Origin of the sequence: Streptomyces sp. NPDC093801 (assembly GCF_040701585.1) — a bacterium.
In the GTDB taxonomy this organism is placed as follows: domain Bacteria; phylum Actinomycetota; class Actinomycetes; order Streptomycetales; family Streptomycetaceae; genus Streptomyces.
Window position 1 is genome coordinate 1 of record NZ_JBFBDP010000026.1, and the last position, 53,839, is coordinate 53,839.

Below are 53,839 nucleotides of genomic sequence, written 5' to 3' on the forward strand. Positions count from 1 at the left end.
GGCCGCTCCCCGGCCCGCCCCCCGGCCCCCCCGCGGCCGCCGCCCGGCGGCCCCCCCCCCGCGGCTCCGGCCAGGGCGGCCCCGCGGCGCGAACGCCGCCGGGCCGGGACCCCGTTGACACGCGGTGCCGCGACTCCTAGCGTCTCCTCAGCTGAAGCTACTAAGCGGTTGCTCACCTCGGGCGGCCGTCTCTCAAGGGCGAGGAGAACCAGCATGTCCACCACCGAGCAGCGCGTCGCGATCGTCACCGGGGCGGCCCGGGGCATCGGCGCGGCCACCGCCCTGCGCCTGGCCGCCGAGGGCCGGGCCGTCGCCGTGCTCGACCTCGACGAGTCGGCTTGCAAGGACACCGTGGAGGCGATCACGGCGGCCGGAGGCAAGGCCCTGGCGGTCGGCTGCGACGTCTCCGACGCGGCCCAGGTGGAGGCGGCCGTCGAGCGGGTCGCGAGCACGCTGGGCGCCCCGACCATCCTGGTGAACAACGCGGGCGTGCTCCGCGACAACCTCCTCTTCAAGATGAGCGACACCGACTGGGACACCGTCATGAACGTGCACCTGCGCGGGGCGTTCCTGATGGCGAGGGCCTGTCAGAAGCACATGGTGGAGGCCAAGTTCGGCCGCGTCGTGAACCTCTCCAGCAGCTCCGCGCTGGGCAACCGCGGCCAGGCCAACTACGCCGCCGCCAAGGCCGGCCTCCAGGGCTTCACCAAGACCCTGGCCATCGAGCTCGGCAAGTTCGGCATCACCGCCAACGCCGTCGCCCCCGGCTTCATCGCCACCGAGATGACCGCGCAGACCGCCGCCCGCGTCGGCATGGGCTTCGAGGAGTTCCAGCTCGCCGCCGCCACGCAGATCCCGGTGCAGCGCGTGGGCCGCCCCGACGACGTGGCCAACGCCATCGCCTTCTTCACCGGCGAGGCCGCCGGCTTCGTCTCCGGCCAGGTGCTCTACGTGGCCGGCGGCCCGCTCAACTGACGACACCCCCGAGAGGCAGGGCGTACGGCATGGCGTACAACGGCACGGACAGCGGCAGGGTCGCACTGGTCACCGGTGCGAGCCGGGGGATCGGCTACGGGATCGCCGAGGCGCTGGTCGCCCGGGGCGACCGGGTGGTGATCACCGGGCGCAACGAGGACGCGCTCAAGGAGGCCGTCGAACGGCTCGGGGCCGACCGGGTGGTCGGCGTGGCCGGGAAGGCGCACGACGAGGCCCACCAGGCCGTCGCCGTGGACCGGGCGATGGAGTCCTTCGGCCGCGTGGACTTCCTGGTGAACAACGCGGGCACCAACCCGGTCTTCGGGCCGATCGCCGACCTGGACCTCCAGGTGGCGCGGAAGGTCTTCGAGACCAACGTGATCTCGGCGCTCGGCTTCGCCCAGCGGACCTGGCACGCCTGGCAGAAGGACAACGGCGGGGCGATCGTGAACATCGCCTCGATCGCCGGGGTCTCCGCCTCGCCCTTCATCGGGGCGTACGGCATGAGCAAGGCCGCGATGATCAACCTCACGCTCCAGCTCGCCCACGAGATGGCGCCGGGGGTCCGGGTCAACGCGATCGCCCCGGCCGTGGTCAAGACGAGGTTCGCGCAGGCGCTCTACGAGGGCCGCGAGCAGGAGGCCGCGGCGGCCTACCCGCTCGGCCGGCTCGGGGTCCCGGAGGACATCGGGGGCGCGGCCGCATTTCTTACATCTGCACAAGCGGAATGGATTACCGGACAAACCCTGGTGGTCGACGGGGGAATGTTCCTGAATGCCGGTGTGCACTGACCGATAACCGGACGTATTTGCCTCCCAATGGGAGGCAAATACGTATCGAACATGCGCGAAATCGGTCAAGAGCCTCACGAAACCTGCCCATTGGATTTGTGACGCTCTGAGGTAGGGTCTGCCGCACCCGGTGGCTGATCGAGGAGCGTGCACGTGTTCAACCGGACCAGATGCCTGCAGATCCCTGCGGCCCTTGCGTCCATATCCCTGGTCGCCGGATGCGGTCTGCTGTCGGACGACACCGACGCCGCCGCGAAGAGGATCACCGTCGGCACGACGAGCGCCCCGAGCACCCTCGACCCCGCCGCGGCGTGGGACGGCTCCTGGGAGCTCTACCGGAACATCTACCAGACCCTCCTGGCGTTCCCGACGGGCAGCACCAAGCCGCAGCCCGACGCCGCCCAGAGCTGCGAGTTCACCGACACCGCGAACATGGCGTACCGGTGCGTCCTGCGCAAGGGACTGAAGTTCTCCGACGGCGAGCCGCTCGACTCCAAGGCGGTCAAGCACTCCCTCGACCGGATCAGGACGATCAACTCCCAGGTCGGCCCCAAGGGCCTCTTCGAGAGCCTGGACAAGATCGAGGCCCCGGACCCGCTCACGGTCGTCTTCCACCTGAAGACCCCCGACGCGACCTTCCCGTACGTCCTCGGCTCGCCCGCCGCCTCGCTCGTCGCGCCCAAGGAGTACCCGGCCGACAAGGTCCGCACCGACGGCAAGGTCACCGGCTCCGGCCCGTACCTGCTCACCTCGTACAAGGAGGGCTCCGAGGCGGTCCTCGGCGGCAACGAGACCTACCAGGGCTTCGCCAACCGCCGCAACGACGGCGTCACCATCCGCTACTTCAAGAAGTCCGACGAGATGGTCGCGGCCCTGAAGAACAAGGACATCGACGCCACCTACCGAGGCCTGTCGGCGGCGGAGATCAAGGACCTGCAGAGCCCCGCCTCGCACAACCAGGGCGTCCAGGTCGTCGAGAACGTCGGCGCCGAGATCCGCTACCTGGTCTTCAACCCCAAGGACCCGCAGGTCGCCAAGCCGCAGGTGCGCCAGGCCATCGCCCAGATCGTCGACCGCGGGGCGCTCGTCACCAAGGTCTACCAGGGCACCGCCGAGCCGCTGTACTCGATGGTCCCCAAGGGGGTCGTCGGCCACAAGACGCCCTTCTACGACCTCTACGGCAACGCCGACGTCAACAAGGCGCGCAAGATCCTCCAGGGCGCCAACATCAACACGCCCGTGGAACTGACCTTCTGGTACACCACCGACCGCTACGGCGGCTCCACCGCCGACGAGTTCACCGAGCTCAAGCGGCAGCTGGACGAGAGCGGCCTGTTCAAGATCACCCTGCGCGGAAAGCCCTGGAAGGACTTCCAGGTCGGCTACAAGAACGGCGAATACCCGGTCTTCGGCCGCGGCTGGTTCCCCGACTTCCCGGACCCCGACAACTTCATCGCGCCCTTCGTCGGCAAGGAGAACGCGGTCGGCACCCCGTACGAGCCGGCCCCGATCCTGAACGAGATCCTGCCCAAGTCCCGCCGCGAGAGCGACCGGGCGGCCGGCGTCCGGGAGTTCGAGCAGGCCCAGCAGATCTTCGCGCAGGACGTCCGGCTGCTGCCGCTGTGGCAGGGCAAGCTCTACGTCGGCGCCCGCGAGGACATCGCCGGGGCCGAGCGGGCCCTGGACCCCCAGACCGCCATGCAGATGTGGGAGTTGTACCGCAAGACCAGCTGGTGACGGCGGCGTGACGGCCGCGTGACGGCGGGTGGCCGCGGAGACCGGGGCGTTCCGTTGTCAGTGGTGCCCGGTAGGTTCTGACCAGTTGCACGAACTTGTACCGGAGGTTGTCGACGTGACCCAGATGCTGCCCGAGTCGTGGCTCCCCGTCCTCGGCGGGGAGCTGGACCAGCCCTACTTCAAGGAGCTCACCGAGTTCGTCGAGAAGGAGCGGGCGAACGGGCCGGTCTACCCGCCGCGCGAGCAGGTCTTCGCCGCCCTGGAGGCGACGCCGTTCGACAAGGTGAAGGTGCTCGTCCTCGGCCAGGACCCGTACCACGGCGCCGGCCAGGGGCACGGGCTCTGCTTCTCCGTGCAGCCCGGGGTCAAGACCCCGCCCTCGCTGCGCAACATCTACAAGGAGATGAAGGAGGAGCTCGGCCTGGAGGTCCCGGACAACGGGTACCTGATGCCGTGGGCCCAGCAGGGCGTCCTCCTGCTCAACGCCGTCCTCACGGTCCGCGAGGCCGAGCCCAACTCGCACAAGGGCAAGGGCTGGGAGAAGTTCACGGACGCGGTGATCCGCGCCGTCTCCGACCGTCCCGACCCGTCCGTGTTCGTGCTCTGGGGCGCCTACGCCCAGAAGAAGATCCCGCTCATCGACCAGGAGCGGCACGTCATCGTCAAGGGCGCCCACCCCTCGCCGCTGTCGGCCAAGAAGTTCTTCGGCTCCCGGCCCTTCACGCAGATCAACGAGGCCGTCGCCGCCCAGGGCCATGAGCCGATCGACTGGCGGATCCCGGACCTGAGCTGACACCCCACCGCGCCTCGGCGCCAGAGGCGCTGCCTCCGGTTAGCTTCTTGATGATCGGACCGGATCAGGTCCGGCGGAGCGAGCCGGAGGCCCCGTTGACGGAGCAGCAGCAGGAGGCGTCGGAGGACGCCGTCATGACCAGGATCGGCCAGGCGGTCATCCTGCTGCACGCCGGGGACCGCGAGGAGGCCCGCAACCGGCTCTGCGAGATCTGGTCCGAGATCGGCGAGGAGGGCGACTCCCTGCACCGCTGCACCCTCGCCCACTACATGGCCGACACCCAGGACGACCCCGCCGACGAACTGGCCTGGGACCTGAGGGCCCTGAGCGCCGCGGACGGCCTCGGCGAGGCGGTCCGGGTCTTCTACCCCTCGCTGCACCTCAGCCTCGCGGCCGACTACGTGAAACTGGGCCGGCCCGAGGCCGCGCGGGTGCACCTCGCGCGGGCCCGGGCCGCCACCCGGGCCCTGCCCGACGACGGGTACGGCAACGGCGTGCGGGACTCCCTCGCCCGGCTGGAGCGCCGGCTCGCGGCGGAGGCGGGGCCGGGACCCCGGCCGTTCCCCGAGCAGTCTCCCTAGGGCCTCCGGGCGGGCTGCCGCACGGGCCGCCGTCGGGCCCCTGCTCAGCCCTCGTGGACGCCCGCGCAGATGCGGCTCTCCGGGCTGTCCGGCTGCCAGTGCCCGTGCCGCCGGCCCAGCGCGCACACGTCCGCCGGGCGGACCGGCAGCTCCCGCGCCAGCTCGCGCGGCACCCGCGCGTCGGGCCGTACGGGCCCGGGAAGGCCGTCCGGGAGCCGCTGGGCGTGCCCGGCGGGCCGGCGGGGCTCCGGGATGTCGGGGACGGCCCGGGCGTCCTGTGCGGCCTCCTCCGACTCCGGGCCGCCCGCACGGCTCGGGGGAGCCGTGCGCGCCGTCCCCGGGCCCGCCACCGTGGGGGCCGACGGCCGGACGGAGCCGTCCCGGGGCACCGCCTTCAGCGCCTCCAGGGCGGGCGCCTCGACCACCACGGGCACGAGCGGCCCCGGGCCCCTGCGCGGCTCGTGCCGGGGCTGCCCCCCGTCGGCGGATCCCGCCGGCCGCATCGGCGCGGGGCTCACGTTCACGCAGCCGGAGACCGCCGAGACCGCCGAGACGGCGCAGGCGGCTCCGAGGAGCAGTTTCGTCGAGGTTCGGGTTGGATGCACCCGCGCAACTCTGCTCCGCGAGGGCCCCGTTGCGAAAACCCTGAGCCGATATTCACCCCGCACGGGTGACGCGGAGGGGGGTGTCCGGCGGACACCCCCCTCCGGGGACCGGGCCGCCCCTACTCGCCGGTGGCGCCGTCGATGTGCTCGCGCAGCAGGTCGGCGTGGCCGTTGTGGCGGGCGTACTCCTCGATCATGTGCGTGTAGATCCAACGCAGGCTGAACACCTCGCCCCGGTGGTGGCTCGCCGCGTCGGAGAGCGCGTCGAGGGAGCGGTCCGCCGCCGCCCGGCGGGCCAGCCCGACCTCGTCGTGCCAGACCTCCTCCGCCTCGGCCCAGGTGTCCCGGGCGGTGAAGTCGAAGTCCCCGTCCCGGTTTTCCCGGGTGCTGTACAGGTCGGGCAGGTCCTCGCCCAGCGCGATCTCCCGGAACCAGTACCGCTCCACCTCCGCCATGTGCCGTACGAGGCCCATCAGGCTCAGCGCGGAGGGCCGCAGCGGGGTGCTGCGCAGCTGCTCGTCGGAGAGTCCCTCGCACTTCCAGGCGAGGGTGGCGCGGTGGTACTCGAGCCAGCCGTCCAGCATCTCCCGCTCGTCGGCGGTGGTGGAGGGCTCGGGGCGGCGGTCCGCCGAGGAGGTCGTCATGGCCGCCATCCTGGTCGAACGCGCCACCGGCGACCAGCGATTAAGCTGCGGAGTCCCATACGGCACATACCAGGAGGCTCCCGGTGAAGGTCGGCGTCATCGGACTCGGCGACATCGCGCAGAAGGCGTACCTGCCCGTCCTCACCACCCGTCCCGGGGTCGAACTGCACCTGCAGACCCGCACCCCCGCCACGCTGGAGCGGCTCGGCGCGGTCCACCACGTCCCCGAGGGCCGCCGCCACGCCTCGCTCGACGCGCTGATCGCCCAGGGCCTCGACGCCGCCTTCGTGCACGCCGCGACCGCCGCCCACCCCGAGATCGTGGAGCGGCTGCTGGAGGCGCGCGTGCCCACGTACGTGGACAAGCCGCTCGCCTACGAGCTCGGGGACTCGCGCCGCCTGGTCGAGCTGGCCGAGGAGCGCGGCACCTCGCTCTTCGTCGGCTTCAACCGCCGCCACGCGCCCGGCTACGCGCAGTGCGCCGACCTCCCGCGCGACCTGATCGTCCTGCAGAAGAACCGGGTCGGGCTCCCCGAGGACCCGCGCACCCTGGTCCTCGACGACTTCATCCACGTCGTCGACACACTGCGCTTCCTGCTGCCCGGCGAGGCCGACCACATCGACGTCCGCGCCGTGGTGCGCGAGGGGCTGATGTCCCAGGTGGTGCTCCAGATGTCCGGCGAGGGCTTCACCGCCCTCGGCATCATGAACCGGCTGTCCGGCTCCACCGAGGAGGTCCTGGAAGTGTCCGGACAGGACTCCAAGCGCCAGGTCGTCAACCTCGCCGAGGTCATCGACCACAAGGGCCAGCCGACCGTCCGCCGGCGCGGGGACTGGGTCCCCGTGGCCCGCCAGCGCGGCATCGAGCAGGCCGTGGACACCTTCCTGGAGGCCGTGGAGACCGGGAAGGTGCTCAGCGCCCGGGACGCCCTGCTCACCCACGAGCTGTGCGAGCGGGTGGTGCTGACGGCTCTGGAGCAGAGCCGGCGACCCTGACCGCCCGGGCGCCGCGGACCGCGCAGTACAGGGCGAGCGCCGCCACCGACGCCGCGCCGGGCCAGTTCCCGAAGCGGACGAAGGGGGTCGTGCCCCGGGCCAGCGGCACCTCGTACACGGCGGCCGTGCTGGACGAGGTGGGCAGGACCCCGCCGATCCGCTCGCCCGAGGGCCCGAAGACCGCGCTGACCCCGGTCAGGGTGGCGTGCACCGTCGGGCGGCCGGTCTCGGCGGCGCGCAGGGCGGAGAGGGAGGCGTGCTGGGCCGGAGCCCAGCTGTGCTGGAACGTCGAGGTCGAGGACTGGGCGACGAGCAGCCCGGCTCCCTCGCCGGCCAGGTGCCGGCTCATGTCGGGGAAGGCCGTCTCGAAGCACACCAGCGGACCGATCCGGACGCCGTCCGGCAGGTTCATGATCACCGGCCCCGCGCCCCGCATCCGGTCCTCGCCCGCCGCCTTGCCGACCGAGGTGGCCCAGCCCAGTACCGAGCGGGCCGGTACGTACTCGCCGAAGGGCACCAGCCGCATCTTGTCGTACCGGTCCCCGGTGGGCCCCTGGGGTCCGACCAGGACCGAGCTCTTGTAGATCCCGGGCCGGTCCGAGCGGCGGGCGTCCACGTTGACCAGCAGCGGGGCCCCGACCCGCGAGGACAGCTCCGCCAGCCGCCGGGACAGGTCGGGCCGCGCCGCCAGGTCCGCGCCGACGCTGCTCTCGCCCCACACCACCAGGTCGGGGCGGGTTCCTTCCAGGCCCGCGGTGAGGCGCTCCTCCGTCGCGAAGCGCTGCTCCGCGGAGTCCGCCCCGTCCAGGAGGCCGGGCTGTACGACGGCCACGCGCAGCCCGCCCGCGGGCTCGGGGCGCGGCAGCCACAGCCACACCGCCCCCGTCAGCACGGCGCCCCCCGCCACCGCGGCCACCGCCACCCGCCGCGCGCCCGGCGCGGCCACCGCCAGCACCACCGCGCAGTTCACCGCCACCACCAGCAGGCTCACCAGCCACACCCCGCCCACGGAGGCCAGCCGCAGGGCCGCGGGCACCTGCCACTGGCTCGCCCCCAGCAGCCCCCACGGCCCGCCCAGCCCCTGCCAGGACCGGACCAGCTCCGACAGCAGCCACCCCGCCGGCACGAGGACCAGTGCCGCCGCTGCCCGTCCCGGAGCCGGCGCCCCGCCGAGCAGCTCCCGCACCAGCAGCGCCCAGGGGATCCACAACAGCCCCAGCAGCGCGGCGACGGGTATCAGGAACACGTGCAGGCTCGGCAGCAGCCAGTGGTGCACCGCCACGATGAACCCCGCCCCGCCGAGCCAGCCCTCCAGCGCCGCCCGCCGCCCGGTCGGGGCGCTGCGCAACAGCAGCATCCAGGGCACGAGGGCCACGTACGCCAGCCACCACAGCGCCGGGGCGGGGAAGGCCAGACTGGGCAGCGCCCCGGCGGCCACCGCGCCCGCCGCCCGCCACCACCGGGTCCGCGCGCCGCGCCCGCCCCGCGCGCCGCGCCCGGTCCGCCCGCTCAGCTCCGCGACCATGACGTGCCTCCGCATCCAGTGTGGGACCGCGCCCCGCGGGCCGCGCGGGCACGTTCCGGGCGTCCCTCAGGCCCGCACGTGGCGCCACTTCTCGTGCACGGTCACCCCGGTGAGCCGCCAGCCCTCCGGCGTGCGGGCGAGCGTGAAGGTGTAGCGCCCCGCGGTGACGAAATGGGGGGCGGTGCCCCCGTCCCCGTCGCCCGCCGGCCGCATCGGGTTCAGGAAGTCGGCCAGCACCCGCGCGGTGTCCCCGGGGAAGCCGTCCCGGTCCTCCAGCAGGATCCGCCGGTTGACGATGAGGTGCTGGCGGACCGGGAAGAGCCGCATGGTCTCCGCGAGCCAGTCGGCCACCTCCCCGGCCGGCCCCTCCATGCCGCCGGCCGAGCCGTAGTCGGCCCGCCCGCCGGGTGCGAACAGGGCCTGGTAGGCCGCCCAGTCGCCGTCGTCGACGGCCGCCGCGTACCCCGAGACCACCTCGTCGACCGCCAGCCGGTCCATCACCGTCGCCAGGTCCACACGCTGCGTCATCGGGTCAGTGTGGGGCCGGCGGGCCACGGGGCCAAGGGGCGTGCGGCCGCGGGATCTTCCCGGCTGCCCTCAGTGGCCGGAATGCGTCTCCCGCTGCCGGATCACGACCAGGAACGCGTCACTGGCCAGGTCCATCACCACCTCCGCCGGAACGCCCTCGCGCATCCGCTGGGCCGCGTACTCCTCCGCGGGCCAGCTCCCCCGCGGACTTCCGGCCGGAAACCGCTCCAGTACCACCCGACCCATGGGACACCCCCTGCTGCTCGCCGTACAGGTCTCTCCGGGCACAACGACGCGGAGGCCGCCCGGGAACGTTCCCGGGCGGCCTCCGCCGTCTGAGCGTGTCCGGACGACCGGCTCAGGTGCCGGTCGCGCCCGCCTCCGCTTCGAGCACGCCCATGCCGATGAGCACGAACAGCACGATGCCGAGCAGGATCCGGTAGATCACGAAGGGCATGAAGCTCTTGCTCGAAATGAACTTCATGAACCACGCGATGACGGCGTAGCCCACGAAGAAGGCGATCACCGTGGCGAAGATCGTCGGACCCCAGGTGATGTGGCCGGGGCTCTCGATGACGTCCTTGATCTCGAACGCACCCGAGGCCAGTACGGCCGGGATGGCCAGCAGGAAGGAGTAGCGGGCCGCGGCCTCGCGCGTGAAGCCCAGCAGCAGACCGCCGGAGATCGTCGCGCCCGAGCGCGAGACGCCCGGGATCAGCGCCATCGCCTGGCACACGCCGAAGATCAGACCGTCCTTGACGCCCAGCTCCTTGAGGGTCTTGCGCTGCTTCACCACCCGGTGCCGGCCGCCCTCCTCGTCGCGCGAGGCCAGCCAGTCGGCGAAGCCGAGGATGAGGCCCATCACGATCAGGGTGGTGGCGGTCAGCCGCAGGTCACGGGCCGGGCCGGTGATCTGGTCCTTGAAGGCGACGCCCAGGACGCCGATCGGGACGGAACCGACGATGACGAGCCAGCCCATCCGCGCGTCCTGCTCCGAGCGCAGCGACTTGGTGTACAGGGAGCGGAACCAGGTCGAGATGATCCGCGCGATGTCCTTGCGGAAGTAGATGAGCACGGCGGCCTCGGTGCCGATCTGCGTGATGGCGGTGAAGGCCGAACCCGGGTCGTGCCAGCCGGCGAAGGCCGCGGTCAGCCGCAGGTGCGCGCTGGAGGAGATCGGCAGGAACTCCGTGAGGCCTTGGACGAGACCGAGGATTAGGGATTCGAACCAGCTCATGTCGGGGTGCGCTCGTCCTTGTGATCGTCGGACAGTTCGGGTCCGATGCTAGGGCCCGTGGGGAGCGGCTCCGACCACAGGGGGGTGCACGCCCGACGGCTCGCTCACGGCCGGTGCCGAGAGCCGGTGGCGCTTGCGCCAGGCGACCGCGGCGGCGATCGCTCCGGAGACCGCGATGAACCCGGACGAGACGAGGAACGCGGGCGATCCCGGGGTGGCGGCGCTGGCGCCGGCGATCACGTACGCGGCCGTGTTGGGCACCGTACCGAGGGCCGTGGCCAGCAGGAACGGGAGCCAACCGCACCGCGAGACCGCCGCCAGGTAGTTGGCGGCCGCGAACGGCACCCCGGGGAAGATCCGGACCGCCAGCACGGAGCGGAAGCCGTGCCGGGTCAGCTGGGCGTCGGCCGCCTTCAGCCAGCGCCCGCGCAGGAAGGGGCGGAGCGCCTCCTGGCCCATGGCCCGGCCCAGGCCGAAGGAGATCCCGGCGCCGAGCACCGTGCCGCCGAGGGCCGCCACCAGCCCGAACTGGGTCCCGAAGACCGCCCCCGCCGCGAGGTTCAGCAGCGGCCGCGGCACGAACGCCGCCGTGCACAGTCCGTACGCGCCCGCGAACAGCAGCACCGCCGCGCCCACGGGAAGTCCCGGCGGCCAGCCCTCGGAGAGCATCCGCTGGGGCTGGTAGACCAGCACGCAGACCCCGGCCGCCACGAGCAGTACGACGAGCAGCGACAGCCGCGTCCACGGCGCGAGGAGGAGGGACATCCGGGGAGGTTATCCGACCGGTGCGGCGGCCCGCCGTAATCCAGGCCTCATCCGGACGAACGCAGAACGGACGGACGGAGGGCGGGGAAGGGACTCCCGCGGACGGCCAGGGGTACACCGACAATTCATTCGACGTTAATTCGCTCGACGCCGCCCGCCGCCTCCGGCAGGATCGGCGCCATGTCCCGGTACGCCTTCCCCGCAGCGCCGTCCGCAGTCGCGGACGCGCCGAAGGCTGCCCTCTCCGCCTCCTCGGCCGTCGCCCTGGCAGAGGCCTTCGCCGCAGCGGCACACGCCGCGTTCGACGGCGCACGAAGCTGACCCTTCCCGGATCGTCCGGCGGACCCCGCAGGGGGAGGGTCGGTTCGCTCCAGGGGTCCCGTTCCAGCTTCGAGACACGGGAAAGAGACCATGGCCAAGACGGCCTTCACCCGCACCAAGCCGCACCTCAACATCGGCACCATGGGCCACGTCGACCACGGCAAGACCACCCTCACCGCCGCCATCACCAAGGTCCTCGCCGAGCGCGGCGGCGCCTCCTTCGTGCCGTTCGACCGGATCGACCGCGCCCCCGAGGAGGCCCGGCGCGGCATCACCATCAACCTCACGCACGTCGAGTACGAGACCGACACCCGCCACTACGCCCACGTCGACATGCCCGGCCACGCCGACTACATCAAGAACATGGTCACCGGCGCCGCCCAGCTCGACGGGGCCATCCTCGTCGTCTCCGCCCTCGACGGGGTCATGCCGCAGACCGCCGAGCACGTGCTCCTCGCCCGGCAGGTCGGGGTGGACCACATCGTGGTGGCGCTCAACAAGGCCGACGCCGGGGACCCGGAGCTGACCGACCTGGTCGAGCTGGAGGTCCGCGAGCTGCTCAGCGCCCACGGCTACGGCGGCGAGGAGGCGCCGGTCGTCCGGGTCTCCGGGCTCGGGGCGCTGGAGGGCGACCCGCGCTGGACCGCAGCGATCGAGGCGCTGCTCGACGCGGTCGACACCTACGTCCCGATGCCGGTGCGGTACACGGACGCGCCGTTCCTGCTGCCGGTCGAGAACGTCCTGACCATCACCGGCCGCGGCACGGTCGTGACCGGAGCCGTCGAGCGCGGCACCGTCCGGCTCGGCGACCGCGTCGCGCTCCTCGGCGGCGAGGGCGAGCCCGTGGAGACCGTCGTCACGGGGCTGGAGACCTTCGGCAAGCCCATGGAGTCCGCCGAGGCGGGGGACAACGTCGCGCTGCTGCTGCGCGGGGTGCACCGCGACGGGGTGCGGCGCGGGCACGTGGTCGCCGCGCCCGGCAGCGTGGCGCCGCGCCGGCGCTTCACCGCGCGGGTGTACGTGCTCTCCGGGCGCGAGGGCGGCCGGACGACCGCCCTGTCCACCGGCTACCGGCCGCAGTTCTACATCCGCACCGCCGACGTGGTCGGAGACGTGGACCTGGGCGGGGCCGGGGTGGCGCGCCCCGGGGAGACGGTGACCATGACCGTCGAGCTGGGCCGGGACGTGCCCCTGGAGGCGGGGCTCGGCTTCGCGATCCGCGAGGGCGGGCGCACCGTCGGCGCGGGGACGGTGACCGAGGTCCTCGGGTAGCCCCGGCCGTGGTGGCGGCGGTCCGGCTTTGCCAGACTGCCGTCACCACACGGGTGCCTGCGGGCGGAGCGAGGGGCGGGCGGCGATGAGCGGCGACACGGCGGGCCGGACGGCGGGCGGCACGGCACTGGTGCTCGGCGGGGGCGGGCTCACCGGCGTCGGCTGGGAGTCCGGGATCCTCTACGGGCTCGCCCGTGCCGGAGTGGACCTCGCCGGCGCCGACCTCGTCGTCGGCACCTCGGCCGGCTCGGTGGTCGGCGCCCAGCTGGCCTCCGGGCTGCTCACCCCGCGGGAGCTGTACGAGCGCCAGCTCGCCGACCCCGCCGGTGAGGTGGCGGCGAAGCTGGGCGCGGGGCTCCTCGCCCGGTACGCCGTCGCCATGATCCGCTCGCGCGACGCCGCGGAGTACCGCCGGCGGGTCGGCGCCATGGCCCTGGCCGCCGACACCCCCGCCGAGGAGGAGCGGCGCGAGGTCCTGGCGGCCCGGCTCGTCTCGCACGAGTGGCCCGAGCGGCGCCTGGTCGTCACCGCCGTCGACGCGCTGACCGGCGAGGGCTCCCCCTTCGACCGGGAGCGCGGGGCCGCACTGGTGGACGCCGTCGCGGCGAGCTGCGCGGTGCCCGGGGTGTGGCCGCCCGTCACCATCGACGGCCGCCGGTACGTGGACGGGGGCGTCCGCTCCGCCACCAACGCCGACCTGGCGGTCGGCTGCCGGCGCGTGGTGATCCTCGCGCCGATGGCCCTCGGCGGGGGGAAGCTCCCCTCGCCGGCGCAGGAGGCGGCGCGGCTGCGGGCCGAGGGGGCCCGGGTGCTGCTGGTCACCCCGTCCCCGGAGGCCCGCAAGGCCTTCGGCCGCAACGTGCTCGACCCGGCCCGGCGGGCCCCCGCGGCGCGGGCGGGGCTGGCCCAGGCCGCCGCGCACGCGGCCGAGGCGGCCGCCGTCTGGTCGGCCGCGTGAGGCCGCGTGCGCGGGCCGGGACCGCGGCCGCCGGGCCCGACAATGAAGGGGTGAGCGACGAACAGATCCCGGTGATCCGGGAAGTGGGCCAGGGCACCGCCAAGCTGATGCCGGACGTGGACCGGGAGCGGGCTTGGCTGCTCACCGTGGACGGGGCGCCCCAGTCCTACGTGGACCTGGACGAGCCCGAGCACCTGGAGTTCGAGTACGTACGCCGTCTCGCGCACGTACTGGACTGCGCGGCCGAGGCGGGGGCGGCCCTGGACCTGCTGCACCTGGGCGGCGGCGCGCTGACCCTGCCCCGCTACGCCGCGGAGGTCCGCCCGGGCTCCCGCCAGACCGTGGTCGAGTTCGACGCGGCCCTGGTGGAGCTGGTGGCGGAGCACCTGCCGCTGGCCGCCGGGGCGCGGGTGGAGGTGCACGCCGCCGACGCCCGGGCGTGGCTGGAGCGGGCGCCGGCGGCGAGCGCGGACGTCCTGGTCGCCGACGTGTTCGGCGGCTCGCGGGTGCCGGCCCAGCTGACCTCGGTGGAGTACGCGCGCGAGGCGGCCCGGGTGCTGCGGCCCGGCGGGCTCTACGCGGCGAACCTGGCCGACGGGGCGCCGTTCGGCTTCCTCAAGGCCCAGCTGGCCAACTTCGCCGCGGTGTTCGGGGAGCTCGCGCTGATCGCCGAGCCGGGGGTGCTGCGCGGGCGGCGCTTCGGCAACGCGGTGCTGCTGGCCTCCGACGCGCCGCTGCCGCTGGCCGCGCTGGCCCGGCGGTGCGCCGCCGACGCGTTTCCCGCGCGGGTGGAGTCGGGGGAGGGCCTCGTCCGGTTCATGCGCGGGGCGCGGGTGGTGGCGGACGCCGACGCCGTGGCCTCGCCGGAGCCGCCGGAGGGGGCGTTCAGCCTGGGGTGACGGCCGGTGCGGCGGCGGGTGGGGGTGCGGGCGTGCCGGCGGCCGCCGGGGACTTCGCGGGGACGGGTCTGCGGGCGATGCTGCGGACCTCCGGGACCAGGAGGACCAGGGCCGTGGGGACGACCACCAGGGCCGCGCAGCCCCACAGCGCCGGGGTCCGGCCCAGGGCGGTCTCGGCCGGCCCGGCCAGGGCGGTGGCCAGCGGGAGCATGGAGACCGAGCCGAACCAGTCGTAGGCGGAGACCCGGGAGAACTTCTCCTCGGGGATCTCCTGGTGCATCGTCGTCATCCAGTTCACGCCGAACACCTCGACGGCCGCACCGCTGACGAACATCACCGCACACAGCCCCCAGGCGGGCAGCGGCACCGCCAGCCCGGCCGAGGGCAGGGCCAGCGGGAAGACGCACAGGGTGCCGACCAGCAGCAGGCGGCGCGGTTTCCAGACCATCATCAGGACGGCGCCCGCGATGGTGCCCACGCCGAAGAAGGCCAGGGCCACGCCCCAGGGGGCCGGCCCGCCCAGCCGGTCGCGGGCGACGAGGGGCCCGTACACCGACTCGGCGGCCCCGACGACGGCGACGACGACGGAGAACTGGAGCACGATGGTCCACAGCCAGGTCCGGCTGCGGAACTCCGCCCAGCCCTCGCGGAGGTCGGCCAGCAGGCCCCCGCCGGGCGCGCGTTCGGCCACGCGGCCGACGTCGAGGAAGGCGCGCAGGGCGCCGGCGACCGCGAAGGCGGCCGCGTCCACGGCCAGGACCCAGCCGGGGCCGATCGCGGCGATCAGGGCGCCGCCGAGGGCCGCCCCGCCGATGCCCGCGCCGTTCATGGCCATCCGGAAGAGCGCGAAGGCCCGGTTGGAGTGCTCGCCGGAGACGCTGGAGAGCAGCATGCCCTCGGCGGCCGGGTTGAAGAAGGCGGTGCCGGTGCCGCAGAGCGCGGTGAGCAGCATCATCTGCCACAGCTGCGGGTCGCCGGCGAGGACCAGCACCGCGAAGGCCGCCTGGGACAGGCAGTTGAGGGCGTTGGCCGCGACCATCACGCGGTGGCGCGGGAGCCGGTCGGCGAGGGCGCCGCCGACGAGCAGGAAGAGGACGAGGGGCAGCGTACGGGCGGCCGCGACGAGGCCGACGTCGCCGCCGGAGCCGCCCGCGTCCATGACGGCGAAGGCGGAGGCGATGAGAGCTCCGTGGCTGCCGAGGTTCGTCACGACCGCGGCGCCGGTCAGCAGGGTGTAGTTGCGCCCCGCCCAGGAGGGCAGGCGGCGCGGGGCGGCGGGGGAGTCGGCGGGGGGAGGGCTCACCCCGGGACTATCCCTGCCCCGGGCCGAGAATCCAAACGAATAACCGGAAAACGGATAATCGGCCCCGGGGGGGGTGGTGCGTGGGATGAGGTCAGTTGCCGACGAGGCGGACCGAGCTCATGATCTTCTCTTCGGTGGCCTGGTCCACCTCGCCGGGGACCCCGGCGGCGGCCCACATGACCCAGCTGGCGAAGTCACCCTTGGCGTTGCGGAAGCTGAAGGCGATGCTCTTGCCGTCCGAGGAGCACTTGTTCTCCTTGGGGACGTCGCTCACGGTCGCCGTCGCGTAGTGCCCCTTGAGGCCGGAGAGGGTGGTGTACTCCTTGGACTCGGAGATCTTGACCCGGTCCTCGGGCAGCTTCTGCGAGTAGGCGGCGAACACCCAGGTGCCCGCCTCGCTGTGGGCGGCCCCGGCGGTGTCCTTGGCGCCCTGGCCGCCCTTGGTGCCGGTCCCGGCCAGCCCGGTGCTCTCCTCCTTGCCGTCCTTGTTGGAGTCCACCTTGCACCAGTCCTCCTTCAGGAAGGCGGGTGCCGAGAAGGTGACGAGGGGGGAGCCGTCCTTCTTCTTCTCGTCCTCGAAGCCGGAGATCACCCCGGAGCTCGCCACGTTCCACTCCGGCGGGACGTCGAAGGCGGTGCCGTGCTTCGGGTTGACGACCACCTTCCATCCCGGGATCACGGGCTTCATGTCGCCGCCGCCGCGCGGGTTGCCGCTCGCGGCGGGCGGCGCCGCCGGGCTGACGGGGGCGGAGGAGGCGGCGGGGGGCTTGTCGTTGGCCTGGTTGCTGCCCTTGTCGTCCCGGGTGAGGACGAAGGCGGCGGTCGCCGCCGCCGTCACCACGACCGCCGAGGCCGCCACGATGGCCACGGTCTTCGTCGAGAACGGGCTCCCGCCGGACGGGCTCCGGGCGGGCTGGGGAGTGGGCTGCCCCCACGGCTGGACCGGCGGCGGGGTCTGGTAGCCGCCCGCCTGCGGGTAGCCGTAGCCGGGCTGCTGCTGACCGAATCCCGGCTGGGGCTGCTGCTGGTACGGGTTCGGCTGACCCGGCTGCTGCTGGTACGGGTTCTGTTGCGCGTCCTGGGGGTTCTGCTGTCCCCCGGGCGGCTGCTGCTGTCCTGGCCACATGGCCGGTAACCATAGTGGGAGAGCCCTGCGGGAGCCACGTCCGCCCCCTCCCCGACGCTGGCCAACTTCATCTACTCGTGGGTAACATCGCGTGCCATGAGCGCAGAACAGATGAACGTGGGCGAACTGCTCGCCCAGACCGTGCCGATGGCCCGCACCCTCAACCTCGAGTTCCTGGAGACCACTCCGGAGCGCGCCGTCGTCCGCCTCCCGGACCAGCCGGACTTCCACAACCACGTCGGCGGCCCGCACGCCGGCGCGATGTTCACCCTGGCCGAGTCCGCCAGCGGCGCGATCGTCCTGGCCGCCTTCGGCGACCAGCTCTCGCGCGCGGTGCCGCTGGCCGTCAAGGCCGAGATCGGCTACAAGAAGCTCGCCAAGGGGGTCGTGACGGCCACCGCCACCCTCGGCCGCCCGGCCTCCGAGGTCGTCGCCGAGCTCGACGCCGGCGGCCGCCCCGAGTTCCCCGTGACCATCGCCATCCAGCGCGAGGACGAGGCCGTCACGGGCGAGATGACGGTCGTCTGGACGCTGCGCCCCCACGCGACCGCCTGATCACCGCCTGATCACCGCCCGCGATCACCGACCCGCCGCCCGGCGGCCGCCGGGCGGTCCGGGGCGGCGGGAGGTGTTCGCCGGCCGTTCGCCCCGGGAACCCGCACTGCGGGCGAAGCCCGTGACGGGGAGCGGATAGGCTGCTCGTTCGGCGTGTCCCCCGGGCGCGCCGGTGACGACGAGGGAGGGCGAACCGGTGCACGTCCAGGACTGGCTGGAGACGATTCCGGCGATCAGTGTCTATCTCCTGGTGGGTCTGGTCATCGGACTGGAGAGCCTCGGCATCCCGCTGCCGGGGGAGATCATCCTCGTGAGCGCGGCCCTGCTGGCCTCGCAGCACGGGCACATCGACCCCGTGGTCCTGGGCCTGTGCGCGATCGCGGGCGCGATCGTCGGCGACTCCATCGGGTACGCGATCGGGCGCCGCGGCGGCAAGCCGCTGCTGGAGAAGCTGGGCCGGCGCTTCCCGAAGCACTTCGGGCCCGACCAGGTGGCCGTGGCGGAGCGTTCCTTCGACCGCTGGGGCATGTGGGCCGTCTTCTTCGGCCGGTTCGTGGCCCTGCTGCGGATCTTCGCCGGGCCGCTGGCGGGCGTGCTGCGCATGCCCTACTGGCGGTTCCTGATCGCCAACGTCCTCGGCGGCGTCCTCTGGGCCGGCGGCACCACCGCGGTCATCTACACGGTCGGGATCGTCGCGGAGCCGTGGCTCAAGCGCTTCTCCTGGCTGGCCCTCGTGCTGGCCCTGCTGATCGGGCTCGTCGTCACGCTGGTGGTGCGCGGCCGGATGAAGAAGGCGGCGGCCGAGGCCCGCGAGGAGGCGGCCGCACGCGTGACCGCCCCGGCGGGCGCCGCGGACTGAGCTCCCGGCCCCCGGGGCGGCTCGCCCCGGGGGCTCCCGGGCTCAGGACTCCGGGGCTCAGGACTCCGGGGTGACCGAGGCGCGGTGCTGCTGCGCCAGCTCCGTGTACATCGCGGCGTTCACCTTGATGTGCTCGCGCTCCTGCGCGGTGAGCTCCCGCCGCACCTTGGCCGGCACGCCCGCGACCAGGGAGCCGGGCGGTACCACCATCCCCTGCGGGACCAGCGCCTGGGCGGCCACCAGCGAACCGGCGCCGATCACGGCCCCGTTCAGCACGGTCGCGCCCATCCCGATCAGGCAGTCGTCCTCCACGGTGCAGCCGTGCACGACGGCGTTGTGGCCGATCGACACCCGCTCGCCGACCGAGACCGGGAAGCCGGGGTCCACGTGCAGCGTGCAGTTGTCCTGGACGTTGCTGCCGGCGCCGAGCGTGATCGGGCCGCAGTCGCCGCGCAGCACCGCCGAGTACCAGACGCTGGTGCCCGCGCCCAGGGTGACGTCGCCGACCACGATCGAGGTCGGGGCGGTGAAGGCCGTCGGGTCCACGGACGGCCGCCGGTCGCCCACGGCCGCGATGAGAGCTCCCTGGCCGGCCCGGCCCGGTCGGCCCGTGTCGTTCGTCATGATCGTTTCCCTCTGTTTCCGGATGCCGCGCTACCGGCACCGTAGGGCACGCGCCGCGCCGGACCCGCGATGGGGTGAAGATCACAGGAACGCGGTCCGGACGTCCGGCGCGGGGCCCACTACCGTGGCCGGGTGCCGAAGAACCAGAACACGTTCTCATCCCTGGCGGCCCTGCGCCGCCGCGTCGCCAGCCGCGCGGTCCACGCGGGCTGGCGCTGGATGCAGCAGGCCGGCGCGGTCACCGCGCAGAACCCGGGCCGGCTGCGCTTCGGCGCCATCGGCGACGGCACCCGGCTGGCCTTCCCCCAGGGCACCGTCTTCGGCGAGCCCTGGATCCGCATGGGCGGGCACTGCATCATCGCGGAGCAGGTCACCCTGACCGCCGGGATGATGCCCGACCTCGACCTCGGACCCGACCCGGTGCTGGTCCTGGGCAACGGCGTGGTCCTCGGCCGCGGCAGCCACGTGATCGCCGACGCCCGCATCAGCATCGGCGACGACACCTTCTGCGGCCCCGGCGTCTACATCACCTCCACCAACCACAGCTACGACGACCCGCACCAGCCCGTCGGCAGGCAATGGCCCCGCAGCGCGCCGGTGGAGATCGGGCCGGGCTGCTGGCTGGGCACCGGGGCGGTGATCCTCCCCGGGGCGAAGCTGGGCCGCAACGTCGTGGTGGCCGCGGGGGCCGTCGTACGGGGTGAGGTGCCGGACCACGCCGTGGTGGCGGGGGCCCCGGCCAAGGTCGTGCGCCGCTGGGAGCCGGAGACGGGCTGGCAGCCGCCGCTGCGGACCCCGGCGCCGGTGCCGATCCCGGACGGGGTGACCTCCGAGCAGCTGCGCGGGCTGGCCCGCCTGGCGGAGGCCGAGCAGTAGGCCCCGCGGGCCGGTGCTCAGCCGGCCGCGAGCAGGACCGTGCCCGCCAGGGCCAGGCCGGCGCCCGCCGCCTGCACGCTGCGCAGCCGCTCCTTGAGCACGGCGAACGCGGCCAGGGCGGTGATCACGGGGTAGAGCGAGGAGAGCACGGCGGCGACCGTCACCGGGCCGTTCTGGGCGGCGATCGAGTAGGTGCCGTTGGCCGCGACGTCCGCGAGGCCGACGAAGGCCAGCGCGGGCAGCAGGCCCCACAGCACGCGCGGGCCGGTGCCCTGCGGCAGCGCGGGCACGCCGCGCCGCGTCCGCGCCCACAGCGCGGCCCCGCCGACGGCGACGTTGGTGACCCGCTGGACGAGGAGGGCGAGGAACAGGCCGGTGACGGTGGTCGAGGCCTGCGAGATCAGGGCCATCACCGCACCGAAGCCGAAGGCCGCGGCCAGGGTCAGGAGCACCGCCTGCCGCTGCACGGGCGCACCGCGCAGCTCGGGCCCGCCCGCCAGGACGATGCCGACGACGGCCACCGCGATGCCCGCGAACTGGCCGGGCCCGGGCCGCTCGCCCAGTGCCAGCCCGATGCCGACCGGCACGACCACGCCGACCGAGCCCAGCGGGGAGACCACGCCCATCGGGCCCAGGGCCAGCGCCTTGTAGAAGCTGAGCATCGCCGCCGGTCCCACCAGGCCCGCCGCCACCGCGAACCACAGCTGCGGTCCGGCCTCGTGCCAGGCGCCCGTGGCGAGGACGACGGAACCCAGGACGAGCACGGCGGCGATCTGCGAGACCACGACCACCGTGAGCGCCGGCAGGCGGCGCGTCAGCAGCCCTCCGCCGAAGTCGGCGAGGCCCCACAGCAGGGCGGTGGCCAGGGCGAAGAGGGCGGTCATGGCGGGACCTCGCAGTACAGTGCGGTGAACGGTGGAGTGCAGCATCGAATACACCGCAGGTTAGTTCAGTCTGTTGAACTGTGTCATCCAAAATATTGGACGGAATGGTGTCGGATCTCGAACAGCTCACCCAGGCGCTCGCCCGGAACCTCAAGCGGTGGCGCGGGGAGCGCGGGTTCACCCTGGACGCGCTCGCGGCCCGCGCTGGGGTCAGCCGCGGCATGATCATCCAGATCGAGCAGGCCCGTACGAACCCGAGCGTGGGCACCACGGTCAAACTGGCCGACGCTCTCGGGGTGAGCATCACCACGCTCCTCGACCACGAGCGCAGCCCGCAGGTGCACGTGGTACCCCCGGGGCAGGGGGTGCGGATGTGGTCCAGTGGCATGGGCAGCGAGGCACGCATGCTGCTCGGGGACGACCGGCGCGGGCCGGTGGAGATGTGGATCTACCGGCTGGAGGCCGGGGACGGGACGGCCTCCGACCCGCACCCGGCCGGGACGTTCGAGATGCTGCACGTCACGGCCGGGGAACTGACCCTGGAGATCGCCGACGACCGGCACGTGGTCCCGGCGGGAGGCGCCGTCTCCTTCGAGGCGAACGTCCCGCACGCCTACCGCAACGAGGGGGCGGTGCCGATGGAGATGACCATGGCCGTGTCGATCCCGCCCGTGCACGGGGCCGACGGCCACCGCTGACGCACGACGGGAGGGGGCGCGGGCCGGGGCGGGCTACAGGGCCGGGATCTCGATGGCGGGGCACCGGTCCATGACCATCTCCAGCCCGGCCCCGCGGGTCCGGGCGAAGGCGGCCTCGTCGACCACGCCCAGCTGGAACCAGACGGCCCCGGCACCGGCGGCGACCGCCTCGTCGGCGACCCGGCCGGCCAGCGAGCTGTTCACGAAGACGTCGACCACGTCCACCTCGAACGGGATCGCCTCCAGCGAGGGGTAGCCCTGCTCGCCGTGCACGGTCTCCGCCTTCGGGTGGACGGGCACCACGCGCTTGCCGAAGCGCTGGAGCACCCGGGCCACCCCGTAGGCCGCCCGGTCCTCGTTGTTCGAGAGCCCGACGACGGCCCAGGTGTCGCCGAGTTCGGTGAGGATCCTGCGGATGGTCTCCTGGTCGCCGTACACGTGCGCCGCCTCCTGCTGCCTGCCGGGGTGAATGGGTCCGCCGGAACAACGGAAAGGACACCTGTCCGATTCCCCGTAGGGTGGAGCGGTGAAGGCAGACCAGTACGTGACGGTGGCCCGCGAGGGATCGCACGAGTCCGAGATCAACCGCTCGCGCTTCCTGTGCTCGCTGGCGCCCGCCGCGACCGAGCAGGAGGCGCAGGACTTCATCGCGCGGATCCGCCGGGAGCACCCCACCGCCACGCACAACTGCTTCGCCTACGTGATCGGCGCCGACGCCTCCGTCCAGAAGGCGAGCGACGACGGCGAGCCGGGCGGCACCGCCGGCGTGCCCATGCTCCAGATGCTGACCCGGCGCGACATCCGCTACGCGGTCGCCGTCGTCACCCGCTACTACGGCGGCGTGAAGCTCGGCGCGGGCGGACTGATCCGCGCCTACGGCGGAGTCGTCGGCGAGGCCCTCGACGCGCTCGGCACCGTCACCCGCCACCGCTACCGGCTGGCCACCGTCACCGTCGACCACCAGCGGGCCGGCAAGACGCAGAACGACCTGCGCTCCACCGGCCGCGCGGTACTGGACGTGCGCTACGGGGAAGCCGTCTCGATCGAGATCGGCCTCCCCGAGGCGGACGTCGACTCCTTCCGGGCCTGGCTCGCCGACGTCACCGCCGGGACCGCGGGCTTCGAGCTCGGCGGCGAGGCCTACGGCGACGGGTAGTCCCGCCCGCGAAGCCGGCCGGCGCCCGGGACGCCGGACAAGCACGCGAAGCCGCCACGGAGCACCGGCCGCAGAGGTTTCGCGCCGACGCCACGCCCCCGAAACGGACCGGGCCCGGCGGGGCGGCGGACAGGCCGGACGGGGGCCGGTCCACCGCCCCGGCGCCGGGTCGTCCGCCGGGTCGGTCGTCGGGGCGGTCGACCCGTCCGGTGTCCGGGACGGGGCCCGGGCCGGGCGGCGGACCGGTTAGCCTGGACGGTCGGAGCGGGTCACGGAGGAGAGCAAGCGTGCGGGTCGGAGCGGTCGAGTGAAGTTCCTGCACACCTCCGACTGGCACCTGGGCCGGTCCTTCCACCGCGTGAACATGCTCGGAGCCCAGGCCGCCTTCGTCGACCACCTCGTCGGAGCCGTGCGCGAGCACGGCGTCGACGCCGTCCTCGTCGCCGGGGACGTCTACGACCGGGCCGTGCCCCCGCTGCCCGCCGTCGAGCTCTACGACCGGGCGCTGCACCGGCTCGCCGACCTCGGCGTGCCCACCGTGATGATCTCCGGCAACCACGACTCGGCCCGCCGGCTCGGCGTCGGCGCCGGGCTGATCGGCCGGGCCGGGATCCACCTCAGGACCGACCCGGCCGGCTGCGCCGACCCCGTGGTGCTGGCCGACGCGCACGGCGACGTGGCCCTGTACGGGCTGCCCTACCTGGAACCGGCCCTGGTCAAGGACGAGTTCGCCGCGGAGAGGGTCAGCCACGAGGCCGTCCTCGGCGCGGCCATGGACCGCGTCCGCGCCGACCTGGCCGGCCGGCCCGAGGGCACCCGCTCGGTCGTGCTCGCGCACGCCTTCGTCACCGGCGGGCAGGCCAGCGACAGCGAACGCGACATCGCCGTCGGCGGGGTCGAGGCCGTCCCCGCCTCGGTCTTCGAGGGCGTCGACTACGCGGCCCTCGGCCACCTCCACGGCTGCCAGACGATCAACGAACGGGTTCGCTACTCCGGTTCCCCGCTCGCCTACTCCTTCTCCGAGGCCGACCACCGCAAGAGCATGTGGCTCGTCGAGCTCGGCCCGGCCGGGGAGGTCGCCGCCGAGCGGCTCGACACCCCCGTCCCGCGGCCCCTCGCCCGGCTGCGCGGCCGCCTGGAGGACCTCCTGGACGACCCCGCCCTCACCGGCCGTGAGGACAGCTGGGTCGAGGCCGTCCTCACCGACCCCGTCCGCCCCCAGGACCCGATGGCCCGGCTCACCGCCCGCTTCCCCCACGCCCTCAGCCTCGCCTTCGAGCCCGAGGGCCGCGAGGACGACGGCGCGGCCTCCTACGCCCAGCGCCTGCGCGGCCGCAGCGACCAGGAGATCGCCGAGGACTTCGTCGCCCACGTCCGCGGCGGCGGCTGCGCCGACGAAGCCGAACGGGCCGTGCTGCGGGGAGCGTTCGACGAGGTACGCGTCCAGGCCGCGGCGTCCGAGGACGGCCGCCGGGAGGCCGCCCGATGAGGCTGCACCGGCTCCAGGTCACCGCCTTCGGACCCTTCGCCGAACCCCAGAGGATCGACTTCGACGCCCTGTCCGGCGCCGGGATCTTCCTGCTGCACGGCCCCACCGGCGCGGGCAAGACCTCCGTCCTCGACGCGGTCTGCTACGCCCTCTACGGCTCCGTGCCCGGCTCCCGCCAGGCCCCCGGCACCACCCTGCGCAGCGACCACGCCGCCCCCGACACCCCGACCGAGGTCGCCCTCGAACTCACCGTCGGCGGCCGCCGTCTGGAGATCACCCGGCGCCCCGAACAGGACCGGCCCAAGAAGCGCGGCACCGGCACCACCAGGGACAAGGCCCAGTCCTGGCTCCGCGAGCACACGCCCGACGGCTGGACCGCGCTCAGCCGCTCCCACCAGGAGATCGGCGAGGAGGTCGAACAGCTCCTCGGCATGAGCCGCGAGCAGTTCTGCCAGGTGGTCCTCCTCCCGCAGGGCGAGTTCGCCCAGTTCCTGCGGGCCGGCGCCGAGGCCCGCGGCCGGCTCCTCGGCCGGCTCTTCGACACCCGCCGCTTCGCCGCCGTCGAGACCCTGCTCGCCGAACGCCGCCGGGCCGCCGAGGCCAGGGTGCGCGCCGGCGACGAGAAGGTGCTCGCCGCCGCCCAGCGCCTCGCCCAGGCCGCCGGCGACAGCGCCGACCTGCGGGCCTGGCCGCTCCCCGCCCACCAGCCCGGCGACCCCGGCCTCGCCGGCGCCGTCCGGTCCTGGGCGGCCGTGGCCCGCTGCTCCGCCCGCGAGCGGCTCACCGTCGCCGAGTGCGCCCTGGCCGCCGCCGAGGGACGGCACGCCGCGGCCCGGCGCGCCGCCGAGGAGGCCCGCGAACTCGACCGGCTCCAGCGCCGCCACGCCGAGACCGCCCGCCGGGCCGACCTGCTGGCGCAGGCCGCGCCGGAGCGCGAGCGCGTGCGGGAGCTGCTGGACCGGGCCCGCCGGGGCGCCCTCGTGGCCCCCGCCCTGGAACTGCGCGGGTCCGCGGCCGCCGCCCACCTCACCGCCGCGCACGCGGAGACCCTCGCCCGGGCGGAGCTGCCGCCCGCCCTCGCCGAAGCGGGCACCGAGCAGCTCGGCGCCGTCGAGCAGCGCCTGCGCGAGGACCTCGGCGCGGCCGGCGCCGCCCAGCGGTCCGAACAGCGCAGCGCCGAGATCGGCCGCGAGCGCGCCACGCTGGAGCGTGAGTCCCGGGACGCCGACGAGCAGCACCAGGAGTCCGCCGAGTGGCTGGCCCGCTGGGAAGCCACCCATGCCTCCCTCCAGGAGCGGGTCGACGCCGCCCAGCAGGCCCTGACCCTGGCCGAGCAGCTCGCCGGCCGGCTCGAGCCCGCCCGGATGCAGCTCACCGCCGCCCGGCGCCGCGACACCCTCGCCGCCGACGCGGACACCGCCGCCGGCGAGCTGGACTCCGTGCGCGAGGAGTCGTACGCCGCCAGGGAACGCTGGCTGGAGCTGAAGGAGGCCCGGCTGCGCGGCATCGCCGCCGAGCTGGCCGCGGCCCTGGCCCCGGGCGAGCCCTGCACCGTGTGCGGATCGGCGCAGCACCCCGCTCCGGCCCGTCCCGCCCCCGGCCACGTCGACCGGGCCGCCGAGGACGCCGCCCACGCCCGCTTCGAGCGGGCCGAGGAGCGCCGGGCCGCCGTCGAGCGCCGGCTCGCCGCCGTCCGGGAGGCCGAAGCCGAGGCGGCGGCCGCCGCCGGGGACGCCACCACCGCGGAACTCCTGGCCCTCACGGGCGACCTGAGCGCCCGTCATGCCGCTGCCCAGGCCGAGGCCGCCGGGCTCCACACCGCCCGCGAACGCCTCGCCCGCGCAGAGCGGGAACACGAGGCGCGCAGCTCCGACCGGCTCGAAGCCGAGCGCCGGGCCGCCGCCCGGGCCTCCCGGCGCGAGGCCCTCGACCGGGAGCAGGCCGCCCTGGAGGCCGAACTGGTCCTGGTCCGGGGCGACTCGCCCAGCGTCGCGGCCCGCGCCCGGATCCTGGAGGACCGCATCCGGATGGTCACGACGGCCGCCGCCGCACTGCGCCGCGCCGAGACCACCGCCGCGCGGCTGAAGGAGGCCGACGGCCAGCTCGCCGACGCCGCCTTCAAGGCCGGGTTCGACTCCACCGCCGAGGCCGCAGGCGCCGTGCTCCCCGAGTACGAGCGCACCGCCCTCCAGCACCGCCTGGACGCCTGGCAGGCCGAGGAGGCGATGCTCGGCGACCGCCGCGCCGAGGCCGACACCGCCGCGGCCGCCGCCCTGCCCCCGGCCGACCCCGCGGCCGCCGAGGCCGCCCGGGAACGTGCCGCCGCCCGGCTGCGCACCGCCGGGTCGGCCGTGGACGCCGCCCGGGTCCGCTGCGCCGAGCTGGACCGGCTCTCCCGCCAGGCGGAGCAGGAGCTGCGCGCCCTGGGACCGCTGCGCGAGGCCTACGAGCGCGTGGCCCGCCTCGCCGGGCTCACCGCGGGCACCTCCGCCGACAACGAGCGCAGGATGCGGCTGGAGTCGTACGTCCTGGCCGCCCGCCTGGAGCAGGTGGCCGCCGCCGCGACCGTGCGCCTGCTGCGCATGTCCGGAGGCCGCTACACCCTCGTCCACTCGGACGCCCGGTCGGGCGGACGCGGACGCTCCGGCCTGGGGCTGCACGTGGTGGACGCCTGGACCGGCAGCGAGCGGGACACCGCCACCCTCTCCGGCGGCGAGACCTTCTTCGCCTCCCTCGCCCTGGCCCTGGGGCTGGCCGACGTGGTCACCGACGAGGCGGGCGGCATGCGGCTGGACACCCTCTTCATCGACGAGGGCTTCGGCAGCCTCGACGACCAGGCCCTGGACGAGGTGCTCGACGTACTGGACTCGCTGCGCGAACGCGACCGCAGCGTCGGCATCGTCAGCCACGTCGGCGACCTGCGCACCCGGGTCCAGGCCCAGCTGGAGATCGTCAAGCAGCGCGGCGGCTCGGTGGTGCGCCACCGCACGGCGGGGGTCACGGACTGAGCGGCCGCCGCGCCAGCGGGGACGAGTACACGACGCTGGTGGTCACCGGGCCGAGGCCGGAGATCCGGCCGGTGACCTCCTCCAGGTGTCCCATCGAGCGGGCGGCGACCTTGAGCACGAAGCAGTCGTCGCCCGTCACGTGGTGGGCCTCCAGGATCTCCGGTGTCGCTTCCAGGAAGTCGTGGAACGGCTTGTAGTTGCCGTGCGGATAGCGCAGCCGTACCAGCGCCAGGATGGCCTTGCCGAGCTTCTCGTGGTCCACGACGGCCGTGTAGCCGGTGATGATCCCGGCCTCCTCCATCCGGCGGACCCGCTCCGTGACGGCGCTCGCGGACATGGAGACGGCGCGCGCGAGCTCGGTGAAACTGGCCCGGCCGTCCTGCTGGAGGGCCGCCAGGATGCGCCAGTCGGTGGCGTCGGGGGAATATCCGGTCATGGCGCTGGTCTAGCAGGGGAATCCCCGGTCGAACAAGGTGAAGGCCGGGGAATCCCACTTCCCGGAATGATCAGCAGTTCATAGATTCTGAGCCATGACGACGACGAACCACACGACCGCCCCCGCCCCCGCCAACCCCGTCCTGCGGGTCCCCCCGGCCGGCCCGGCCGCGGCCGCCGCCTACTTCTCGGCCAGCCTCGCCTTCCACGCGGACGTGTCCGACGTCGCCGCCGCCTTCGCGGCGCACCGCGAGCGGGGCGCGGAGCTCGGCTTCCAGCTGGTCGACTCCCGCTCCACCCCGGCCTGGGACCAGGCCCACGTGCCCGGTGCGGTCCACCTGCCCACCGCGCTGATCCCCGAACAGGCCGAGAAGCTCCTCGACAAGGAGCTCCCCGTGGTCACCTACTGCTGGGGCCCCGGCTGCAACGGGGGCACCCGCTCGGCACTCGCCCTGGCCGAACTGGGCTTCCGGGTCAAGGAGATGCTCGGCGGCATCGAGTACTGGATCCGCGAGGGCTTCGAGGTCGAGACCTGGGAGGGCCCGCAGCGGCGCGCGGAGGCCGACCCGCTGACCGCCCCCACCGACTCGGACGACTGCGGCTGCTGAGCCGCGCCGCACGCACGGCGGCCGCCCGTCCCCTCGTCGGGGAGCGGGCGGCCGCCGTGCGTGTTCCGGCAGGTCAGAGCCGCGAGAGCTCGTCCACCAGGTCGTCCAGGCCCAGCGAGCCCTGCGAGAGCGCCGCCATGTGCCAGGCCTTCAGGTCGAAGGACTCCCCGCGCGCGGCACGGGCGTTGTCCCGGCCCAGCAGCCAGGCGCGCTCGCCCAGCTTGTAGCCGATCGCCTGCCCCGGCATCGACAGGTAGCGGGTCACCTCGCTCTCGATGAAGTCCGCCGGACGGCCGCTGTGCCGCCCGAAGAACTCCTGCGCCAGCTCCACCGTCCAGCGCTCGCCCGGGTGGAAGGGGGAGTCCTGCGGGATCTCCAGCCCCAGGTGCATGCCGATGTCCACGATGACCCGCGCGGCGCGCATCATCTGGCAGTCCAGGTAGCCCAGGCGCTGCTCGGCGTCCTTGAGGTAGCCCAGCTCGTCCATCAGGCGCTCCGCGTACAGGGCCCAGCCCTCGGCGTTCGCGCTGACGAGACCGACGCTCGCCTGGTAGCGCGACAGCTGGTCGGCGACGTGCGTCCACTGCGCCAGCTGGAGGTGGTGGCCCGGAACGCCCTCGTGGTACCAGGTGGAGACCAGGTCGTACACCGGGAAGCGGGTCTGGCCCATGGTGGGCAGCCAGGTGCGGCCCGGGCGGGAGAAGTCCTCCGAGGGGTTGGTGTAGTACGGCGCCGCCGCGCCGCCCGAGGGGGCGATCTTGGACTCGACCCGCTTGACCCGCTCGGCCAGTTCGAAGTGGGTGCCGTCGAGGTTGGCGATGGCCTCGTCCATCAGGCCCTGCAGCCAGGCCTGGACCTCGTCCACGCCCTCGATGTGGGTGCCGTGCTCGTCCAGGTGGCGCAGCACGTTCCACGGATCGGCCTCGTCCGGCAGGATCTTGGCCGACTCGGCCTTCATCTCGCCGAGCAGGCGGTGGTACTCGGACCAGCCGTAGGCGTAGGCCTCGTCCAGGTCCAGGTCCGTACCGTTGAAGTAGCGCGACCAGCGGGCGTAGCGCTCGCGGCCCACCGGGTCCGGGGCGTCCGCGACGGCCGGGGCGTACACGTCCCGCATCCAGTCCCGCAGTTCGACCACGGCCGCGGTCGCGGTGGCGGCCGCCGCGTCCAGCTCGGCGCGCAGGGAGTCGGGGCCGGCGGAGGCGAACTCCCCGAAGAAGTCCCGCTCGCCGTCGCCGTCCTGGCCGGCCCAGGTCGTGAGCTGGCCGACGAAGGTGGCGGTGGGGCGGGGGCCGCCGAGCAGCCCGCGCTCCAGGCCGAGGGCGAGGCTCTCGCGGTAGCCGGCGAAGGCGGCCGGCACGGCGCGCAGCCGCTCGGCGATCGCGGCCCAGTCCTCCTCGGTGTCGGCCGGGGTGAGGGTGAAGACCTCGCGGACCTCGTGCGCCGGGGAGTGGATGTTGCTGACGGTGCGCAGGTCCTCGTCGGCCTCGTGGACCGCGAGTTCGGCGGTCAGGCGCTCGCGCAGCAGACGGCCGCAGCGGCGCTCGCCGTCGGTGTCGGCGCCGGGCAGCCGCTCGGCCTCGTCGAGCTTCGCGAGGGTGTCGCGCGACAGCCGGGCGCGGGCGGCACGGCCGGCGGGGGAGAAGTCGGGGAGCGAGCCGGAGCTGGCGGCGACACCGAGGTAGGTGCCCATGATCGGGTCGATGGCGATGAGTCCGTCGACGTAGGCGTCGGCGACCTGCCGGGGCAGAAGGGCTGCGCTGTCACTGTGGAGGGTGTCTGACATGCGGACATCTTCGTACGGCCGACACCCCTACGTCATCACCATACGGGCTTGTTCTCCTGACGGAGCCCGGATTCCGGACGCCTGAGTGCCTTGGCCGGGTCCAGCCGGGCCGTGACCACCAGGGTGCCCTCCTCGATCTGGTAGTCGAGGGGCAGGCCGAGGCCGCGCATGGCCGCGACCATGCCGGTGTTGGACGCCTGGGTCACGGCGTACACGCTGTCGGAACCGGCCTCCACGGCCATCGCGAGGAGCCGGCGCAGCAGTTCCGAACCGATGCCCCTGCGCTGCCACTCGTCCTCGATGAGCAGCGCGACCTCGGTCTCGTCCCCGTCCCACAGCAGGTGGCCGAGGGCGACGAGCCTGCCGGAGGCGGTGGTGGCGGCCAGGGTGCGGCCGAAGCGCGGGCTGAGCAGGTGGCCGAGGTAGCGGTCGGCGTCGGCGACCGGGCCGTGGTAGCGCAGGGCGAGGGTGCGCTCGCTGCACCGGTCGTGCATGGCGCGGGCGGCTGCCAGGTCGGAGCCGTCGGCGCGGCGCACGGTGATCTCGTTGCCCTCGGGGAGGGTCAGCACGTCCCGGCTCCGGGGGACGCGCGGGCCGAGGCGGGCGTCGAGCTCCACGAGGGCGCGGGCGCGGGCGAACTCGGTGGGGGTGAAGGGGAGGTACGGGCGTTCCACGGTGATCGCACCGCCCGAGGGGTCGCGCAGCCGCATCACCGTGGCCTCCAGGACGCCCTCCACCGGGGCGTCGCCGCCCGCGTTGGGGCGGCCCGAGAGGGTGGTGGCGGGGATCGAGTGGATGGTGCAGCGGCCCAGCAGCTGGCGCAGCGCGAGGGGCAGTTCGGCCGCGTCCAGGGCGGTGCGGGTGGCCAGGCCCAGGACCCGGGTGGGGGTGTCCACCAGGTCGTGGGCGTCGGCGCGTTCGATCCAGGTGCTGCGGCCGCCGGCCCGGGCGACGGCCCGGGTCAGGCCGGCGGTGGCCAGGTGCTGGGGTGCGCGCAGCAGGAACTCGTCGACGGTGCCGCCCTCGGGGAGGGGGTGGGTCTGGAGGGTCAGGATGTCCACTCCGTTGCGGGCGAGCGCGGTGCACAACGAGGCGAGGCTGCCGGGCTCGTCGCGCACGGTGGTCCGCATCCGCCACAGGGCGCCCGCGGCGGGCGCGGTGGTCGGGGCCGTTTCCTGCGCTGTTGCCGGGGGCGGACCGGAGGCGCCCCCGGCGGCCGGTGGCGCATGGCTGTGCCGGCGGGCCCACCAGGTGTGGAAGCCCGCCGTCACCAGCAGCGCGACGGCCGAGGCGACCAGCAGGAGCGGGCCGCGGGGACCGTGCGCGACGAGATTGGCGATGCCGTCGGCGACCGCGACGGCGCAGAAGAGGGCGGCGAGTTCGACGAGGTCCCGGCGCCAGTGGTGGCGGTGGGGGTGCGGGGCGGCGGTCGTGTGGTTACGGTCAGTCATGCACACCACTGTGACGCCCGGGTGTTGCGTGACCACGAACGATCTGTGACCGACTGGTTAAGTGTCGCTCTGGCCCGTTTCACCCGGTTTTCCGATGGGTTTCAGCCGGTGGCACCGCGGCCGGAACGGCCGCGCCGGTGCCTCACGGCTGGCCGACGCGGCCCGGCTGGAGCACCTGGGTGAAGAGTACGTCCCCTCCCTGGCGGCGCAACCGCACGGTGAGTTCCCCGCTGTCGCCGTCGATCTCGACCTCGCCGTAGTACGGGGGGTTCTCCGCCGGGGACATGTTGGCGACCGGCGCCGACTGCACGTACGCGGTCCGCGGCCCGAAGGTCGCGTCCAGCCTGCCGGCCGGGAAGCCGCCCGCGCCGACGGGGCCGGAGACGAACTCCCAGAACGGTGCGAAGTCGGAGAAGGCCGCGCGCTCGGGGGCGTAGTGGTTGGCGGCGGTGTAGTGGACGTCGGCGGTGAGCCAGAGGGTGCCCGTGATGTGCTGGTGCTTGATGTGGCGCAGGAGGTCGGCGATCTGGAGCTCGCGCCCGAGCGGGGCCCCCGGGTCGCCCTGGGCGACCGCCTCGAAGTCCACGGCCCCGTCGGGGACCACGATGCCCAGCGGCATGTCGGCGGCGATCACCTTCCAGGTCGCCCGGGAACGCGAGAGCTCCCGCTTGAGCCAGGCCAGCTGCTCGGTGCCGAGGATGCCGACCGGGTCGTCGGTCTGGCGGCCGGGGGAGTTGGCGTCGCGGTAGGTGCGCATGTCGAGCACGAACACGTCCAGCAGCGGACCGTGCCGCAGCACCCGGTACATCCGGCCCTCGGCGCGCCCGCCCCGCAGGTCGGTCACGGGGAAGTACTCGCCGAAGGCCTGGCGGGCGTGGGCCGCGAGGGTGTCGACGTCCTTGACGGTGTAGCGCGGGTCGTCGAGCAGCTGGCCCGGGTACCAGTTGTTGCGCACCTCGTGGTCGTCCCACTGGGCCAGGACCGGTACCTGGGCGTAGAACGCACGCAGGTTGTGATCGAGCAGGTTGTAGCGGAAGTTCCCGCGGAACTCGTCGAGGGTCTCGGCGACCTTGGCCTTCTCCTCGGTGGTGACGTTGTGCCAGACGCGGCCGTCGGGCAGCGGCACTGCCGCCTTGAGGGGTCCGTCGGCGTAGATCGTGTCGCCGCTGAAGAGGAAGAAGTCGGGGTCGCGCAGCCGCATCTCGTCGAAGACGCGGTAGCCGCCCAGCTCGGGGTTGATGCCCCAGCCCTGGCCCGCGAGGTCCCCGGACCACAGGAAGCGCACGTCCTGGCGGCGCGAGACGGGCGTGGTGCGGAAGCCGCCGCGGACCGGATCGCTGCAACGGCGGGGGTCGTCGGGGTCGGTGAGCACGACCCGGTAGTGGATCTGCCGGCCGGGCGGCAGGTCGCGCAGGGTGGTGGTGCCCGTGAAGTCGGTGGCCGGGCCGAGGAAGGGGCCGCCGTGGCGGCGGACGCCGTACCGGAACGACTCGCTCGGGGAGGTCTCGACGTACATCCGCGCCGCCCGGTCGGAGCGGACCCAGACGGTGGCCGAGTGGGCGGTGATCTCACCGCACTGGACGCCCCAGAGGGCGGCCGGGCGGCCGGAGCGGGTGAAGGCGGGGACCCGGGGCGAGGCGGCCAGCGCGGGCGCGGCGAGCGCCGTGGACAGGGCCAGGCCCACCGGGACGGCGAGCGACCCGCCGAGCAGGGACCGTCGGGTGTGGGGCATCGAGGCCATGGGTGCGGCTCCAGGGGCGGCTGGGGGGGGTGGCCGGTCCAGTGTGGCGTCGCACACCAGACCGGCCGGGTCGCCCACGCGAACCGCGGGTGAACACCCGCCAGCGGATCACGGCAGGGGGCCCGCGGTCACGCCTCCACGGGCCCGGCGGCGCGCGCCGTCTGGCGGACGACCCGGGCCACGAGCGCCGGATCGTCGTTCATCGGCACGTGCCCGCAGCCCCGCAGCCGCACCAGCCGGGCCCCGGGGAGCGCCCGCTTGGCGCGCACGCCCTGGCGGGGCGGCAGCAACCGGTCGCGGGAGCCCCAGGCGATCGTCACGGGGAGTCCGGGCAGGTCGTGGGCGAACCGTACGGATCCGCCGGCGGCCAGCGTCCGCTCGAAGCCCGCGGCCCCGCGCAGGGCGAGGGTCTCGGCGACCACGGCCTCCGGGGCGCGCCGGCCCGGGCGGGCGTAGATGGTGCCGGTGAGCGCGGCGCGGCCCGCGGCGCTGCGCGCGAGCCGCTCCAGGGCCGGGCGGGGCAGGGCCCGGGCGCCGGCCCGCATCGCGCGCAGGGCGGTGAAGGCGTAGACCCGCTCGGCCTCCGACCAGAACCCGCCGGGGGAGAGGGCGGTGACGGAGCGGGCGGTGCCGAGGCGTCCCATCTCGAGGGCGAGCAGCCCGCCGAGGGAGTTCCCCGCGAGGTGCGGGCGCTCGACGCCGAGCGCGGCACAGAGCGCTCCGAGGGCCGGGACGACGGTGGCGAGGTCGTACGGGACCCCCGGCGGCAGGGGGCCGGAGGCGCCGAAGCCGGGCAGGTCGACGGCGATCACGTCGTACTCGGCCGCCAGGAGGTCGGAGACCGGGTGCCAGGCCTGGAGGTGGTGGCCGATGCCGTGCAGCAGGAGGAGGGGCTCGCCCGCGCCCTTGCGCTCGTAGGCGACGGTGGCGGTGCGGGGGCCCAGCGGCGAGTCGATGGGGAAGGAGACGGTGGCGGTCATGCTGCTCCTCGTCGGGTGGACGCGAGTGGGAGGGGCCGTCGGAGAGACCGCCCCCATCATTACCGTCCGGTAGCCGGCCGGGTGGGGCCTTCGGGAAACGTGCGGGGGGCACGAACATCCTGTGAACGTCTTGCTACATATGCCCGATCTGCCCGGCGGGGTGGCGAGGATTGGTCTTGACCAAGGGGGGGTGCCGACCTATGGTCGCAGGGATAGTGCAGGAACCTTTAATAAACAAAGGCGCGGAACTGCGGCGCGGAACTGCCGCTGGAAATGCCGCCCGACACGGCGACGGCGGCGATTGCAGGAGGAGTCAGGGTGGGGACCACGCAGCTCGAATCGGTACCGGAGCCGAAGTACTGGCACCTCAAGACCGTGCTCAGCGAGGCGCTGGACCGGGACTTCGCGGTCGGCGAGGTCCTGCCGAACGAGCGTGAGCTCGCCGCCCGCTTCGGAGTCGCCCGCGCCACCCTGCGGCAGGCCCTGGAACAGCTCGAACTCGAAGGCCGCCTGCAGCGTCGCCGCGGCGTCGGCACGACCGTCGCCCCGCCGCGCGTGGGCGTCGCCGTCGGCAGCGCCGGACACGCGTGGCCCGGTGAGAGCGCCGACGGCTGGGAGGCCGTGGACGCCGTCGACACCGTTCCCGCGGGTGCGGTCCTCGCGCTGCTGGGCACCGCCGCGAGCCAGCCCGTCCACACCGTGCGCCGGACCCGTGTCACGCAGGGCCAGGCCGTCGCGGCCGAGCTGCTCTACGTACCCGCCGCCTCCGTCCCCGGGCTCTCCGCCATCGACGCCCCCGCCGGGCCCGCGCGGGCGCGAGCCGTCCTGCGGGAACTCCAGCGGCTCGAGCTGGACGGGCAGGACCGCTCGGTCGAGCTGGGCTCCGCCCGCGCCGACGACGCCAAGGAGCTGGACCGGCTGCCGGGCGCCCCGGTGCTCCTGGTCACCACCCGCTACTTCACCGCCGAGGGCACGGCCGCGGTCTCGGTGGCCACCTATCGCGCCGACACCTGCCGCCTCACCTTCGGCGACACCGGCATGGAGATCACGGAGACCCGCGCCGCCTCCTGACCGGCGGGGGCGTTCACGGCCCCGCCCGCGTCCGCAGCGCAAGCGGAGCCGGGGCGGGGCAGGCGGACCGCTCCGCGCAGCGGCGGCACGGCCGTCCCGCCGGAAGCGACCGACGCCGAACCGGAGGCGTCACCGGGCGGTGACGGTCTTCTCCACCGCGAACAGCTCCTCTTCCACGTGGTCCAGGGCGAGCCGCAACGCCCCCGTGGCCACGGCGGCCTCCCCCAGCAGGGACAGCGCCACCCTCGGCGGCCGCAGGCAGTACCGCTCCAGCTCCCGCCGGAGCGGATCGAGCACCCCGTCCAGGCCGGCCGCCCACCCGCCGACCACGACCAGCTCCGGATCCATCGCCAGCACCAGCGCCGCCACGTCGTGCACCAGCCGCTGGAGGAACCGGTCCACGGCGGCCACCGCCCGCTCGTCGCCCCGCCTGGCCATCGCGAACACCTCGGCGACCGCCGGCTCGTCCAGCGGATGCAGCGGTTCGCCCGTCGTTGACAGCAGCCGCTCCGGGGTGGCCTCGCGGCCCAGCAGGTGCAGCGCGCCGATCTCGCCCGCCGCGCCGCCGAAGCCGCGGTGCAGCCGGCCGCCGATCAGGGAGCCCGCACCCGGACTGAGACCGGCCATCACGAACACCATGTCGTCGGTGTCCCGCGCCGCACCCTTCCAGTGCTCGGCGACGGCCGCCGCGTTGGCGTCGTTCTCCACCCGGACCGGGCAGCGGAACGAGCGCCGCAGCCGCTCCCCGAGGGGCAGCCCGGTCCAGCCGGGCAGCGCCGTCCCGAGGCGGACCGTTCCGTCGGCCTCCACGATGCCGGGACTGCCGGCACCGACCGCCCGCAGCGAGTCGCGCGGGATACCGGCCCGGCGCAGCAGATCGGCCACCGCCGCCCTGACGCGCTCCAGCCGCTCGTCGGCCGACGCGGTCTCGGCCACGTCCTTGGTTCCGGCCCCGATCACCCGGCCGTCCAGCCCGGACAGCAGCACCGCGATCCGGTGCGCGCCGATCTCGACGCCCAGCAGGTGGCCGGCCTCGGCGCGGAAGCGGAACCGCCGCGCCGGCCGGCCCTGCCGCCGCGCACCCTCCTCCGCGTCGGCCTCGACCACCAGACCCGCGCCCATCAGACCCTCCACCACCCCCTCGACCGTCGGCCGGGAGAGCCCGGTCACCCGGGTGAGGTCGGTGAGCGTCGGCGACTCGGCCGCACGCAACGCGCGCAGCACCACGGCCGAATTGATCCGCCTGAGCAGAGAGGGATCCCCGCCGGTCAGCTGCCCCAACGTGTGTCCTCCCAGCTAGCGGCCCTGTCAGCCGGATCGTACTGCGCCTCCGGCGCGGCGGCGAGAAGCGGCCCCTCAGCCCGGCGAGACGAACCCGGACTCGTACGCGGTGATCACCGCCTGGGTCCGGTCACGCGCCCCCAGCTTGCCCAGGATCGCGCTGACGTGCGACTTGACCGTCTCTGTGCCCACGATCAGCTCGCGGGCGATCTCCACGTTGGTCAGCCCGCGGGCCATGAGCCGCAGCACCGCCTCCTCCCGCTCGGTCAGCGCGGCATGCTCCAGGACGGCGCGCGCCCGCCGGTTGCCGTACTCGGCGGCGAGGGACCGCACGGCGGAGGGGAACAACAGCGTCTCCCCCTCCGCCACCAGCCGCACCGCGTGCACGATCTCCGCGGGCCGGGCCCGCTTCAGCAGGAACCCGTCCGCCCCCGCGCGCAGCGCCTGGTAGACGTACTCGTCGTTCTCGAAGGTCGTGACCACGATGATCTTCGGTGGCGAGTCCACCGACCGCAGGACGGCCCGGGTCGCCTCGATGCCGTCGAGCAGGGGCATCCGCACGTCCATCGCCACCACGTCCGGCCGGAGTCGGCGCACGAGGGGGATGACGGAGGCTCCGTCGGCGGCCTCGCCCACCACCTCGATGTCGGGCTGGGCGTCCAGGACCGCGCGCAGACCCGCGCGCACCAGGGGTTCGTCGTCGACGAGCAGTACGGTAACCGGCATCGGGTCAGCGTATTCGCTCCAGCGGAAGCCGCGCGCGCACCCGCCAACCGCCCGCGTGGGGACCGGTTTCGGCCTCGCCGCCGAGCAGTGAGGCCCGCTCCCGCATCCCGCGCAGGCCGCTTCCCGCGCCCGTGCTGACGGAGGGGCGCTCCGGCAGCGGGTTCGTCACCTCCAGCTCCAGTCGGCCGTCGGCCATCCCGACCCGGACGCGGACCGGAACGGGACCGCAGTGCCGCAGCACGTTCGTGAGCGCCTCCTGGAGGATCCGGTACCCCTCCCGGGTGACGGGGCCGGGCAACTTCTCCAACGGGCCCGTCAGTTCGGCGTCCACCGCGGCCCCGGAGGCGCGGGCCGACTCCAGCAGCCGGTCCGCCTCCGCCAGGGTCGGCCGCTGCGACGCCGGCTGCGGCGACTCGCGCAGCACCAGCAGCACCCGCTCCAGGTCCTCCAGCGCGGCCCGGCCCGTCTCCTCGATCGCGCTGAGCGCGCGGGCGGTGAACTCGGGGTCGCCGGCGGCCCGCGCGGCCCCGGCCTGGACCACCGCCACCGTGAGGGCGTGCCCGATCGAGTCGTGCAGCTCCCGCGCGATCCGGGTCCGTTCCAACAGCTGCTCCGTGCGCGCCTCCAGCGCGGTGAGCCGCTCGGCCGCCGACGGACCCAGTAGCAGCCCCGCCACCAGGGTGATGAGCTCGCCGAGCAGGACCACGATCACCATGAGCAGGACCAGCGGCAGGGGCGCCAGCAGCAGCGCGACCCACGGGGAGAGCGGGGACGGCAGCAGCCAGTCCAGGTCCTCGTTCGGTCCGGCTCCGAGGGCGAACCCGATGAGGTCGACGGTGGTGACCGGCAGCCAGACCGTGACCGAGAGGGCGACCGAGGCGAAGAGCATCCTGGTCTCCAGCCACACCAGCGTCCGCCAGCGGTCCCCCCAGCGTGCGGACGGCTCCGCGCTTATCGTGCCGTCGGGCCCGTCGCGCTCGTAGGGGGCGAGCAGGAACTGGGCCTGGAGCCCCTCGGCCGTCCTGACCCAGGGCACGAAGCCGAGCGGCACGACGATCAACAGCGGCATCCACGGCATCTCGGGCGCTATGAACAGCCATATGGCCAGCAGCAGCACGGGTACGCACAGGTGCAGCCAGCGCGAGTAGGTCACCGGTCGGAGCGGAGCGCGCAGGAGTCGTCGGTACATGCCCTCATGGTCGCAGCGCCCGGTCACCGGGCGTCTCCCCCGTACGGGGGAGACGGGACCCCCGCACGGGGGAGGGAGGGGGAGCGGCCGGCGCGGAGTCTTGAGCCATGAACAGCATCGAGTTCCGCGAACTGACCAAGGCATACGGTCCTTCCCCGGCGGTGGACCACCTCACCTTCGACGTCGTACCCGGACGGGTCACCGGCTTCCTCGGGCCCAACGGCGCCGGGAAGTCGACCACGATGCGCCTGCTGCTCGGCCTGGACCGCCCGACCTCGGGCACGGCCACCATCGGCGGAGAGCGCTACCACGACCTCCGGGATCCGCTGCGCCGCGTCGGGGCGCTCCTCGACGCCCAGGCGGCGCACGGAGGACGGACCGCGCGGGACCACCTGCGCATGCTGGCGGCGGCCGCCCGCATCCCGGCGAGCCGGGTGGAGGCGGTGATGGAGCAGGCCGGCATCGCCTCGGTGGCCGGCCGGCGGATCAAGTCCTTCTCCCTCGGCATGCGCCAGCGGCTGGGCATCGCCTCGGCCCTGCTGGGCGACCCGGAGGTCCTGCTCCTGGACGAGCCCACCAACGGCCTCGACCCCGAGGGGATCGTCTGGATCCGCGAGCTGCTGCGCGAGATGGCCGATGACGGCCGCACGGTCCTCGTCTCCAGCCACCTGATGTCGGAGACGGCCGCCTTCGCCGACCACCTCGTCGTCCTCGGGCGCGGCCGGCTGCTGGCCGACACGTCGATGGAGGAGTTCATCGACGCCCGCAGCAGCCCGCGGGTGAGGTTGCGCACCTCCGAGCCGGCCCGGCTCCGGGAAGCCCTGGCCCGCGAGGGGTTCGAGCTGGCCGACGCCGAAGGCGGGCGCTGGACGGTCGAGGGCATACAGGCCGAGCGGCTCGGCCGGCTCGCGGCCGGGGAGGGCATACCCGTGCTGGAACTCGCCGACGAGCGGGCCTCGCTGGAGCAGGCCTACCTCGATCTGACCGCAGAACACGCCCAGTTCGCCGCCACCCACTGACCCCCCGCACCGAAGGAGGCACCGCCATGAGCACCGCTCTGCCCACCCGCCCCGTCCTGCACTCGGAATGGATCAAGATACGGTCCCTTCGCGGCAGCACGGCGGCGCTGATCACCATCCTGGCCCTGTCGGTCGGCATCCAGGCGCTGGCCGCCGCCGCGACGGGCGAGGCCGACGGAGGCGCCCTGGGGGACGACCCCCTCTTCGCTTCCTCCTACGGCATCATCTGGGGCCAGGTCGCGGCCATGGCCTTCGGCACGACCGCCCTGTCGGCCGAGTTCCACAACGGCGCCCTGCGCACCTCGCTGGCGGCGGTGCCGAGCCGCACCCGCTTCTACCTCTCGAAGATGGCGGTGATCGGCGGACTCGCCCTCGTCGTAGGCCAGATCACCGGCCTCCTCACCTTCGTCGCCGGCCAGGCCTTCATGGGCTCGCACGCCCTCCGCCTCGGCGATCCGGGCACCTACCGCGCGGTCGTCGGCAGTGGCCTCTACCTCACTCTGATCACCCTGTTCGCTGCCGGACTGACCGCCCTGCTCCGCAGCGGAGCGCTCGTACTGAGCCTGCTCATACCCTTCGTGCTGATGGTGTCCTTCATCGTCGGCGCGGCCACCGGCGGCGTGGCCGAGTTCCTGCCGGACCGGGCCGGACAGCTGGTCATGCACGGCGCCACGGACGGGCGGCTCGGGCCGTGGAGCGGCCTGGGCGTCCTGGCCCTGTGGGCCGGCGCGGCCCTGGCCGGCGGCTGGGTGGCGGTGCGGCGCAGGGCGGCCTGACACAGGGCCAGTTGTCAGTGCCCGCCGCGATACTGACGCCATGACCACGGGAGAGCACCTCGACACGATCGACCGGCTCCGCGCCGAGGCCTTCCCGGCCGAACCGGCGGGCATCGAAGGGCGCAGCGCAGGCCCCGGCCACCACATCGTCCCGCTGAGCCGGACCCGGGACTTCTGGGACGACGACGGTTCGGGCCGGGACGAGGCGGCCGACCAGATCGCCGCCGAGTACGGGGCGCTGACCCAGGCCCTGACCGGCCGGTGGGGCGAGCCCCAGGTCTTCGCCGTGGGCTCCCTGCTGGACCGGGGGTTCGCCGGGGAGGAGATACCGGAGCCCTGGGACGAGGTCTGCAACACCACCGACCACGTACACCTGTGGCGGGTCGGGGAGCAGTGGCTGGTGGTGTACGTCGCCCAGTGGGACAAGGAGTTCCCCTACCTGCTCATGGCGGGGATCACCGTGGTCGACCCGCCCTAGAGCTCTTCCGAGGCCTCGCGGAGGCGGGCGAACTCCTCGGCCATGGACGCGGCGGTCCAGTGGGCGTTGAGGCCGCTCGGGTTGGGCAGCGCCCAGATCCGGGTGGTACCGATGGTGCGCTCCTGGGGGCCGATGACGGCCTTCGGCTCGTGGAAGGCGGTGCGGTAGGCGGTGATGCCGACCACGGCCAGCCACTGGGGGCGCAGCCGTTCCACCTTCGCCGTCAGGATCCGCCCGCCCTCGCGGAACTCCTCGGAGCTCAGCTCGTCGGCGCGGGCGGTGGCCCGGGCGACGACGTTGGTGATGCCGAGGCGGTAGGAGAGCAGCTCCTGCTGTTCGGCGGGGGCCAGCAGGCGGGGGGTGAAGCCGGACAGGTGCAGGACCGGCCAGAAGCGGTTGCCGGGGCGGGCGAAGTGGTGGCCCGTCGCGGCGGAGAGGAGGCCCGGGTTGATACCGCAGAACAGCACACGCAGACCGCCCGCGACCACGTCCGGGAGGACGCGGTCGCGGGCGGCTTCGAGCTCTTCGGGGGTCAGAGGATCGACCCGGGGGCGTAGCCGGCGGCTTCCGGGTGCTCCTTGGCGATGGCCTCGATACGGGAGACCACGCTCGCGACCTGGTCGCCCGCGGCGCCCGTGAAGGACAGCTTGTCGGCCATCAGGGCGTCCAGCTGCGTGCGGTCCAGCGGCATCCGGTCGTCGGCCGCGAGCTTGTCGAGGAGCTCGTTGCGCTCGGCGCCCTGCTCGCGCATGGCCAGGGCGGAGGCGACGGCGTGCTCCTTGATGACCTCGTGCGCGGCCTCGCGGCCCACGCCGGCCCGCACCGCGCCCATCAGCACCTTGGTGGTCGCGAGGAACGGCAGGTAGCGGTCCAGCTCGCGGGCCACGACGGCCGGGAAGGCGCCGAACTCGTCGAGGACCGTCAGGAACGTCTCCAGCAGGCCGTCGAAGGCGAAGAAGGCGTCCGGCAGGGCCACCCGGCGGACCACGGAGCAGGAGACGTCGCCCTCGTTCCACTGGTCGCCGGCCAGCTCGCCGGTCATCGAGGCGTAGCCGCGCAGGATGACCATCAGGCCGTTCACGCGCTCGCAGGAGCGGGTGTTCATCTTGTGCGGCATGGCGGAGGAGCCGACCTGGCCGGGCTTGAAGCCCTCGGTGACCAGCTCGTGGCCGGCCATGAGGCGGATGGTCTTCGCGATCGACGACGGGGCGGCGGCCAGCTGCACCAGGGCGGTGACCACGTCGTAGTCGAGGGAGCGGGGGTAGACCTGGCCGACCGAGGTGAAGGCCTGGGAGAAGCCGAGGTGGGCGGCGATGCGCTGCTCCAGGTCGGCCAGCTTGGCGGCGTCCCCGCCTAGCAGGTCGAGCATGTCCTGGGCGGTGCCGACCGGGCCCTTGATCCCGCGCAGCGGGTAGCGCTCCAGCAGGTTCTCAAGGCGGTCGTAGGCGACCAGCAGCTCGTCGGCGGCGGTCGCGAAGCGCTTGCCCAGGGTGGTCGCCTGCGCGGCGACGTTGTGGGAGCGGCCGGCCATGACCAGCTCGGCGTGCTCGCCGGCGAGCTTGCCGAGGCGGGCCAGCACGGCGACCGTGCGGTCGCGGGCCAGCTCCAGCGAGAGCCGGATCTGCAGCTGCTCGACGTTCTCGGTGAGGTCACGGGAGGTCATGCCCTTGTGGACGTGCTCGTGGCCGGCGAGGGCGTTGAACTCCTCGATCCGGGCCTTCACGTCGTGCCGGGTGACCTTCTCGCGCTCGGCGATGGAGGCGAGGTCGACGGTCTCCAGGACGCGCTCGTAGTCGGCGAGGGCGGCGTCCGGGACCTCGATGCCGAGGTCCTTCTGGGCGCGCAGGACGGCGAGCCACAGCCGCCGCTCCAGCGTCACCTTGTACTCGGGGGACCACAGGACGGCGAGCTCCGCGGAGGCGTAGCGGCCGGCCAGGACATTGGGGATGCGGGGCTTGGCTGTCACGTGTAGGGATTCTACTGGGGCTCGAGCTGTGCGTTTACGCAGGTGGGGGCACCACCTGCAATTGTGGCTTGCTACAAGGGCGGCGGGGTTCCGTATGGCAGAAGCTCCGGGCGCTTCGGGGGGCGGCCGTCGCCCGAGGAGCGGCCCGTCAGCCGGCGGCCGATCCAGGGCAGCAGGTGCCGCTTCGCGAAGCGCAGGTCCTCGCCGCGCCGCACGCCCCACCCCGGGGCGGAGGCCGGCGGCAGGGAGGCCGCCCAGTCGTCCTCGGCGGGCAGGCCGAGGGCCTGCCAGACGGCTTCGGCCACCCGCCGGTGCCCCTCGGCCGTCAGGTGCAGCCGGTCGGCGTCCCACAGGCGCGGGTCCCCGAGGACCGGGGCCCCGTACAGGTCCACCAGCAGTGCGCCGTGGCGGGCGGCGAGCTCCTCCAGGATGCCGAAGAGCTCCTCCATGCGGGGCCGGAAGCGCTCCATCACCGGACCGTGCCGACCCGGCGAGCGCATCAGGACCAGGCGCCCGCAGGAGGGGGCCAGCAGTTCCACCGCGGCCTCCAGGTGGGCCCGGACGCGCCCCATGTCCACCTTGGGGCGCAGGGCGTCGTTCAGTCCGCCCACCAGGGTCACCACGTCCGCGCACATCGCCGCCGCGGCCGGTGCCTGGTCCTCGGCGATCTGCCCGATCAGCTTCCCGCGCACCGCGAGGTTCGCGTAGCGGAAGTCCGGCTCGCGCGCCGCCAGCCGGGCGGCGAGGAGGTCGGCCCAGCCCCGGTAGGAGCCGTCCGGGAGCAGGTCGGACATTCCCTCGGTGAAGGAGTCGCCGACCGCGACGAAACTGGTGTAAGACGCATTCATCCCCATGGCGCAGCGATGCTACCGCGCGGTATCCCGGCCCCGGAGGGCCGGGACACCGCCACCCGACGCCACCTGCGGGGAGGCCTACGCCGAGGCAGGCCTGCCGAAGAGCTCGCGCAGGACGTCCTCCATCGTCACCAGGCCCGTCATGGCCCCGTCCGCGCCGAGGACCGCCGCCAGGTGCGTACGGCTGGCCCGCATGGCGGTCAGCACGTCGTCCAGCGGGGTTTCCGCCCGCACTTGCGCGATCGGGCGCAGCTCCGACACCGGGAAGGGCTCGTCCCGCTCCAGGGCGTCCAGCGCGTCCTTGACGTGCAGGTAGCCGAGGATCCGCCGTTGCCCGTCGACGACGGGGAAGCGGGAGTAGCCCGACTCGGCCGAGAGCCGCTCCAGCGCGTCGGCGGTGATGCCCTGCCGGGCCGTGACCACCCGGTCCACCGGCAGCACCACGTCGGCGACGGGCCGCCGCCCCAGTTCCAGGGCGTCGTGCAGCCGCTCGCTCGCCCGGCCGTCGATCAGCCCGGCGTCGCTGGAGTCCTGGACCATCCTGGCCAGCTCGTCGTCCGAGAAGGTGGCCGCGACCTCGTCCTTCGCGTCCACCCGCAGCAGCTTCAGCAGGACGTTGGCGAAGGCGTTGATCGCGAAGATCACCGGCTTGAGCGCATGGGTCATCGCCACCAGCGGCGGCCCCAGCAGCAGCGCGGTGCGCACCGGCTCGGCCAATGCCACGTTCTTGGGCACCATCTCGCCGAACAGCATGTGCAGGTAGGTGGCCAGCGCCAGCGCGATCACGAAGGAGATCGCGTGCGTCACCCCGGCAGGCACCCCGACGGCGTCGAGGAGCGGGCTCAGCAGGTGTGCGATGGCCGGCTCGGCCACCACGCCCAGCACCAGGGTGCACAGGGTGATGCCCAGCTGGGCCGCCGCCATCAGGGCGGACACGTGCTCCAGGCCCCACACGACCGCGCGGGCCCGCCGGTCGCCCTGCTCGGCGTACGGTTCGATCTGGCTGCGCCGGACCGAGATCAGCGCGAACTCCGCGCCGACGAAGAAGGCGTTCACGACCAGGGTCGCCAGGCCGATCAGCAGCTGGATCGCGGTCATCGGTCCCCCTCCGCGCCCTCGTCGCCGGGCACCTCGGTCGGCATGTGCAGCAGCACGCGCGCGGCGCGCCGGCCGCTCGCGTCGACCACGTCCAGACGCCAGCCGTCCAGCTCCAGCCGGTCCCCGACGGCCGGGATCCGGCCCAGTTCGGCGGCTATCAGCCCGGCCAGGGTCTCGTACGGGCCCTCCGGGACGCGCAGCCCGATCCGCCGCAGCTGATCGGTGCGCGCGGCGCCGTCGGCGGAGTACAGGGTCCGGCCGTACTCGTCCGTGCCGGCCGGTGCCAGGTCGGCGGTCTCGTGCGGGTCGTGCTCGTCGCGGACCTCGCCGACGACCTCCTCGACGATGTCCTCGAGGGTGGCCACGCCGGCCGTGCCCCCGTACTCGTCGATCACCACGGCCATCGTCTGCCTCCCGGACAACCGGTCCAGCAGCCGGTCGACGGTCAGCGACTCCGGTACGAGCAGGGGCTCGCGCAGCAGCTGCGAGACGGGGTGGCCGCGGCGCTCCTCGGCGGGCAGGGCCAGGACGTCCTTGATGTGGACGGTCCCCACGACCGTGTCGAGGCTGCCCCGGTAGACGGGGAAGCGCGACAGGCCGGTGGCCATCGTCGCGTTGGCCACGTCCTCGGCGGTGGTCTGCACGTCGAGGGCGGTGACCTGTACCCGCGGGGTCATCACGTTCTCGGCGGTCAGGTCGGCCAGGTTCAGGGTCCGCACGAACAGTTCCGCCGTGTCCTTCTCCAGCGCGCCCGCCTTGGCGGAGTGCCGGGCGAGCGCCACCAGCTCCTCGGGGCTGCGCGCGGAGGCCAGCTCCTCGGCGGGCTCCAGCCCGAACCGGCGGACGAGGTGGTTGGCGGTGCTGTTGAGGTGGCTGATCAGCGGTCTGAAGGTACGGCTGAAGACCCGCTGCATCGTCGCCACGCGCTTGGCGACGGCCAGGGGGGAGGAGATCGCCCAGTTCTTGGGGACCAGCTCGCCGACCACCATCAGCACCACGGTCGACACGGCCGTGCCGAGCACCAGGGCGGTGGAGGAGGCGGCCGATGCGGACAGGCCCATGGCCTCCAGGGGACCCGAGATCAGGGCGGCGATCGACGGCTTGGAGATCATGCCGATGACCAGGCCGGTCACGGTGATGCCGAGCTGCGCGCCGGAGAGCTGGAAGGTCAGGCTGCGGACGGCGGCGAGGGCGCTGTCCGCGCCCCGCTCGCCGCGCTCCACGGCCCGCTCGAGCTCGCTGCGCTCGACGGTGGTCAGCGAGAACTCGGCGGCGACGAAGACCCCGCAGGCAAGGCAGAGCAGCAGCGCCACGACGAGCAGGAGCACTTCGGTCATCGGTCGATCACCTCCGTCCCATGATCGGCCAGGACGGGAGGTGCCGCGCGGTGTCGCGCGCGGGGATGCCGGGGACCGGGAGGCTCGCCCATGGGCGGACGCTCACACCTTTCGGGTCGGGAGGGCTCGGAAGGCTTCCGAGGGGCCGGGAGGACCTCTGCACCCATGGTAAAGGAAAGGCAAAGCCGACGGCTCGTCCTCGTGGCCGAGTGGGTACGTGGGGCGCGGCCGGCGGTCGCCGCCCCGAGGGGATCCGGGGTCGCCGGTTCGGGCCACCCGCTGCCGGACAAGGCTTTTCCGGCCATGCGCCCCGGTGCCGAAGCGTTTATTCCGAGAATGTTGGCTCGATATCGTCCACCCGGCGGCTGCGGGTATGGAGAAGCCTTATATCCGGAACGTTTCGGCGGGTTGGGAGCGACCGGTCGTGTGCGTGACGAAAGGGAATTCATTCCGGCCTGGCGTGGGGATGTGTGCGGGTCGGTGTGCTGGTGGGAGGCGTGATCGTTGATCATCGGATGATCCGGGGACTGCGCGTTTCGAGTGGCGGACGGGCAGATTTCGCGGACCGACAGGTGATTGCTGATATCAATTTCCCTGCGCTCGGATCCGCGCCGAATAAACCTCATTCCGGTCGTGCGCCCATCGCGCCGGCCTGCACCGAGAACGGAATTCGCATCATGGGAACCGCCTTCCGCAAGACCATCGCCCTCGCCGCGCTGGCACTGACCGCCTCCCTCCTGCCGGCCGGCGGGGCGGGGGCGGCGAGCGCCGTGCAGCAGGCCGCCGTCCCCGGCCGGTACTGCCTCGCCAACGCCTGGGGCACCCCGAACGTCTCCTCGAAGCCGTGCGACTCCGCCGACCAGGGCCAGCGCTGGACCGTTTCGGGCAACCAGATCGCCCTCACCGACGCGCGCGGCTACTGTCTGGCCAACACCTGGGGCACCGCGCAGGTCACCACGAAGCCGTGCAACGCCAATGACCAGGGGCAGTACTGGAGCGTCTCCGGCCAGCAGATCTCCCTGACCTTCGCCCCGGCCTACTGCTTCGCCAACGCCTGGGGCACCCCGAACGTCTCCACGAAGCCCTGCGACTCCGCGGACCAGGGCCAGAAGTGGGTCGTCTTCAACGACCAGATCAGCCTGGCGGCCGCCTGATCCCACCCCTCGTCCCGGGGAGGCGCGCTGCACGCCTCCCCGGGGCACCACCGGCCGGGCCGTGGCTTTCGGATCTTGCCGGGCGGCGCGGGTCAGGCAGGATCCGGGAGACACGGCCTAGTCGTGGGAGCGGCGGGCCGAGCCGATGACGCAGTACGAGGTGGGGAGCGACGGGCCGCGTTCGGGCAGGCGGAAGGAGCGGTGGGAGACGATCCGGAAGCCGGCCGCCTCGATCGAGGCGAGCGGGTCGCGGGCGGTGTGGCAGCCGCCGAACAGGCGCGGCCAGACCGTCCGGTCGAGCGCCCGCTGGACGGCGGCCATCCCCGGACCGGGGGCGATCCCGTGCTCCAGGAAACGCAGCTCCGCGCCGGGACGCAGCACGCGGTGCAGCTCGCCGAGGGCGCGCGGCAGGTTCCGCACGGTGCACAGCACCAGCGAGGCGACGGCGGCGTCGAAGGCCTCGCTCTTGACCGGGAGGGCCTCGGCGACCCCCGGTACGAGGTCCACCGGCACCTCGGCGCGCATCGCGGCGGCCGCCGCGAGCCGGCGCAGGGTGCGCTCCGGTTCGACGGCGACGACCTCGGACACGGAGCGCGGGTAGTGCGCGAAGTTCAGGCCGTTGCCGGCTCCGATCTCGATGACGCGGCCCGACACCCCCCGCAGGAGCTCCTCGCGCAGCGCCCCGATCCCGGCACGGGTCTCGGCGGCGGTGCTGGCGCGGGCGTAGAACCGGGCGAAGCAGGGGTGGTGGACGGGATCGGGGGCATGGGCGGGCATAGGGCGGCCTCCGGTCGCGGGTCGGGGGCTGACACGCGGGCACACGGAGCGCGTGGGCCCACCGGGGCCTGTTCCCCGCCCCGACCCGCCGCGAAACCGGTCCGGTGCCGAACCGGCCCTGCGGTCCCCGGGGCGGGCCGGCCGGGCGGTTCCCCGGGTCAGGCCGGCCCCGCCGGTCCACGGTCAGGCCGGCCCCGCGGTTCCCCGGGTTCGGGCCGGCCCTGCGGTCCCGGTTCGGGCCGGCCCTGCGGTCCCGGGTCGGGCCGGCCCTGCGGTCCCCGGGTCAGGCTGGCCCTGCGGTCCCCGGGTCAGGCCGGCCAGGCGGCCAGGAAGGATTCCGGCGACCACGTCCCGTCCAGCCGGGGGGCCAGCCAGTCCGGGGCGGCCTCGCGGAAGGCGGGCGGCGCCAGGGTGCCGGAGCCCTCGGGGACGGCGCCCAGCAGCGGGAGGCCGGAGGCCTTCGGCAGGTCGGCCAGGTTGCAGCGGGAGGCCAGGTCGGGGGAGGCGGGCCAGCTGCCCACCACCACGCCGAGCCCGCGCAGCCCCCGCGCGGTCAGGGCCTCGGCCGTCAGGGCCGTGGAGTTGAGGGTGCCCAGCCCCGCAGGGGCCACCACCAGGACCGGCGCCGCCAGCAGCCGCGCCGCGTCGGCCAGGGTGTGGCCCTCCTCGTCGAAGCGGACCAGCAGCCCGCCCGCGCCCTCCACCAGCACCAGGTCGTGCGTCGCCGCCAGACCGGCGGCCGCCTCGGCGATCCGCTCCGGGCCGATCGTCGCCAGCCCGGAGCGCCGCGCGGCGGTGTCCGGGGCCAGCGGCTCGGGGTAGCGGGCCAGTTCCAGCGCGGTCACGGCAGGACCGGCCAGGCGTACGGCCTCGGCCGCGTCCCCGGGCTCGTCCGGTCCCACCCCGGTCTGCGCGGGCTTGAGCACCGCCACCGACCGGCCGGCGGCCACGGCCGCCGCCGCGATGGCCGAGGTGACCACCGTCTTGCCGATTTCCGTGCCCGTACCGGACACGACGATCACGGACATCTCAGCCCTCCCGGGCCGCGGCGACGGCCGCGCGGCAGATACGGGCGACATCGGCGTCGCCGGTGACGAACGGCGGCATGGTGTAGATCAGGTCGCGGAACGGGCGCAGCCACACGCCCTCGCGGACCGCGGCCCGGGTGGCGGCCCAGACGTCGACCGGGTGGTCGAGCTGGATCACGCCGATCGCGCCCAGCACCCGTACGTCCTTGACCTCCGGCTGCCCGGAGGCCTCCGCCAGGCCCTTGCGCAGGCCCGCCCCGATCCGCGCGACCTCGCCCGCCCAGTCCTGGCCGAGCAGCAGGTCGACGGAGGCCAGGGCCACGGCCGTGGCGAGGGGGTTGCCCATGAAGGTCGGCCCGTGCGCCAGCACCGGGACCTCGCCCTGCGAGATCCCCTCGGCGACCCGCTCCGTGCACAGGGTGGCGGCGAGCGTGAGGTAGCCGCCGGTCAGGGACTTGCCGAGGCACATCACGTCCGGGGTCACGCCCGCGTGGTCGGCCGCGAACAGCGCGCCCGTGCGGCCGAAGCCCGTCGCGATCTCGTCCAGGACCAGCAGTACCCCGTACTCGTCGCACAGCTCGCGCAGCACCCGCAGGTAGCCCGGGTTGTGGAAGCGCATCCCGCCCGCGCCCTGCACCACCGGCTCGACGATCACCGCGGCCAGCTCGTCCGCGTGCGCGGCGACCAGCGCGCGCAGGTGGGCGGTGTACTCCGGGTCCACGGGGGTGTCGAAGTCCCCGGGCGGCGCGTCCGCGAAGACCTGCTGGGGCAGGTGGCCCTGCCACAGCTCGTGCATGCCGCCCTCGGGGTCGCAGACGGCCATCGGCTGCCAGGTGTCCCCGTGGTAGCCGCCGCGCCAGGTCAGCAGCCGGGTCTTGCCCGTCCGGCCCAGCGAACGCCAGTACTGCAGGCACATCTTGACGGCGACCTCGACGGACACCGACCCGGAGTCGGCGAGGAAGACGTGCTCCAGCCCGGGAGGGGTGATCTCGACGAGCCGGGCGGCCAGTCGGACGGCGGGCTCGTGGGTGAGCCCGCCGAACATCACGTGCGACATCCGGCCCAGCTGGGCGCGGGCCGCCTCGTTCAGCACCGGGTGGTTGTAGCCGTGGATGGCCGACCACCAGGAGGACATGCCGTCGACCAGCTCGTCGCACCCCTGTGCGGGGGCGGCCAGGCGCAGCCGGACCCCCGAGGCGGAGGAGACCACGAGGGTCTCCTGCCGCCCGGGCATCGGGCCGTACGGGTGCCAGACGTGCTGCCGGTCCAGGGCCAGCAGGCCGGCCGTGGCGGAAGCGGGGTCGAGCGGGTCGTGCAGGGGGTACGGGTCACGCATTGGGGGCGAGGTCCGTCCCCGCTCCGCGGCGGCGCACCGCCACCAGGTCCGGGCGCACCTCGCCCGGCTCGGCCTGCGCGGGGGCCTCGGCCCGCACCTCGGCCGGAGCCCCGGTGGCGTGCCCGGCGCAGCCGCCGCAGGCCGAACCGCAGCCGGGGGCCCCGGCGTCGGCCGCCGGCCCGCAGCCGCCGGAGCCCGCCGCGGAGCCGCACACGCCGCCCGCGTGGGCCGCGGCCGCGGCCGCGGCGGCGGCGGCGTCCGCCCGGTGCGCGGGCAGGGTGGTGGTGCCGGCGCCCTCCACCTCGAAGCCGGCGTCCGCGATCATGTCGAGGTCGGCCTGGCCGGCCTGGCCCTCACTGGTGAGGTAGTCGCCGAGGAAGATGGAGTTGGCCACGTGCAGCGCGAGCGGCTGCATCGAGCGCAGGTGCACCTCGCGGCCGCCGGCGATCCGGACCTCGACGTCGGGGCAGACGAACCGGACCATCGCCAGGATCCGCAGGCAGCGCTGGGGGGTGAGGTTCCACTCCTTGGCCAGCGGGGTGCCCTCGAAGGGGATCAGGAAGTTGACCGGCACGGAGTCCGAGTCCAGCTCGCGCAGCGAGAAGACGACGTCGACCAGGTCCTCGTCGCTCTCGCCCATGCCGGCGATCAGGCCGGAGCAGGCCGACAGGCCCGCCGCGTGCGCCTTCTGCACGGTGTCGACGCGGTCCGCGTAGGTGTGCGTCTTGGTGATCTGCCCGTACGTGGCCTCGGAGGTGTTGAGGTTGTGGTTGTAGGCATCCGCACCCGCGTCGCGCAGCTTCTCGGCCTGGCCGTCGGAGAGCAGCCCCAGACAGGCGCAGACCTCCACGCCCTCGTTCTGCTCCTTGATGGCGGCGATCGTCTCGCCGACGCGGGCCACGTCGCGGTCGGTCGGGCCGCGCCCGCTCGCCACGAGGCAGACCCGCTTGGCGCCGCCGGCGACGCCGGCCGCAGCGGCCTGGGAGGCCTCGTCCGGCTTCAGCCAGGTGTACTTGAGGATCTCGGCCTTCGACCCCAGGCGCTGGGAGCAGTACGAGCAGTCCTCGGGGCAGAGCCCCGACTTCAGGTTGACCAGGTAGTTCAGCTTGACGCGACGCCCGAACCACTGGCGGCGCACCTTGCCGGCAGCGGCCACCACGTCGAGCAGTTCGTCGTCGGAGGTCGCCAGAACGGCGAGCGCCTCCTCGCGGGTCGGCAGCTCGCGCCGCAGTCCCTTTTCCACCAGGGTGTTCAGCAGGTCCATGCGCCCGATCCTGTCCCACGCGACCACTCCCGGCCAAGGAGAGAACGGACAACATGGCCGGAAGGGAGTGTGTGGATCGCCACACCGGCCCCTTGGGTCACGGGCGGATAGGGTCGAGCAGATCTGTCGACTGCCGACAAAACGCGAGACACATCGCGAGACGCGACGCGAGGACCGCCGATGACCCAGCCCACCCCGGAACCCGAGGACGTCTTCGCCTGGATCGACGGCGCGGAGCGCCGGCGCGAGGAGGCGGGACTGGTGCGGACCCTGCGCCCGCGCCCCGCCGACTCGCCCCTCCTGGACCTCGCGAGCAACGACTACCTCGGCCTCTCGCGGCACCCCGAGACCGTGCGCGGCGCCTGTGCGGCGGCCGAGCGCTGGGGTGCGGGGGCCACCGGATCGCGGCTGGTCACGGGGACGACCGAGCTGCACACCGAACTGGAGCGGGAGTTGGCCGCTTTCACCGGTTTCGAGGCGGCCCTGGTGCTTTCGTCCGGATATGCCGCGAACCTTGCTGCGGTGACCGCGCTGAGCGGCCGGGACGCCCTGGTGGTCTCCGACGCGGGGAACCACGCCTCGATCGTCGACGGCTGCCGGCTCTCGAGGGCGGAGGTGGAGGTGACCCCGCACGGGGACGCGGAACAGGTCCGCAAGGTCCTGGCGGGGCACGGGGGCCGCGCCCTGCTGGTGACCGACTCGGTGTTCTCGGTCGACGGGGACGCCGCCCCGCTCGCCGCGTACGCCGCGGCCTGCCGGGAGGCGGGCGCGGCCCTGCTCGTGGACGACGCGCACGGACTCGGGGTCCTGGGCGAGGGGGGCCGGGGCGCCCTGCACGCCGCCGGGCTCGCGGGCGCGCCCGGTGTGGTCGCGACGATGACCCTCTCCAAGTCGCTGGGCAGCCAGGGCGGAGCGGTCCTGGGTCCGGCCAAGGTGATCCGGCACCTGGTCAACACCGCCCGTGCGTTCATCTTCGACACCGGGCTGGCCCCGGCCGCCGCGGGCGCGGCACTGGCGGGCCTGCGGCTGCTGGAGCGGGAGCCGCAGCGCGCGGTCCGGGTCCGGGAGGTGGCCGCCGAGCTGTACGGGAGGCTCACCGCGTCCGGCCTGACCGCGGCCCGGCCGGACGCGGCCGTGGTGTCGGTACGGGCCCCGTCGGCCGCGGCGGCACTGCGCTGGGCCGCCGACTGCCGCGAGGAGGGACTGTCCGTGGGGTGCTTCCGTCCGCCGTCGGTGCCGGACGGCATCTCCCGGCTGCGGCTGACGGCCCGGGCGGATCTCACGGGGGAGGAGATCGGCCGCGCCGTCGACACGGTCCTGCGGACCGCTCCGGCCGGGGCCACGGACCCGGTTCAGCGGTAGGACGTCACACGCGCACGTCCGTCCGTACGGAGGCGAGGAAGCCGTCCCAGGCCGGCCCGGTGAAGAGCACGGCCGGGCCGTCCGTCCGCTTGGAGTCGCGGACGGCCAGCAGTCCGCCGCTCAGGGCGGCCGCTTCCACGCAGTTGTTCATTCCGGTGCTGCGGCTGCTCCGCCGCCACCGCGCGCTGTTCAGAAGTCCGCTGGTGGATAAGGGGGTTGCGGACACGGGGGTGCCTCCTTACGCGTCGTCAGCGAGTGAGCTGATGAGATCCGACGAGTCACGGGGCGGGAGGGCGTGCGCCTGGATGGTGCGGAACGCGGCGCTGTACGCCTCTAGGTCTTCCTTCCGCTCCAGATAGAGGCTACTCGTCAAATGGTCGAGCACCACCACATCCAGATCGGCGATGTTCGGAAATGAGAAAATGACGAACGGTCCGGTCAGGCCGAGATGGCCCCCCACAGTGAACGGCAGTACCTGGAGGTGTACTTGGGGCAGGCGTGCCACCTCCGCGAGGTGCCGCAGCTGCTCCCGCATCACCCCCGGCCCGCCGATCTGCCGGCGCAGCACCGCCTCGTCGAGCACGGCGCTCAGCTCCAGCGGGGGATCCGCCCGCAGTACCGCCTGCCGGGCCAGCCGTACGTCGACCAGCGCGTCCACCTTCGGCTCCGGAAGCCCGCCCAGGGCGGCCCGGGTCACGGCCCGCGCGTACTCCGGGGTCTGCAACAGACCCGGCACCACCGAGAGTTCCACCGTCCGCGCCGAGCGGGCCCCCGCCTCCAGGCTGATGAAGTCCCGGTACTCCTGCGGGAGCAGGCCCCGGTAGTCGTGCCACCACTGGCGGCCGCGCGCCTCCTCCCCGCCCGCCGCGGGCCCCGCCGCCGAAGCGCCCAGCGCCTCCAGCAGGGCGCGCTGCTGGGGGC

The 53,839-nt window shown here is 74.0% G+C and carries 55 protein-coding genes (1 of these 55 cut by a window edge); 24 read left to right on the top strand and 31 right to left on the bottom strand.

The features are described from left to right. The first annotated feature begins 213 nt into the window (after window positions 1-213). The 5 genes from fabG to AB0469_RS27845 all read left to right on the top strand — a co-directional run bounded on the left by fabG (window position 214) and on the right by AB0469_RS27845 (window position 4,877). The gene (gene fabG, locus AB0469_RS27825) at window positions 214-975 is read left to right on the top strand and encodes a 3-oxoacyl-ACP reductase FabG (protein WP_366454193.1); all 762 of its coding nucleotides are present in this window, start codon (window positions 214-216) and stop codon (window positions 973-975) included. A 29-nt stretch (window positions 976-1,004) separates the two neighbouring features. Continuing rightward, complete coding sequence (locus AB0469_RS27830) at window positions 1,005-1,766, top strand: SDR family oxidoreductase (RefSeq protein WP_366454194.1); 762 nt, start codon at window positions 1,005-1,007, stop codon at window positions 1,764-1,766. A 153-nt stretch (window positions 1,767-1,919) separates the two neighbouring features. Next, window positions 1,920-3,503, top strand: a complete 1,584-nt coding sequence (locus AB0469_RS27835; protein WP_366454195.1) for an ABC transporter substrate-binding protein — start codon at window positions 1,920-1,922, stop codon at window positions 3,501-3,503. 124 nt (window positions 3,504-3,627) lie between these two features. Beyond that, window positions 3,628-4,296, top strand: a complete 669-nt coding sequence (locus AB0469_RS27840) for a uracil-DNA glycosylase (protein WP_366454293.1) — start codon at window positions 3,628-3,630, stop codon at window positions 4,294-4,296. 50 nt (window positions 4,297-4,346) lie between these two features. Next, entirely contained in the window at window positions 4,347-4,877 is a 531-nt protein-coding gene (locus AB0469_RS27845; RefSeq protein WP_366454196.1) for a hypothetical protein, read from the top strand. A 44-nt stretch (window positions 4,878-4,921) separates the two neighbouring features. Here AB0469_RS27845 and AB0469_RS27850 read toward each other — a convergent pair whose 3' ends face one another. Continuing rightward, window positions 4,922-5,482 carry a hypothetical protein gene (locus AB0469_RS27850; RefSeq protein ID WP_366454197.1) on the bottom strand — a complete coding sequence of 187 codons (561 nt, stop codon included), beginning with the start codon at window positions 5,480-5,482 and terminating at the stop codon, window positions 4,922-4,924. Between the two features lie 119 nt (window positions 5,483-5,601). Then, a complete protein-coding gene (locus AB0469_RS27855) occupies window positions 5,602-6,126 on the bottom strand; it encodes a DinB family protein (RefSeq protein WP_366454198.1) in 525 nt (174 codons plus the stop codon). Window positions 6,127-6,209: 83 nt separating this feature from the next. On the opposite strand from AB0469_RS27855, the gene AB0469_RS27860 reads away from it, so the two are divergent. Next, window positions 6,210-7,121, top strand: a complete 912-nt coding sequence (locus AB0469_RS27860) for a Gfo/Idh/MocA family oxidoreductase (RefSeq protein ID WP_366454199.1) — start codon at window positions 6,210-6,212, stop codon at window positions 7,119-7,121. Here the strand turns inward: AB0469_RS27860 and lnt are convergent. The 5 genes from lnt to AB0469_RS27885 form a co-directional block, all read right to left on the bottom strand. Beyond that, a complete protein-coding gene (gene lnt, locus AB0469_RS27865; protein ID WP_366454200.1) occupies window positions 7,060-8,646 on the bottom strand; it encodes an apolipoprotein N-acyltransferase in 1,587 nt (528 codons plus the stop codon). The genes AB0469_RS27860 and lnt overlap by 62 nt on opposite strands. 66 nt (window positions 8,647-8,712) lie before the next feature. Continuing rightward, entirely contained in the window at window positions 8,713-9,174 is a 462-nt protein-coding gene (locus AB0469_RS27870; RefSeq protein ID WP_366454201.1) for a nuclear transport factor 2 family protein, read from the bottom strand. 69 nt (window positions 9,175-9,243) lie between these two features. Continuing rightward, window positions 9,244-9,420, bottom strand: coding sequence for a hypothetical protein (locus AB0469_RS27875; protein ID WP_366454202.1), 177 nt, complete (start codon window positions 9,418-9,420; stop codon window positions 9,244-9,246). A gap of 112 nt (window positions 9,421-9,532) precedes the next feature. After that, window positions 9,533-10,411 (bottom strand): undecaprenyl-diphosphate phosphatase, encoded by an 879-nt coding sequence (locus AB0469_RS27880; RefSeq protein ID WP_366454203.1) that lies wholly within the window; start codon window positions 10,409-10,411, stop codon window positions 9,533-9,535. 48 nt (window positions 10,412-10,459) lie between these two features. Next, on the bottom strand, window positions 10,460-11,176 hold the full coding sequence (locus AB0469_RS27885) for a TVP38/TMEM64 family protein (protein ID WP_366454204.1): 717 nt from the start codon (window positions 11,174-11,176) through the stop codon (window positions 10,460-10,462). A 180-nt stretch (window positions 11,177-11,356) separates the two neighbouring features. On the opposite strand from AB0469_RS27885, the gene AB0469_RS27890 reads away from it, so the two are divergent. The 4 genes from AB0469_RS27890 (at window position 11,357) to AB0469_RS27905 (ending at window position 14,626) form a co-directional block, all read left to right on the top strand. Continuing rightward, a complete protein-coding gene (locus AB0469_RS27890; RefSeq protein WP_366454205.1) occupies window positions 11,357-11,497 on the top strand; it encodes a hypothetical protein in 141 nt (46 codons plus the stop codon). A gap of 90 nt (window positions 11,498-11,587) precedes the next feature. Further along, entirely contained in the window at window positions 11,588-12,769 is a 1,182-nt protein-coding gene (gene tuf, locus AB0469_RS27895) for an elongation factor Tu (protein WP_366454206.1), read from the top strand. 85 nt (window positions 12,770-12,854) lie between these two features. Further along, window positions 12,855-13,727: a patatin-like phospholipase family protein gene (locus tag AB0469_RS27900; RefSeq protein ID WP_366454207.1), complete on the top strand. Its 873-nt coding sequence runs from the start codon at window positions 12,855-12,857 to the stop codon at window positions 13,725-13,727. Between the two features lie 107 nt (window positions 13,728-13,834). After that, window positions 13,835-14,626 carry a fused MFS/spermidine synthase gene (locus AB0469_RS27905; RefSeq protein ID WP_366454294.1) on the top strand — a complete coding sequence of 264 codons (792 nt, stop codon included), beginning with the start codon at window positions 13,835-13,837 and terminating at the stop codon, window positions 14,624-14,626. Here the strand turns inward: AB0469_RS27905 and AB0469_RS27910 are convergent. Both AB0469_RS27910 and AB0469_RS27915 read right to left on the bottom strand, forming a co-directional pair. After that, a complete protein-coding gene (locus AB0469_RS27910) occupies window positions 14,613-15,929 on the bottom strand; it encodes an MFS transporter (RefSeq protein ID WP_366454208.1) in 1,317 nt (438 codons plus the stop codon). The two genes, AB0469_RS27905 and AB0469_RS27910, sit on opposite strands and share 14 nt — an antisense overlap. Before the next feature lie 91 nt (window positions 15,930-16,020). Then, window positions 16,021-17,055, bottom strand: a complete 1,035-nt coding sequence (locus AB0469_RS27915; protein ID WP_366454209.1) for a hypothetical protein — start codon at window positions 17,053-17,055, stop codon at window positions 16,021-16,023. Window positions 17,056-17,151: 96 nt separating this feature from the next. Here AB0469_RS27915 and AB0469_RS27920 point away from each other — a divergent pair, with 96 nt between their 5' ends. Together AB0469_RS27920 and AB0469_RS27925 are read left to right on the top strand one after the other, a co-directional pair. Then, complete coding sequence (locus AB0469_RS27920; RefSeq protein WP_366454210.1) at window positions 17,152-17,610, top strand: DUF4442 domain-containing protein; 459 nt, start codon at window positions 17,152-17,154, stop codon at window positions 17,608-17,610. Window positions 17,611-17,806: 196 nt separating this feature from the next. Continuing rightward, entirely contained in the window at window positions 17,807-18,469 is a 663-nt protein-coding gene (locus AB0469_RS27925) for a DedA family protein (protein WP_366454295.1), read from the top strand. A 57-nt stretch (window positions 18,470-18,526) separates the two neighbouring features. Here the strand turns inward: AB0469_RS27925 and AB0469_RS27930 are convergent, their stop codons facing one another. Then, window positions 18,527-19,093, bottom strand: a complete 567-nt coding sequence (locus tag AB0469_RS27930) for a gamma carbonic anhydrase family protein (protein ID WP_366454211.1) — start codon at window positions 19,091-19,093, stop codon at window positions 18,527-18,529. 132 nt (window positions 19,094-19,225) lie between these two features. Between AB0469_RS27930 and AB0469_RS27935 the strand changes: the two genes are divergently transcribed. Further along, a complete protein-coding gene (locus AB0469_RS27935; RefSeq protein ID WP_366454213.1) occupies window positions 19,226-19,969 on the top strand; it encodes an acyltransferase in 744 nt (247 codons plus the stop codon). 17 nt (window positions 19,970-19,986) lie between these two features. Here the strand turns inward: AB0469_RS27935 and AB0469_RS27940 are convergent, their stop codons facing one another. Further along, a complete protein-coding gene (locus AB0469_RS27940) occupies window positions 19,987-20,853 on the bottom strand; it encodes a DMT family transporter (RefSeq protein ID WP_366454214.1) in 867 nt (288 codons plus the stop codon). Between the two features lie 107 nt (window positions 20,854-20,960). Here AB0469_RS27940 and AB0469_RS27945 point away from each other — a divergent pair, with 107 nt between their 5' ends. Further along, complete coding sequence (locus AB0469_RS27945; protein WP_042815110.1) at window positions 20,961-21,551, top strand: XRE family transcriptional regulator; 591 nt, start codon at window positions 20,961-20,963, stop codon at window positions 21,549-21,551. Window positions 21,552-21,584: 33 nt separating this feature from the next. Here AB0469_RS27945 and AB0469_RS27950 read toward each other — a convergent pair whose 3' ends face one another. Then, entirely contained in the window at window positions 21,585-21,989 is a 405-nt protein-coding gene (locus AB0469_RS27950; RefSeq protein ID WP_366454215.1) for a CoA-binding protein, read from the bottom strand. Window positions 21,990-22,077: 88 nt separating this feature from the next. Between AB0469_RS27950 and AB0469_RS27955 the strand changes: the two genes are divergently transcribed. The 3 genes from AB0469_RS27955 (at window position 22,078) to AB0469_RS27965 (ending at window position 27,204) form a co-directional block, all read left to right on the top strand. Then, a complete protein-coding gene (locus AB0469_RS27955) occupies window positions 22,078-22,707 on the top strand; it encodes a YigZ family protein (protein WP_366454216.1) in 630 nt (209 codons plus the stop codon). A 307-nt stretch (window positions 22,708-23,014) separates the two neighbouring features. Next, window positions 23,015-24,196 carry an exonuclease SbcCD subunit D gene (locus AB0469_RS27960; RefSeq protein ID WP_366454217.1) on the top strand — a complete coding sequence of 394 codons (1,182 nt, stop codon included), beginning with the start codon at window positions 23,015-23,017 and terminating at the stop codon, window positions 24,194-24,196. After that, window positions 24,193-27,204 carry an SMC family ATPase gene (locus AB0469_RS27965; RefSeq protein WP_366454218.1) on the top strand — a complete coding sequence of 1,004 codons (3,012 nt, stop codon included), beginning with the start codon at window positions 24,193-24,195 and terminating at the stop codon, window positions 27,202-27,204. The genes AB0469_RS27960 and AB0469_RS27965 overlap by 4 nt, the downstream gene beginning before the upstream one ends. On the opposite strand, the gene AB0469_RS27970 is transcribed toward AB0469_RS27965, so the two are convergent. Beyond that, window positions 27,194-27,640: an Lrp/AsnC family transcriptional regulator gene (locus AB0469_RS27970; RefSeq protein ID WP_366454219.1), complete on the bottom strand. Its 447-nt coding sequence runs from the start codon at window positions 27,638-27,640 to the stop codon at window positions 27,194-27,196. The two genes, AB0469_RS27965 and AB0469_RS27970, sit on opposite strands and share 11 nt — an antisense overlap. Window positions 27,641-27,734: 94 nt before the next feature. On the opposite strand from AB0469_RS27970, the gene AB0469_RS27975 reads away from it, so the two are divergent. Continuing rightward, entirely contained in the window at window positions 27,735-28,247 is a 513-nt protein-coding gene (locus tag AB0469_RS27975; RefSeq protein ID WP_366454220.1) for a rhodanese-like domain-containing protein, read from the top strand. Window positions 28,248-28,320: 73 nt separating this feature from the next. Here the strand turns inward: AB0469_RS27975 and AB0469_RS27980 are convergent, their stop codons facing one another. The 4 genes from AB0469_RS27980 to AB0469_RS27995 form a co-directional block, all read right to left on the bottom strand. Then, window positions 28,321-30,030 carry a DUF885 domain-containing protein gene (locus tag AB0469_RS27980; RefSeq protein ID WP_366454221.1) on the bottom strand — a complete coding sequence of 570 codons (1,710 nt, stop codon included), beginning with the start codon at window positions 30,028-30,030 and terminating at the stop codon, window positions 28,321-28,323. A gap of 35 nt (window positions 30,031-30,065) precedes the next feature. Beyond that, window positions 30,066-31,481: a GNAT family N-acetyltransferase gene (locus AB0469_RS27985; protein WP_366454222.1), complete on the bottom strand. Its 1,416-nt coding sequence runs from the start codon at window positions 31,479-31,481 to the stop codon at window positions 30,066-30,068. Window positions 31,482-31,623: 142 nt separating this feature from the next. Beyond that, entirely contained in the window at window positions 31,624-33,213 is a 1,590-nt protein-coding gene (locus AB0469_RS27990) for an alkaline phosphatase D family protein (protein ID WP_366454296.1), read from the bottom strand. 137 nt (window positions 33,214-33,350) lie between these two features. Beyond that, window positions 33,351-34,202 carry an alpha/beta fold hydrolase gene (locus AB0469_RS27995; protein ID WP_366454224.1) on the bottom strand — a complete coding sequence of 284 codons (852 nt, stop codon included), beginning with the start codon at window positions 34,200-34,202 and terminating at the stop codon, window positions 33,351-33,353. Window positions 34,203-34,520: 318 nt separating this feature from the next. Between AB0469_RS27995 and AB0469_RS28000 the strand changes: the two genes are divergently transcribed. Continuing rightward, window positions 34,521-35,273 carry a GntR family transcriptional regulator gene (locus AB0469_RS28000; RefSeq protein WP_366454225.1) on the top strand — a complete coding sequence of 251 codons (753 nt, stop codon included), beginning with the start codon at window positions 34,521-34,523 and terminating at the stop codon, window positions 35,271-35,273. A 129-nt stretch (window positions 35,274-35,402) separates the two neighbouring features. Here AB0469_RS28000 and AB0469_RS28005 read toward each other — a convergent pair whose 3' ends face one another. The 3 genes from AB0469_RS28005 to AB0469_RS28015 all read right to left on the bottom strand — a co-directional run bounded on the left by AB0469_RS28005 (window position 35,403) and on the right by AB0469_RS28015 (window position 38,469). Then, a complete protein-coding gene (locus AB0469_RS28005; protein ID WP_366454226.1) occupies window positions 35,403-36,554 on the bottom strand; it encodes an ROK family transcriptional regulator in 1,152 nt (383 codons plus the stop codon). A gap of 75 nt (window positions 36,555-36,629) precedes the next feature. Beyond that, window positions 36,630-37,280 carry a response regulator transcription factor gene (locus tag AB0469_RS28010; protein WP_366454227.1) on the bottom strand — a complete coding sequence of 217 codons (651 nt, stop codon included), beginning with the start codon at window positions 37,278-37,280 and terminating at the stop codon, window positions 36,630-36,632. 4 nt (window positions 37,281-37,284) lie between these two features. Continuing rightward, complete coding sequence (locus AB0469_RS28015; protein WP_366454228.1) at window positions 37,285-38,469, bottom strand: histidine kinase; 1,185 nt, start codon at window positions 38,467-38,469, stop codon at window positions 37,285-37,287. 107 nt (window positions 38,470-38,576) lie between these two features. Between AB0469_RS28015 and AB0469_RS28020 the strand changes: the two genes are divergently transcribed. Genes AB0469_RS28020 through AB0469_RS28030 form a run of 3 tightly spaced genes read left to right on the top strand, consistent with a single transcriptional unit; the run spans window position 38,577 to window position 40,742 of the window. Then, on the top strand, window positions 38,577-39,488 hold the full coding sequence (locus tag AB0469_RS28020) for an ATP-binding cassette domain-containing protein (RefSeq protein WP_366454229.1): 912 nt from the start codon (window positions 38,577-38,579) through the stop codon (window positions 39,486-39,488). Window positions 39,489-39,514: 26 nt separating this feature from the next. Continuing rightward, on the top strand, window positions 39,515-40,264 hold the full coding sequence (locus AB0469_RS28025; protein WP_366454230.1) for an ABC transporter permease: 750 nt from the start codon (window positions 39,515-39,517) through the stop codon (window positions 40,262-40,264). Between the two features lie 40 nt (window positions 40,265-40,304). Next, on the top strand, window positions 40,305-40,742 hold the full coding sequence (locus AB0469_RS28030) for a hypothetical protein (protein WP_366454231.1): 438 nt from the start codon (window positions 40,305-40,307) through the stop codon (window positions 40,740-40,742). On the opposite strand, the gene mug is transcribed toward AB0469_RS28030, so the two are convergent. The 5 genes from mug to AB0469_RS28055 all read right to left on the bottom strand — a co-directional run bounded on the left by mug (window position 40,739) and on the right by AB0469_RS28055 (window position 45,997). Continuing rightward, the gene (gene mug, locus AB0469_RS28035; protein ID WP_366454297.1) at window positions 40,739-41,278 is read right to left on the bottom strand and encodes a G/U mismatch-specific DNA glycosylase; all 540 of its coding nucleotides are present in this window, start codon (window positions 41,276-41,278) and stop codon (window positions 40,739-40,741) included. The genes AB0469_RS28030 and mug overlap by 4 nt on opposite strands. Beyond that, window positions 41,275-42,708, bottom strand: coding sequence for an adenylosuccinate lyase (gene purB, locus AB0469_RS28040; protein WP_366454232.1), 1,434 nt, complete (start codon window positions 42,706-42,708; stop codon window positions 41,275-41,277). The genes mug and purB overlap by 4 nt, the downstream gene beginning before the upstream one ends. Window positions 42,709-42,779: 71 nt before the next feature. Further along, window positions 42,780-43,562: an SGNH/GDSL hydrolase family protein gene (locus tag AB0469_RS28045; RefSeq protein WP_366454233.1), complete on the bottom strand. Its 783-nt coding sequence runs from the start codon at window positions 43,560-43,562 to the stop codon at window positions 42,780-42,782. Window positions 43,563-43,640: 78 nt separating this feature from the next. Beyond that, on the bottom strand, window positions 43,641-44,660 hold the full coding sequence (locus tag AB0469_RS28050) for a hemolysin family protein (protein WP_366454234.1): 1,020 nt from the start codon (window positions 44,658-44,660) through the stop codon (window positions 43,641-43,643). Beyond that, entirely contained in the window at window positions 44,657-45,997 is a 1,341-nt protein-coding gene (locus tag AB0469_RS28055; protein WP_366454235.1) for a hemolysin family protein, read from the bottom strand. The genes AB0469_RS28050 and AB0469_RS28055 overlap by 4 nt, the downstream gene beginning before the upstream one ends. Window positions 45,998-46,674: 677 nt before the next feature. On the opposite strand from AB0469_RS28055, the gene AB0469_RS28060 reads away from it, so the two are divergent. Next, on the top strand, window positions 46,675-47,151 hold the full coding sequence (locus AB0469_RS28060; protein WP_366454236.1) for a ricin-type beta-trefoil lectin domain protein: 477 nt from the start codon (window positions 46,675-46,677) through the stop codon (window positions 47,149-47,151). A 117-nt stretch (window positions 47,152-47,268) separates the two neighbouring features. Here AB0469_RS28060 and AB0469_RS28065 read toward each other — a convergent pair whose 3' ends face one another. The 4 genes from AB0469_RS28065 to bioB all read right to left on the bottom strand — a co-directional run bounded on the left by AB0469_RS28065 (window position 47,269) and on the right by bioB (window position 51,556). Next, on the bottom strand, window positions 47,269-47,928 hold the full coding sequence (locus AB0469_RS28065) for a class I SAM-dependent methyltransferase (protein WP_366454237.1): 660 nt from the start codon (window positions 47,926-47,928) through the stop codon (window positions 47,269-47,271). A gap of 308 nt (window positions 47,929-48,236) precedes the next feature. Continuing rightward, on the bottom strand, window positions 48,237-48,956 hold the full coding sequence (bioD, locus tag AB0469_RS28070; RefSeq protein ID WP_366454238.1) for a dethiobiotin synthase: 720 nt from the start codon (window positions 48,954-48,956) through the stop codon (window positions 48,237-48,239). Between the two features lies 1 nt (window position 48,957). After that, entirely contained in the window at window positions 48,958-50,292 is a 1,335-nt protein-coding gene (locus tag AB0469_RS28075; protein WP_366454239.1) for an adenosylmethionine--8-amino-7-oxononanoate transaminase, read from the bottom strand. Further along, window positions 50,285-51,556 carry a biotin synthase BioB gene (bioB, locus tag AB0469_RS28080; protein WP_366454240.1) on the bottom strand — a complete coding sequence of 424 codons (1,272 nt, stop codon included), beginning with the start codon at window positions 51,554-51,556 and terminating at the stop codon, window positions 50,285-50,287. Before bioB ends, AB0469_RS28075 begins: the two co-directional genes overlap by 8 nt. A 180-nt stretch (window positions 51,557-51,736) precedes the next feature. Between bioB and AB0469_RS28085 the strand changes: the two genes are divergently transcribed. Then, a complete protein-coding gene (locus AB0469_RS28085; protein ID WP_366454241.1) occupies window positions 51,737-52,918 on the top strand; it encodes an 8-amino-7-oxononanoate synthase in 1,182 nt (393 codons plus the stop codon). Window positions 52,919-52,922: 4 nt separating this feature from the next. On the opposite strand, the gene AB0469_RS28090 is transcribed toward AB0469_RS28085, so the two are convergent. Next, window positions 52,923-53,144 carry a DUF397 domain-containing protein gene (locus AB0469_RS28090; protein WP_042809353.1) on the bottom strand — a complete coding sequence of 74 codons (222 nt, stop codon included), beginning with the start codon at window positions 53,142-53,144 and terminating at the stop codon, window positions 52,923-52,925. 12 nt (window positions 53,145-53,156) lie between these two features. Next, window positions 53,157-53,839 carry the 3' portion of a helix-turn-helix transcriptional regulator gene (locus tag AB0469_RS28095; RefSeq protein ID WP_366454242.1) on the bottom strand. The gene runs 202 nt beyond the window's last position, so 683 of the gene's 885 nt are visible here — the last part of the coding sequence; its start codon lies beyond the right edge, outside the window; the stop codon is at window positions 53,157-53,159.

What these genes read in the sequence shown, in the direction of transcription:
- AB0469_RS28075 (WP_366454239.1), bottom strand. Translation starts at nt 50,292, where the DNA reads ATGCGTGACCCGTACCCCCTGCACGACCCGCTCGACCCCGCTTCCGCC.
- AB0469_RS27845 (WP_366454196.1), top strand. Translation starts at nt 4,347, where the DNA reads ATGATCGGACCGGATCAGGTCCGGCGGAGCGAGCCGGAGGCCCCGTTG.
- AB0469_RS27975 (WP_366454220.1), top strand. Translation starts at nt 27,735, where the DNA reads ATGACGACGACGAACCACACGACCGCCCCCGCCCCCGCCAACCCCGTC.
- AB0469_RS28085 (WP_366454241.1), top strand. Translation starts at nt 51,737, where the DNA reads ATGACCCAGCCCACCCCGGAACCCGAGGACGTCTTCGCCTGGATCGAC.
- AB0469_RS28015 (WP_366454228.1), bottom strand. Translation starts at nt 38,469, where the DNA reads ATGTACCGACGACTCCTGCGCGCTCCGCTCCGACCGGTGACCTACTCG.
- AB0469_RS27990 (WP_366454296.1), bottom strand. Translation starts at nt 33,213, where the DNA reads ATGCCCCACACCCGACGGTCCCTGCTCGGCGGGTCGCTCGCCGTCCCG.
- AB0469_RS27920 (WP_366454210.1), top strand. Translation starts at nt 17,152, where the DNA reads ATGAGCGCAGAACAGATGAACGTGGGCGAACTGCTCGCCCAGACCGTG.
- AB0469_RS27965 (WP_366454218.1), top strand. Translation starts at nt 24,193, where the DNA reads ATGAGGCTGCACCGGCTCCAGGTCACCGCCTTCGGACCCTTCGCCGAA.
- AB0469_RS27840 (WP_366454293.1), top strand. Translation starts at nt 3,628, where the DNA reads ATGCTGCCCGAGTCGTGGCTCCCCGTCCTCGGCGGGGAGCTGGACCAG.
- bioB (WP_366454240.1), bottom strand. Translation starts at nt 51,556, where the DNA reads ATGGACCTGCTGAACACCCTGGTGGAAAAGGGACTGCGGCGCGAGCTG.
- AB0469_RS28020 (WP_366454229.1), top strand. Translation starts at nt 38,577, where the DNA reads ATGAACAGCATCGAGTTCCGCGAACTGACCAAGGCATACGGTCCTTCC.
- AB0469_RS28050 (WP_366454234.1), bottom strand. Translation starts at nt 44,660, where the DNA reads ATGACCGCGATCCAGCTGCTGATCGGCCTGGCGACCCTGGTCGTGAAC.
- AB0469_RS27885 (WP_366454204.1), bottom strand. Translation starts at nt 11,176, where the DNA reads ATGTCCCTCCTCCTCGCGCCGTGGACGCGGCTGTCGCTGCTCGTCGTA.
- AB0469_RS28025 (WP_366454230.1), top strand. Translation starts at nt 39,515, where the DNA reads ATGAGCACCGCTCTGCCCACCCGCCCCGTCCTGCACTCGGAATGGATC.
- AB0469_RS27985 (WP_366454222.1), bottom strand. Translation starts at nt 31,481, where the DNA reads ATGACTGACCGTAACCACACGACCGCCGCCCCGCACCCCCACCGCCAC.
- AB0469_RS27880 (WP_366454203.1), bottom strand. Translation starts at nt 10,411, where the DNA reads ATGAGCTGGTTCGAATCCCTAATCCTCGGTCTCGTCCAAGGCCTCACG.
- AB0469_RS27980 (WP_366454221.1), bottom strand. Translation starts at nt 30,030, where the DNA reads ATGTCAGACACCCTCCACAGTGACAGCGCAGCCCTTCTGCCCCGGCAG.
- AB0469_RS27890 (WP_366454205.1), top strand. Translation starts at nt 11,357, where the DNA reads ATGTCCCGGTACGCCTTCCCCGCAGCGCCGTCCGCAGTCGCGGACGCG.
- AB0469_RS27995 (WP_366454224.1), bottom strand. Translation starts at nt 34,202, where the DNA reads ATGACCGCCACCGTCTCCTTCCCCATCGACTCGCCGCTGGGCCCCCGC.
- AB0469_RS27900 (WP_366454207.1), top strand. Translation starts at nt 12,855, where the DNA reads ATGAGCGGCGACACGGCGGGCCGGACGGCGGGCGGCACGGCACTGGTG.
- AB0469_RS27970 (WP_366454219.1), bottom strand. Translation starts at nt 27,640, where the DNA reads ATGACCGGATATTCCCCCGACGCCACCGACTGGCGCATCCTGGCGGCC.
- AB0469_RS27830 (WP_366454194.1), top strand. Translation starts at nt 1,005, where the DNA reads ATGGCGTACAACGGCACGGACAGCGGCAGGGTCGCACTGGTCACCGGT.
- bioD (WP_366454238.1), bottom strand. Translation starts at nt 48,956, where the DNA reads ATGTCCGTGATCGTCGTGTCCGGTACGGGCACGGAAATCGGCAAGACG.
- tuf (WP_366454206.1), top strand. Translation starts at nt 11,588, where the DNA reads ATGGCCAAGACGGCCTTCACCCGCACCAAGCCGCACCTCAACATCGGC.
- AB0469_RS28060 (WP_366454236.1), top strand. Translation starts at nt 46,675, where the DNA reads ATGGGAACCGCCTTCCGCAAGACCATCGCCCTCGCCGCGCTGGCACTG.
- AB0469_RS27855 (WP_366454198.1), bottom strand. Translation starts at nt 6,126, where the DNA reads ATGACGACCTCCTCGGCGGACCGCCGCCCCGAGCCCTCCACCACCGCC.
- AB0469_RS28045 (WP_366454233.1), bottom strand. Translation starts at nt 43,562, where the DNA reads ATGGGGATGAATGCGTCTTACACCAGTTTCGTCGCGGTCGGCGACTCC.
- AB0469_RS28055 (WP_366454235.1), bottom strand. Translation starts at nt 45,997, where the DNA reads ATGACCGAAGTGCTCCTGCTCGTCGTGGCGCTGCTGCTCTGCCTTGCC.
- AB0469_RS27870 (WP_366454201.1), bottom strand. Translation starts at nt 9,174, where the DNA reads ATGACGCAGCGTGTGGACCTGGCGACGGTGATGGACCGGCTGGCGGTC.
- AB0469_RS27915 (WP_366454209.1), bottom strand. Translation starts at nt 17,055, where the DNA reads ATGTGGCCAGGACAGCAGCAGCCGCCCGGGGGACAGCAGAACCCCCAG.
- AB0469_RS27930 (WP_366454211.1), bottom strand. Translation starts at nt 19,093, where the DNA reads ATGACGAACGACACGGGCCGACCGGGCCGGGCCGGCCAGGGAGCTCTC.
- AB0469_RS27875 (WP_366454202.1), bottom strand. Translation starts at nt 9,420, where the DNA reads ATGGGTCGGGTGGTACTGGAGCGGTTTCCGGCCGGAAGTCCGCGGGGG.
- AB0469_RS28065 (WP_366454237.1), bottom strand. Translation starts at nt 47,928, where the DNA reads ATGCCCGCCCATGCCCCCGATCCCGTCCACCACCCCTGCTTCGCCCGG.
- lnt (WP_366454200.1), bottom strand. Translation starts at nt 8,646, where the DNA reads ATGGTCGCGGAGCTGAGCGGGCGGACCGGGCGCGGCGCGCGGGGCGGG.
- AB0469_RS28010 (WP_366454227.1), bottom strand. Translation starts at nt 37,280, where the DNA reads ATGCCGGTTACCGTACTGCTCGTCGACGACGAACCCCTGGTGCGCGCG.
- fabG (WP_366454193.1), top strand. Translation starts at nt 214, where the DNA reads ATGTCCACCACCGAGCAGCGCGTCGCGATCGTCACCGGGGCGGCCCGG.
- AB0469_RS27940 (WP_366454214.1), bottom strand. Translation starts at nt 20,853, where the DNA reads ATGACCGCCCTCTTCGCCCTGGCCACCGCCCTGCTGTGGGGCCTCGCC.
- AB0469_RS28030 (WP_366454231.1), top strand. Translation starts at nt 40,305, where the DNA reads ATGACCACGGGAGAGCACCTCGACACGATCGACCGGCTCCGCGCCGAG.
- AB0469_RS27905 (WP_366454294.1), top strand. Translation starts at nt 13,835, where the DNA reads ATGCCGGACGTGGACCGGGAGCGGGCTTGGCTGCTCACCGTGGACGGG.